Origin of the sequence: Acinetobacter sp. P1(2025) (genome assembly GCF_051390655.1) — a bacterium.
GTDB lineage: Bacteria > Pseudomonadota > Gammaproteobacteria > Pseudomonadales > Moraxellaceae > Acinetobacter > Acinetobacter junii.
Window position 1 is genome coordinate 1 of the sequence record NZ_JBPKBJ010000011.1, and the last position, 57,671, is coordinate 57,671.

The following is a 57,671-nucleotide window of genomic DNA, read 5'->3' on the forward strand; positions in this document are numbered from 1 at the left end:
AATGATTTCTTCTTGGTCTACGTGCCATAAAATACTCCATATATTGATGTTTATAACATCATTTGGGGAGCAAAATATCACTTATAAGTGTTGTTCAAATTTCCTGATCCACCGCCAATATCATCCATTACCGTTTGTAGCAGAGGCTTAGTCGGTGCAATTGTATCTTTAGCACCAAATACATCTGTAGGTTCAGAACGATTTCCTGAAGAATCGATAATATAAATTTTGGCAATATTTTTATCTGTTAAAGCAGGTGACAAACTCAGACTGAACTTACCATCCGCACCAACTGTTCCAGAGCCAATAGTTGTTTGACCATCTGCACTTTTAACTTCTATTTTTGCATTTGCTTCAGCTTTGCCTGTCACAATAGTGCCATCTTGATTAAGCTGTGCCAAAGGTGAATCAGGTGCAATTGTATCTTTAGTTCCAGTCACAACTGTTGATTTCGAAACATTACCAGCACTATCAATTGCAGAGACAGCCACTTTGCTTCCATTCACTAAAGGTTCGTTTAGTTTTACTGTATAGTTTCCATCCTGATCCGCTAGACCAGTGGCAATGACTTTTCCTGTTGAGTCTTTAATCTCAATTTTTGCTTTGGCTTCAGTTTTACCTGTAATCGTTTGTGTATCCGAACTGAGTACTGCCGTTGGTGTTATCGGAGCAATCATATCCGTCGAATCATTTTTATCATTATTATTGTCGTCATCATCATTCACTGCCAACAAATAAAGACCTTCAGCAGCCAGAGCTATCAGTCCGCCTTTAATCAATTGCGATTTAGTGATCCCAAGATCATCTGCGGGTTCTGATACTGAAGAGACTTGTGTAGGTAACTCTGTCGAAACTTGAGGTACAGCTTGACTTGATGATGTGTAACGAACAAATTTGCCCGAATCATCAAATTCGGCAATCGAGTAGCTACCATCATCATTGCTAAGCGCCAATGTATGCTCACTGGCATTCATTTCATTGTAAAAATCACGAATGATTATTTTCTCGCCATTTTTTAAAGTAATGACTAAATCATCGCCTTGCTTGATGATGGATTTTATACTCTCTTGGTTGATACCTAATTGAATAATAGATGGCTGACTTAATATGACATCCTTGATTTGTCCATCTTGTAAAATGTTTAGGCTCGTCTTTGAAGAAACGATAACTCTTGTCATTATTATACCCACTGATCAATTTTATTTTAAAAACTTTAGATTAATGAATAATTAAGCACTTAATCTGTTCGTTAAAATATCAAATGCAATCATTTAGAATAATCTATTCAAAGCTGAGTTTTGTCATTTTATTTAATTGACCATCAATTAAAATCAGATGTCATAAAACAAAAAACCAGCCGAAGCTGGTTTAAAGATTTCTTTGTTAACTTAGAATTTAGGATCGCGCATTTGAACGAGCGTATTGTTTGCTTTTACTAGAGTATCAGTCATTTTCCCAAGTACTGCTGGAATTAAACTTTCTGCCATTTGCGCTGCTTGTAATCCAAGTTTCTCACCAAATGTCGGGCGTTTGCGAGTATTGATCACGTATACATCATGTTTTGGTAACAAGCTAAGTAAATACTCATCCGAAGTCTGTAACTTATCCACCAAATTTAATGCGAGAGCATCTTCACCATACCAATGCTCACCTGTTGCCACTTTTGAAATATCTAATTGAGGACGATATTTTTCAACAAAGTGCTTGAATAAAGAATGCGTTTGTTGCAATTCTTCTTCAAATTTCGCCTTGCCTTCAGGTGTATTTTCTCCGAACATTGTCACAGTACGTTTATACTCACCAGCCGTATACAATTCAAAATCAACGTTATGTTGTTTTAAAAGACGGTTGAAGTTTGGAACCTGTGCAACCACACCAATTGAACCGACCACAGCAAATGGTGCTGTAATGATTTCATTGGCAATACAAGCCATCATATAGCCACCGCTTGCAGCTACTTTGTCTACACAGATCGTCACATTAAAACCCGCATCACGTAAACGAACTAACTGAGCAGCAGCCAAACCATAACCGTGTACCATTCCACCAGGACTTTCTAAACGAACTACAACGCGGTCGTGCCCTGCTTTTGCGGTTGCTAGAATAAGGGTAATTTCCTCACGAATCGTATCTACAGCAGAGGCTTGTACATCACCTTTGAAATCGAGCACATAAATTTTCTGATCATTTTTTTTACGAATTTTCGCTTCTTTTGCAAGCTGTTGCACCAGTTGTAAAAGTTCCAAACGAGATGCTGTTGTTTGCGCAATTCTTTTTCTTTGCTCATTCACGCGCGCATTTAAATGACTTATACGAATCTCAGCAGGAAATTTAGGTAAATGGAATAACATAAAATAAGTGCTCTTAAGTTCGGCTTTTATCCGTCTAAGATGTGGTCAGTTGAGTTAAAATTCAATAGTGATTTTGAAAAATAGATTCTTTTTCATCTGCCTATACAAAAAAAGAGCCCGAAGGCTCTTCTTTTCACTGTAAAAATATCAACCGAAACGACCTGTAATATATGCTTCAGTTAATTGATGATCTGGCTGAGTAAATATTTTCTCAGTTGAGTTCACTTCGATCAAATCACCTAAATGGAAGTAAGCAGTACGATCAGATACACGAGCTGCTTGTTGCATTGAGTGCGTTACAATGGCAATCGTATATTGCTCAGAAAGTTCAGAAATTAATTCTTCAATCTTCGCAGTTGCAATTGGATCAAGTGCTGAACACGGCTCATCCATTAAGATCACTTCAGGGCTTACTGCGATTGTACGTGCAATACATAAGCGTTGTTGCTGACCACCTGACAAACCTGTTCCTGGCTGACTCAAACGATCTTTCACTTCTTCCCACAGACCAGCTTTACGTAAACTGTTTTCAACGATTTCTTCCAAATCGTATTTATCACGAGCTAAGCCATGTAGCTTAGGACCATAAGCTACGTTATCGAAAATTGATTTAGGAAATGGATTCGGTTTTTGGAATACCATACCAACTTGCGCACGTAGTAGAACCACATCAAGATTTGGATCATAAATATCTTGATTATCTAGAGTGACTTTACCTGTTACGCGACAAGTATCAATCGTATCATTCATGCGATTCAAAGTACGCAAGAAAGTCGATTTACCACACCCTGATGGACCAATAAAAGCAATCACTTCATTTTGATAGATATCAAGATCAATACCTTTAATCGCTTCAGTTTCACCATAGTAAACATGAACATCTTTGGTCATGATTTTTACTTCATTGCTTTTAGGCTTTTTATTTGATGAAGCCGTTTCAAACTGAGAAACAAAAGCAGTATTAGATTGCTGAACTTGTGCTTCAGATGAATTCGATTCTGTTTGCTGTGGATTCACTGACTTATCCTTTTCTAATGCGTTCATAATTTCAATCGTATTCATTGTACTCTCCTCAATTACCAACGCACTTCAAATTTCTTACGTAGCCAAATAGCAAGGCTGTTTAAACCAATCATCAATGCTAGAAGCACAATAATCGCTGCTGCTGTACGTCCTTCAAAGAAGTTACGTAGTTCATTACCTTGCCACAAATATACTTGTACAGGCAATGCTGTTGCTTGATCAAGTGGTGATGTCGGAACACTTGCAACGAAGGCACTCATACCAATCAGGAGTAATGGCGCTGTTTCACCCAATGCGTGTGCTACACCAATAATCGAACCTGTCATAATGCCAGGAAGCGCGAGTGGCAATACATGATGGAAGACTGTTTGTACTTTCGATGCACCTAAACCTAATGCAGCTTGACGGATAGATGGTGGTACTGCCTTCAATGATGCACGTGTGGTAATGATTACAGTTGGCAGTGTCATTAGACTTAAAACCAAACCACCCACCAACGGAGCTGAAAGTGGCAGTTGCATCCATCCGATAAAGATAGCAGCACCTAACAAACCAAACACAATCGAAGGAACAGCAGCCAAGTTATTAATATTTACTTCGATGATGTCTGTCATCATATTCTTCGGCGCAAATTCTTCCAAGTAAATGGCACTTGCAACCCCAATTGGAATAGAGATCACGATCACGATGAGCATCATGAACAATGAACCCATGAATGCACCAGCCAAACCACTGATTGCAGGAGAACTACGAGAGTCAGGGCTAACAAATAAGTTGGTATTAAACGTACTTTCAATGATCCCTTTTGCTTCTAACTGATCAGCGAGTTGACGTACTTCTGGATCAAGTTGTTGCTGATCATCAGGCAATGAACGATCAATATTTCCAGATAACCATACATCGACATTGGCATCTGCCAAGAATTTAAGTTCTTGCTTAGTGCCAATTAATGCTGGATTTGCAAGAACCATATCACGTAAACGGTATGCTTCAGAGCTAGTATACATACCAGTCAAATAATCACGTTGCGACTCAAGTGCTGGGTCTTTAGCAACAATACCATTTACGATCAATGCATCCCAATCCACCATACCCATTTCAGTTTGCCAAGCAACAAAGCGCTCTTCAAAATGAGCTGGCGATTCACCCGCAGTTGGTTTTGGTTTCGGTCCTGCATTAATGATCGTAGGATCAAAATAAACAGGAACAGTCATACTACTCTGCCAGAAAGCTGGTAAGCCTCTCGCTAAAATACTTCCGAATAGTAAAGCAACAAATGCCAAACCAATCACGACTGCAGAAAAACCTCCCAGACGGAACATTTTTTCTTTGCGATGACGTTTTGCCAACGAGCTTTGGATAACTTTTTTGCGCTGTTCACGTTGTTCAGCAGCCACTTGAGGATCAAACGCATTTGGATCCAAAGGAGATGTCTTTGATGAACTCATTCGTATTGCTCACGATATTTGCGCACGATATACAGTGCAATAATGTTTAGACCCAAAGTAATCACAAACAACGTTAAACCTAGGGCAAATGCAACCAATGCTTGTGGACTTGCGAAATCTGTATCGCCAGTTAACTGTTTTACAATCGTTACCGTCACTGTTGAAACCGCTTCTAATGGGTTTGCATGCAGTAATGGACTATTCCCTGCTGCGAGTACCACAATCATGGTCTCACCAACAGCACGAGAAACAGCAAGTAAAAATGCGCCTGTAATACCAGGAAGTGCAGCAGGTAAAACAACTTGTCTAATCGTTTCAGATTTTGTAGCACCCAAACCTAAAGAACCATCACGGAGTGAACGTGGAACTTGAGTAATGATGTCATCTGATAATGATGATACGAATGGGATAATCATAATTCCCATAACAAAGCCAGCAGTCAAAGCACTTGTCGCATTGATATTGATACCAACACTTTCACCTACCATTTTAAAGAATGGTCCGATGACCATAAGTGCAAATACACCGTAAACAATAGTAGGAATACCTGCTAATACTTCTATAATTGGTTTTGCCCAAGCACGCAGCTTTGGAGATGCATATTCTGCCAAGTAAATTGCAATCATTAAGCCAATCGGAACCGCAACAAGTAATGCGATACCACTGACCATTAATGTCCCCCAAAGTAATGGCAAAATACCATAACTGCCTTCAGCATTTCCTGTTGTGCTGAAACCTGGGTTCCATTCTGTACCGAAGAAGAAATCAGTAGGACTGACAAATTTAAAGAAATGTAATGCTTCTGTCAGCATCGAAAGAACGATACCAATAGTTGTTAAAATCGCAACACCAGAACATAGAATCAAGGCAACGTTAATTGTTTTTTCAACCTGATTTCGTGCACGATATTGCTCACTAACTTTACGCTTTGCCCAAACTAAACCAGCTAACGCGACACTGATAACTACAGCTAACTTAGCAAAAGTCCCAATCGTTTGAAATTTTGCTAATTGTTGTGCAGCAGCAACTTCATAAGCCGCAGCTTGATCCGTGACACCAAAACCTGAAGCAATGGCTTGAACACGATCAATTAATACATCACGCCCTGCTTCATCTAAAGTTGCACTGACGGATGCTGGGATATTATTAAAAATAATATGTTGTAAAACACTCGGTTCAACCAAGTTCCAAATTATCAAAATTAAAAAAGCAGGAATACCACACCACAAGGCAACCAAAGCCCCGTAATACACAGGACGAGAATGTAGTGCTACTGAGTTATTCCCCTTACCTGCTAGGTTACGGCTTTTGCTCAGCCCGATTTGATATGCGATTGCCACAAGGGCTAATAACACACCGATAAGTAGCAGATTCATGTAATCTCCACTGTTTTCTCAATTTTCATCATTTGAAAAAACTTAGCTAGACAAAAAGGCCGATGAACCTAAGTCTCACCAGCCTCCGTTATTAAGTAAACTTATTTAACTGTTTTACCAGCTTTAAAATCAGCAAGGATTTTTGCACGTTCTTTGTCACTCAAAGCGATCAAACCAGCTTTTTCTAACTTAGAGCCTTTACCAGATACTTTCTTGTTTAAGAAGTATTCTACGTATTGTGGTAAACCTTTGATTGACTTCAAGTGTTCGCCTTTCACATAGAAGAACAATGGGCGAGAAACTGGGTACTGACCACTTAAAATTGTCTTCTCAGAAGGAACAACGTTGTTTACAGTTGCAACACGTAACTTGTCACGGTTCAAGTCATAGAAGCCAAGACCAAATACACCTACAGCGCTTGGTGAAGTCTTTAAGCGAGCAAGAGTTTCTGTATAGTCACCAGCGATTTCGATTACGCGACCATCTTTACGGAATGTAGAGCACGCTTTTTTCTGAGCTTCTTTGTCTAAGTTTTTGAAGTAATCATAAGCTTCACAACCTGCTTCAACCATTTTCTCTTGGAATACTTCACGAGTACCGTGGTTAGATGCAGGAATAACTAAAGTAATCGGCTCATTTGGTAAAGATTTATCAATTTGGTTCCAAGTTGTATATGGGTTTGGAACTAATTTACCATTTGAAGGTAATTGAGCAGATAATGCTGTGAATACGTGATAAGGTTTTAATTTATACGCAGCTTTTTTTACATTTGATGCAAATACGATACCGTCATAACCAATTTTGATTTCTTGGATTTGGTTTACGCCAGCTTTTTTACATGCAGCGATTTCAGTATCTTTGATAGCACGTGAAGAGTTCGCGATATCAATTGTGTTGTCGCCAACACCTTGACAGAATTGTTTCAAACCACCTGAAGAACCGCCTGAACCGACAACTGGTGCTTTGAATTGTGGGAAAGTATTACCAAATTCTTCTGCAACAATACTTGCATAAGGTAATACAGTTGATGAACCAGCAATTTGAATCGTATCACGAGCTGCGTTAGCAGTTCCTGCTACAGTTGCCCCAGATACAGCTAATGCAAGTGCGATATAACGTGGATTTAAGCGCATTCTGTCTTCTCTCATTTATACAATTTGATTTACAACTCTTTTAACTTCAAGTGTTGTACTTTGGTTAACTGCATTTTGATCAGATAATATGACAAATAGGTTACAACTTTGTGACGCTTTGATGATAATTGATGTGATGTGTGATAATTAATTAAATATTTATCAATATCAATTATATAAACGAATAATTTTATTGTTAAAAAATTGCTATTTTCAGCAGAGCTGCAATATTTCATTGAATTATTACACCCTCTGCTCGATTTTTAAAGGAAATATGCATCCATTAATTGAAAAAATATTGCGACTAAGATTTAAAGCATTTTTCCCACTCTAAAATAGTATGACAATTTTATTAATTCAAATATGGTCTAAAAACCAAACAATTCCAACATTTTTGAATTTAAAAGTATGTTTTTAGATTTCTTTAAACTCATCGAATGATCAAAAAATAGTACATTTAAATAAAGACTGTGTTCTAAAAAAATCAACAATCTATTCAGTTTATTGAAATTTCTTAGAACGGTGTATTGATCTATATTCATTTTAAATGAATAGAAAACTGAGATCATGAATACCAAAGCCATTGCGACATTTAACCCAGATTTACCGATCCATATGACCTTTCCTGAGCATGACTGGCACTTGCTTTCCCAACACTGGTATCCGATTGCCTTAGCACGTGATATTACAGAACAGCCAACTGCTACAATGCTATTGGATATGCCATTAGTAATTTATAAAATAGCCGATCAAGTTATTGTTGCAAAGGATGCTTGTCCTCACCGTGGTGTTCCTCTAAGTCTAGGGCGTAATGATGGTCTTGGAGTAGTTTGTCGCTATCATGGTTTACGTTTTGGCGAAGATGGAAAATGCAATCGAATTCCTACGTACCCAGAGCATAAAATATCTGATCGCTTCCATTTAAAAACATATGCTGCTGCTGAAAAATATGGGTTGATCTGGTGTTGCTTAACCGCTCCATTAAATGAAAAACCCAATATTCCACATATGCCCTATTGGGATGATTCAAATTTTCAACAACTGGTTTGTCCATTTGTAGATTTAAATTGTTTTGCTGGTCGTCAGCTAGAAGGCTTCATTGATGTGGCTCATTTTGCTTGGGTACATCCTGATACTTTTGGTGATCCTGACAATGTTGAAGTTCCTGATTACATAACAACCGAGACCAATTATGGTTTTGATGCAGACTATCTCAGCAGTGTTGGTCGTTATCCAATTGGGATTGACCAACGTGGCAAAGAAGGTTTTCAATGGCTAAGACATTTCGAAATCAGTCTTCCTTTCACTGCAACACTAACGATCCATTTTCCCCACAATAGTAAGCAAGTAATTATGAATGCAGCGAGTCCTGTATCTGCTCGTCAAACGCGCTTATTTGCTCCAATCTGTCGGAATTATGATAAATATCTCCCTGTTGAAGATGCTTATAAATTTAACTTAGCTATATTTGAAGAAGACAGACTAATTGTCGAGACGCAAAAACCTAAATATCTTCCATTAGATCTTTCTATGGAAGCTCATTTTCCAGCCGATCGCAGTTCAAGCATGTATCGAAAACTATTGCGAAAAATGGGATTCAGTCCAATTTTTGCAGCTTAATATTACTTTATATAAATTTATAAATAAAAAAGAGGTCTTTCAAAGACCTCTTTTTTATTGGCATATCAAATTAAATTGCAATTAATCGATCGCAGGAACATAAGTACCAGCAACGATTGCATCTTTAATACGATCAGCTTCTGCAAGCACAAGCGCAAGAAGATTTTGAACGTTTTCAAGCGTTGCAACTGGACTTAAAGTTGTCATTTTCAATGATTGAACCTGACCAACTTTAGTCACACCAATATTCGCCTCACCACGTGCAAATAATTCATCTGCAACATTTTGGTTCAAACTATCGATAAACTCAGTTGGATAGCCTTCTGGAACAACACGGAACAGAACAGAAGCAAATTGTGGTTCAACCAACAATTCTAGACCTGCGGTTGCTTTGATATAGTCTGCAACTTCACGTGTTAATTTCACACCATGGTCGATCATTGAACCATAAAGCTCTTCACCTAATGCTTCAACCGTCATCCACAATTTCAATGCATCAAAACGACGAGTCGTTTGCAATGATTTAGACACAAGGTTAGGTACACCATGCTCTTCATCATAAGCAGAGTTTAAATACTCAGCTTCATAATGCATAAAGCGATAGTTAGCCTCGTCTTTCAACAAGAAAGCGCCACAACTAATGCTTTGGAAATAATGCTTATGGAAATCAAGTGTGATTGAGTCTGACAATTCAATTCCATCAAGCATTGCACGATGATCATTAGAAAGAATCAGCGCACCACCCCAAGCAGCATCAATATGCATCCAAGAACCAAATTTATTGGTAATTTCACGGATTTTCTTGAGTGGATCGATTGCACCAGCATCTGTCGTACCCGCTGTAGCAACAACACAAGCAACAATTTTGCCTTCAGACTGAAGATGTGCCATGGTTTTTTCGAGTGCATCGACATCCATTTGCGCATTTTCATTGACAGGAACAGTCACGACCGACTGGAAGCCCATCCCCATCATTGCCATATTCTTTTGCACAGAGAAGTGTGCATTTTCAGAACAAATGACTTTGACGTTTTTCATTGCTTCTGCAGGAATACCATCACGCTGAACAGACCATGGATTACCATTTTCATCTTTCCAGTTTTTCGAGATACACCAGTCACGTGCAAGCAATACACCCATCAAGTTAGACTGTGTTCCACCCGAAGTGAATACACCTGCTTGACCTGCGCCATAGCCCACTTTTTGGCGTAACCAATCAATAAGCTGAACTTCCATCAATGAACCCGCTGGGCTTTGATCCCATGAATCCATAGATTGGTTCGTTGCATTGATTAACACTTCCGCAATTTGGCTCATCACCATCGTTGGGCAATGCAAATGTGCAAGTGAGTGTGGATGATGTACTTTTAAACTTTTGTTGAGGAAAAGCTCAACCATACGTTGTAATGATTGTTGTACACCTAAACCTTCTTTTGATGGATTAAAAGAAATTGCTGCTCGCAAATCTTTAATGCTTCCACCTGTGTACATTTTATCATTTTGCAACCATGCTGAAACGGCTTTAACCGCTTCGCCCATTGCTGACTGATAGTCAGCAATGGATTGTGCATCATTGCAGAGTAACGCTTTACGATGTTCTGCAAAATCAACCATGGATTAGCCTCGTACTGCTTTTAAAGCTTCTGCAATCGCTTTTTTGAAGCGTGCAACTACTTCAACACATTCGTCTTGATTGATGATAAGTGGGCAAAGTAAACGAATTACAGTACCGTTACGACCACCTTTCTCTAGTAAAAGTTTATTGTTGAAACAAGCGGTTTGAATTGCCGCAGCTAATTGTGCATCAGCAGGAAGTGAACCCATATGATCAGCTGGTTTACGCTCATCAACGATTTCAACGCCGATCATCAAACCACGACCACGGACATTACCAATACATGGGAACTCTTGAGCTAACTTTTTGAATTCAGCTTGTAAGAAGTCACCACGCTGTTGCGCATTTTGAGCAAGGTTTTGTTCAGAAATAGTTTTTAGAACCATTAAACCTGTACCCATTGCCAACTGGTTGCCACGGAAAGTACCCGTGTGACCTGCTGGCTGCCAAGCATCAAACTTACGCTTAATACCAAGCACGGCTAATGGTAAACCACCACCTACAGCTTTTGACATCACCACAACATCAGGCTCGATACCGGCATGTTCAAAGGCAAACATTTTACCTGAACGTGCAAAACCAGCTTGAACTTCGTCCAAAATTAAAACGATGTTGTGCTTTTCAGTCACTTCACGAATTTTTTGTAACCACTTAACAGGTGCAGTTACGACACCGCCTTCACCTTGAATTGCTTCAAGAATCACAGCAGCAGGTTTCGTTACACCACTTTCAACGTCTTCGATGAAATTTTCAAAGAAGTAAGTCAAAGCATCAACACCCGCTTCACCACCTAAACCAAGTGGGCAACGATATTCATGTGGATATGGCATAAACTGAACGCCAGGCATAAGACCATTCACGGCATTTTTAGCACTCAAGTTACCTGTCATCGACAGTGAACCATGAGTCATACCGTGGTATCCACCTGAAAAACTGATCACAGAACTACGACCAGTATATGTTTTAGCAAGTTTAATCGCCGCTTCTGTAGCATCTGCACCAGATGGTCCACAGAACTGTAAGCAATATTCTTCTTTACCGCCTGGCAAGTAAGCCAAAAGTGCTTCAGTAAAAGCATCTTTTAAAGGAGTCGTTAAGTCTAAAGTATGCAAAGGCAAGCCACTTGCCAATGTATCTTGAATACTTTGAATCACCGCAGGATGATTATGACCTAAAGCCAATGTTCCTGCCCCAGCTAAACAGTCGAGGTATTGAGTACCCTCAACATCTGTAACCCAGCAGCCCTGTGCTTTCGCTATCGCTAACGGTAATTTACGTGGATAACTACGAACATTTGATTCCATCTGACTTTGGCGAGTCAAATAATATTCGTTGGATGCATTAGCGGCAGGGTTTACGGAAGTAACGCTCATATCGAATTACCATCTCTGATATGGGTAAAAGAAATAAGTCTGGTGACTTGCGGTCGTTTGACTCGGTGCTTTTTAGAATCTAGTGCAGACAAAATGTTTTATATCTTTCAACTAGGTGCGAGATGATACCTAATTTTGAAATAAAATAAACTCTTTTTATGCCTGACATTCATCTAATATTATTGAAAAAATGTTTCTTTCAATTAACTATGATGAATTATCATCATACTATGTGACAAGCGAAAGAAAGTATGCTTTTTTTATCTACATATTAATTTTTAGATAAATGGGGCTTTGTTGCACAAAGATTTGAAATGCAAAGCGCCCCTAATTGAGCCAAATTTAAGGCGTAACTTGGGTAAGTGGTCGACCTAATTCCGTAAATCTGTTAAGGACTGCTACACGTGCATGGATCTCATTCACTTGGCTATCAAAACTCCTTGCACTGAGTTTATCTCCTAATAATTTGATGCAATGCATCTTAGTTTCAACCAAACTTCGCCGATGATAGCCTGACCATTTTTTCCATAGTGTCCTGCCTAAACGCTTAACTGTTCGAAGTAATTCATTTCGCTCTAGCGAGCTACTCTTTGTATCTTTCCATGGTTTCGCATTTTTTCTAAGTGGAATCACCGCATGCCCTTGCCGATCTGCAATGACCTGACGGCATTGCTTGGTGTCATAAGCTCCATCGGTATAAACAGAGTCAATCTGCTCATCTTGTGGAATCTGATTAAGTAAATCACCAAGCACCTGTGAATCACTGACATTATTGGTTGTAAGCTGAACTGCTCGTATTTGTAGGGTTTTAGCATCTATACCAATATGAAGTTTACGCCATTGGCGACGATATTCAGGTCCATGTTTCTTGCGCTTCCATTCGCCCTCACCTAGAAACTTCATGCCTGTAGAGTCCATGAGTAGATGCAGCCCATCACGACTTTTTTGGTAGCTGATTACAATATCAATATGCTTTTGTCTTCTACAAAGCGTGGTGTAATCTGGAGCTATCCAATTTAATCCGCAAAGTTTAATCAGACTTTGCACAAAGCCAGTAACCATACGTAAAGACAGACGGAATAAGGATTTAATCATTAAGCAGCATTGGATGGCTGCGTCGGAGTAGGTTTGATTTCGCCCTTGTTTGCCTTTTGATGGAGCATACCATTGCGTAGCCGGATCAAACCAAATGGCAATATTTCCGCGACTCATAAGTGCTCGGTTATATGCGGGCCAATTGGTTGTGCGGTAGATTTTGTGTGTAGGCTTCTTCATTTGAAAATTATATCGCTGAAAAAGCCTTTACAGATAGGTTTGTGCAACAAAGCCGATAAATGGTCAAAACCATCATCATAACTATTTATTATTTAAATATTTTTATTTTATTTTCTCATTGCAAAACATCTCAAATTTATTACAAAGACACCACAAAATCTGCAGAAGTTCAACATCAGTTCTTTTTAATATGAAAGTTGTAAAAATAATTTGTTAATCGTCACTTTAAGGAAAAATTTATGCGTACTTTAGCACTCGCTTCGATGATGTTAGGTGCAGCTCTCAGTTCAAGCGCATTTGCCCAAGATTCCAACCAATTAAACTATAATATCGTCAATATCCAAGCAGATGCATCACGCCAAGTTGCCAATGATCAAATGCAGGCAGTTCTGTACATCGAAAAGAGTCATAAGCAACCTGCAGAACTCTCAAATCAAATCAATCAACTGATGAATCAAGCTCAAGCTCTTTCTCGAAAATATCCTCAAGTCAAAGTCGAAACGGGTGCTCAAAGCACTTATCCTATTTATGACAATGACAACAATAAATTAAAAGAATGGCGTGCACGTGCAGAAATCCAGTTAGAAAGTAAGGACTTCAAGGCGGCAAGTCAGCTAATCAGTGAACTGCAACAAAATTTTCAAACTCAATCTATTAACTTTACCGTATCTGATGAGCAACGAAAGAAAGTTGAAAATGAGTTAATGATTGAGGCTTCTAAAAACTTTCAACAGCGTGCTCTATCAATCACGCAAGCGTGGAACAAAGCACAATATAATCTTGTCAGTTTAAATTTAAATACGAGCAATTACTTCCCTCAACCCATGATGCGTGGTGGCGTTGCAAAATTTGCAATGGCAGAAGCTGCTCCTGCTCAAGATATGGCTGCGGGTGAGTCAAAAATTATCGTAAATGCTAATGGTTCGATTCAATTCAAATAATTTTTGAATGGGCATAAATACAAGAAAAGGCATGTAATATGCCTTTTCTTCACTCTATCTCAGCTAAGTTTTGTAAAGAATCCCATGCAGCTTTAGCCAACATTTCCCGATAAATTTTCGGATTAGTATCAACCTTTTCAAATAACCAAGCACGGCAATAGTTTTCTGTTGCACCAATCACTAAAGACATCATTAACTCTGCTGGAGCTGATTTCAATAAAGATGCTTCAGAATACTGTGAAATGTAGTTGCGTAGCGTTTTATTTCTGAGCTTATTCTTTTCAATTAGAACCGAACGGTGTTCACCTTTCATCACACTGTAATGTGCAAGTAATAAAAATTTAGCGAACTCTGGCTGATCAGCAACCCAATCAACATAACTATAAATCAAGCTATAGATCAGTTCTTTTAAAGATTGCGTCTGCTCTAAGTATTGATCTCTTAATCTTGATTGATCATCTAAAGCTGCAAACATTAAAGCGGCAATTACACCCTCTTTATTTTTGAAATGATGATAGATCCCTCCTACACTGCTGTCTGAACGTTCTCTAATCATCTCAATGCTAGTGGCATCTAATCCAAACTCTAAAAAACACGATAACGCATCAAATAATATTTGACGCTTTAATAAAGATCTTCGTTGAGGATACAACCTTTCTAATAATTGTTGAGCCGTTTGCATATTCAATTTGAGTTCACCGATTGTCGGAACTATTGTGAATGACTTGACCATAACTTGCAAACAGAATTATATTCTGTAAAAGAATTAAATTCTGTTTTCATCAAGGTAATTTAACATGGCTTCAACTCTAGAATTGTGGAACAAAGCTTCTGCTTTACCCGCAGGCAAATGGACATTTACACGCATGCTTTGCCTAAAAGCACCATATTTCAGTAGTATTTCTCCGCTATTTGAAGAACTAAAGCCGAATTCGTGCAAAATTTCGATTAAGAAAAAACGTTCAGTGCTCAACCATATAGGAACTGTACACGCGATCGCGATGTGTAATATGGCTGAACTTGCTGGAGGAACAATGACAGAAGTTACCGTTCCTGCAACACATCGTTGGATTCCTAAAGGAATGACTGTTGAATATTTGAAAAAAGCAGAAACTGATTTGATCGCAATTGCCTCACCTGTTGAACAAAATTATGATTGGGATAAAGCAGGTGAATATCTTGTCAATGTCGATGTTTTCGACAAAGCCAATGAAAAAGTTTTCCACGCAAAAATTACAATGTGGATTTCTAAAAAGAAATAAAAAAAGCCCCGATATAAAAACATATCGGGGCTTTTTTTGAATCAGAGATTACTTTTTAAAAGGTAATGCATATTTGAAGATACGTCCCACAACTTCGCCGAATTGCTTTACAAAGCTTGCGTTGTTGTAATTCAAACCATATTTTTTACATACCGCTTCAACTTTAGGTGCGATTTCACGGTAACGGCGTGCTGGAATATCAGGAAATAAGTGGTGCTCAATTTGATGACTCAAATGACCCGTCAAAATATGAAAAGCCTCCGATCCTGTTAAATTTGACGAACCGCGTATTTGTCGCATATACCAATGACCACGGCTTTCATTTTGTAAAACTGCTTTAGGGAAAACTTCTGCATCCTTAGTAAAATGTCCGCAGAAAATAATACTGAATGTCCAGATATTACGAAGACCATTGGCAACAAGATTACCCGTGAAAACAGGAATCGCCGATGGACCCGCGATCAATGGAAAGAAAACATAATCTTTAAACAGTTGCTTCGCGATTTTCTTTTGCACAGGTTTCCATTCCTGCTTAAACTCGTCCATGGTCTTACGCTTGTAGACAACTTTACCTAATTCAAGATTTTGAATCGCAACACCCCATTGGAACAATAGGCTAAATGGCACGATATAAATTGGTTGAATTAAAGTAAATTTAGTCCAACGTTGTTCTGGAAATAAACGAAATACCCCATAACCCACATCATCATCCATTCCCTTAACATTGGTATAAGTATGATGCTTATAATTATGAGTTTGACGCCAGTTATCCGACGTCCCAACTGTATCCCACTCGTAGGTTTGACCGTTAAATTTTGGATCATTCATCCAGTCATATTGTCCATGCATCACATTATGACCTAATTCCATATTTTCCATGATTTTGGCATAGCCCAATAAGCCAGTACCTAATAGCCAAGCTGGTGGAAACCATCCAGCAAAGAGTAATGCACGACCTAAGAAACTACTATATCGAATAGACGCATAAACTCGACGAATATACTTCGCGTCTTTCTCGCCTAAATCATTCAGTACTTCTTGTTTGATTTGGTCTAATTCACGGGCAAAAGCATCTAACTCAGCAGCAGTTAAATCACGGTTTTTTGGATTTTTAAAATATTGAACTTTAACAGACATGTTCATAATCTTTATCTCTCTTATAGATCAATCACAAGATCTGATTGAGCTGAATTCACACAAATTTTTAATAACTGAGTCGGTTCTTGATTTGCAGCACCATTCAGCAAGTTCTTTGTCGCACCTTGGGCTTTAGTACAAGCACATTTGTTGCAAATTCCCATACGACAACCATGATTTGGCTTGATACCTTGCTGTTCTAAGCTCGATAAAATCGACTGACCTTTAGGAATGGCGACTGTTTTATTGGACTTAGTCAACGTGACATTAATGAAGCCAATATCTGTTTGCTCAGCACTAAATTGACTTAAGCTAAAAGCCTCAGTCTGTACGACGGCAGCCTCAACAAATAAAGATTCTGCTGTTGAAGCAAATCCTGAGGGACCACATGCGTAAACGGTAATTTCATTTAACGCACCCAAAGTTTCGACATGATTTTGGTTTAGGCGTTGATCTTGTTCTTGGGTATAGAAAATCTGATAACTGAAATTTGGAAAGTTTTCTGCGATCTCTTTTAAATAATCTGTGTATGCAGCGTCCTGATGAGTTTTGACCCAGTACATAAGTTGTACAGGTGTTTTGTTCAATTGCTTGGTCTGACTCAAACTTTCGATCAAGCTCAACATCGGTGTAATACCACTGCCCGCAGCGAGTAAAAGTAACTTTGGTGTCTGAATACTCTGTTGCATATCACCATATGGTTGTCCCAAACGGAGGATATCTCCAACTTGGCTTTTTTCGACCAACCATGAACTGACCAAACCTTGATCAACTTTTTTGACTGTTAAGCACAGATGATCAGCATCTAACTGCATCAGACTATATGTCCGTTCGTAATGACGACCTGCAATTTCAACCGTCACAGGATGGTGTTGCCCTGCAAGTCCACGTGCTACATGACGATTACATTCTAAAATAAGGCTAACTGTATCTTTTGCTACAACTTGTTTTTTTACGACTCGTGCTAGGGACTGATTGATTGACCATAAAGGATTAACTTTTTGCAACCAAAAATCAGCATCGTGATGTGCTATTACGCTTTGAACCAATGAATTAAATAATGAAGTTCTCTTTTGGAGTGCTTGCATGATCGGGAACTCTGATCGTTTTTTAATTATTATACATGTGTATATATATTTGTATATACACTCGTATAAAAATTTACATTTCACAAGTCTTTGTACAACAGCTATAATCCTGACTAGCTCACTTATATTTTGAAAACAATGGTTCATTCTTCTTTTTTACCGCTTGGCAATGACACAGTAAATGAACAAGATGTCATCCAAATGAAATCTCAAGTACGTTCGGTTGGTAGAAAAGCAACGATTACGCGTGAGGAATTGTTCCAAGCCACCTTAAACTTGATCGGTCCTCAAAAAAGTATCGCTTCTCTTAGTCTGCGTGAGATAGCCCGTGAAGCAGGGATTGCACCAAATAGCTTTTATCGTCATTTCAAAGACATTGATGAACTTGCGATTGCATTGATAGACCGCTCTGGTTTGGTATTGCGCCGTATCATTCGTGAAGCTCGACTGCAAGCCTCTAAACAACAAAGTATTATTCGCAGTTCTGTTGAAGTCTTTATCCAGCAATTGGATGCAGATGAAGGCAACTTAAGTTTATTGTTGCGTGAAGGCTATACAGGTTCAACCTCCTACAAAGCTGCTGTTGATCGCCAACTCAATTTTTTCCAACAAGAACTCCAAGAAGATTTAATCCGCTTAGAACAAATGAATAATGGCAAAATTAGTCATGCTGATATTGCCGCGAAAGCGATTACACAACTCGTATTTAATATGGGTGCAAAAGTTATTGAGATACCTGCTGAACAGCGCACCGAAGTTGCTGAACAAACCATGATTATGATTCGTATGATCTTGGAAGGTGCACGTCATTTAGATGAATCAAGTATTCGATAATACTTGTTCATCACTGCACGACAAGCCGCTTCGCCTCATCGGGTGAAATCTCAGTATTAAAGCGAATTTGCTCTTCAATAATTTCTACAGGAATAAATCGAACCTGCACGACAGTCGGATTACTTCGATCATCTGCTGCCATCATCTGATTCAGTTGCTTGATTTGACTGAGCGTAGGTACCGTATCCCCTCGCACGACAACTCGAATTAAGGTGTATTGCTTTTGCTGCTCGAACTGAATAGTGTCAATAATATTATTTTTTTGATTTAGTAATTGCTCAATCGCAGTTTTAGATTTAGTTTCATACATTTGTTTTTGCAACATATGTATGAAATTAGCAGATAAATAAATTGCGAGTATCAAAAGGAAAATTAAGCTGATTGCATTTCTTTTGATAAATTCCAAAACATTACTTTGTACTTGTTCATTTGAACCACGTCTGAAACCTGCAATCCACAACACGAGTGAAGAACTAATCTGAATAGCAACCATATTGGTTAAAGCCAATAAAAATGCATTTGCTGAATGACGTAATTCCGCATGGGCTAACAATATGCCACTTGCCACTAATGGTGGAACCAATGCAGTCGCCACAGCAACACCAACCACCGCTACAGACAATCTTGGTGAAATTGAAGCAAACGCCCCTGCTGCACCGCCTGCTAAGGCAATCATCAAATCAATTACTGTCGGCTGAGTTCGAGATAAAATTTCACTGGTTAAAGGCATATTGAAGTTAATCAAACCCAATACGACACCAATACTAAAAATCATCACCACGCCCAGTGCTAGGGTTTTCAGAGCGGTTTGTAATAGAATCCACCGATTATCAATAAATGCTAGTGCAATGCCTGAAATGGGTCCCAACATCATTGCAACCAGCATTGCTCCTATTACAACTGCGGCTGAGTCTGCCAACAATCCATAACCAGCAATCACTGCAGCTAAGGCATTCATAATAAAATACGTTTTGGTTGGTAAAGCATCTGCCTGAATATTTAGTCGTACATGCTTGTGATCAATTTTCCTAGAATTTTCTCTTAAGGCTTGTTTATATCTAAGCTTTTCCTTTAAACGTTCTATATGAGCCTGTTCAGGATGATCATTAATGACGATTGTAGGTCTATCTTTTTCATTTTCCATTGTTTTTATACTCATCTCATAAACAGAAGTTTCATGCAAAGTCCTAATTTACTTTTTGGTTGATTATTTAAATCATGCTTAGTTCAACCTTACTCTAACACCATGTAATTACAATAGAAAAAATATTTAAACTCACCATAATTTACAAAAGGGTTAAGAATTAAAACACTCCTTCTGCACAGCGCGGGTTAAGCTGAAACTTGAAATAGATCATTCGTTTAATTCATCAAATTTCACATACAATAATTGAATGAGGTAACTATGAATTCTTCAGCAGCTCTAAAAGTATATACACGTAATAATTTAGATGATTCTATTAAAGAAGCAACGGTCAAAATTCTAAATCAAATTCTTGCGAATCTGATTGATTTATCACTACTTACTAAACAAGCACATTGGAATATGCGTGGTAGTAATTTTATTGCAGTCCATGAAATGTTAGATATGTTCCGCACCTCAATCATTACCCATCTAGACAATGTCGCTGAGCGTGCTGTGCAAATTGGTGGAACAGCTTTCGGTACAACCCAAACAGTTGCTGAAAGTTCACATCTTAAACCGTATCCTGTCGCGATTCATGCTGTACAAGACCATTTGAAAGAATTGGCAGATCGTTATGGTGTAGTCGCAAATCACCTTCGTGATACGATCGAAGATATTAAAGACCCAATTTCTGAAGATATTATTCATGCAGCTTTAGAAGACTTAGATCAGTATTTATGGTTCTTAGAAGCCAATATTGACCAAAACTAAGTTTAGTTTATTCAAGACGAAAAAAGAGGACAATTCAGTCCTCTTTTTTATTAGCGCTAATTATGGTTTAACCACAACCAGTACCTGAATCGCTTCTGGGGTAACAGAAAGTCCATCAAGTAGTCCTAAACCTTCTTTTTGGAATTTTTGTAAGCGCTCAATTTCATCTTGGCGAATACTTGGATTGAATTGCTTCAGATAAGTTAAACGGTCAATTTCATATTGCCATTTACTACTGTAATGCTCTTTCGCTTGCTGCATCAATTCAGGTAACGATGTTTTAGCAATATCCAAAGCTTGAGCATAACGTGTCTCAATCACATCACGGCGCGCTTTCACCACCTGACGGCAGCTATTACCATCTAAATGGTGCAAGTATGGACGTAAAATACTTGGATCAATCTTGGCAGATAAATCTTGACCATTTTCGCTCAATAAAACACGGATCAACTGCTTTGGAAGGCTTGATGGTAAGTTCAGGGCTTTTGGTGCAACCACATCCACCTTAAACCAAACTTCCAACAGAACTGAACCTTGTTTTAATGCATTTGATTTTAACAACGCAACATTGGTACTACCAAATGATTGTGTGCGGATCATTTCCATCACACTTTCAATAAATGGATGCTCAAGTGTCAAATACTGCGCATCTTCACGAATCTGAGCCTGATCACGGTAGAAAGTCGCTGTCATACCTTCTTCGTCTAAGGTCAAACCTTGAACTTGCATTTGATCAGTAGGCTTGATGATTACAGTACCATTGCTTTGCTCATCAAAATCGATATTGGTAGATGACATAAAACGTTTAACAAACATCGGCAAAGTCGTATTGTCATCATAATCTTCGAGTGCTTGTACAATACCTTGTGCAACCACTGGACGACATGAATTGTATTCTAGCAATCTGTCGCGACCAGCTTGTAATTCAGCTTCCAAAGCTTGACGTTGTACATTCACCTCTTCAAGTAAATCTTCAAAAGTCTGACCTTGATCAGCAAGCAAACAATCTTTCAACTCAACAATAAAGTTCTCTTGCAAGGTTTGCGCAGTTGGAGAGATATTGCTGAAAATATTAAGTGCTTCGTTGTACCAACGGAACATACGCTCTTGAGCGGTGCCTACCAAATATGGCACATGAATTTGGATACGGTTTTCTTGACCAATACGATCTAGTCGACCAATACGCTGTTCGAGCACATCAGGGTTTGCAGGCAAATCAAATAAAATTAAATCACTGGCAAACTGGAAGTTACGCCCTTCTGAACCAATTTCAGAGCACAGTAAAATCTGAGCACCATAACTATCTTCAGCAAAATATGCGGCGGCTTGGTCACGCTCTAATAAGCTCATGCCCTCATGGAACATTGCTGTACGAATACCTGCATGTAAACGTAGGGCATTTTCTAAAGCTTCAACTACAGGTCCACTACGTGCGATCAACAATACTTTTTTGTGCTTGAGATCTTTACGCAGTACTTCCATCAACCACGGCACACGAGGATCGGTTTCCATCCAAGAACCATCGAGCTGTCCCTCTTCAGGCCACATTTGTTCTCGCATTTTGCCGTCAAAAGACCAGTCTTCTGGTGCAGGCAATGGTGCAGGTTGACAGTCACGACCTGGGAAACCTTGAATCGCTTCACGCGTGTTACGGAATAAAATACGACCTGTACCATGACGGTCTAATAACTCATGGATCGCTCGCATACGCTGTTCTGGCTGATCATCAATACGATGACCCAATAGGCCATCTAGTACGACCAAATGCTCTTCAGTCAATGCCTCATCAGACATCAATACTTCTGCTATTTTCGCAGTATGCTGATATTGTTCTTCTTCGTCGAGGAAGCGATCTAAACTGCTAAAACGTTGTGGATCCAGTAAACGAAGTCGCGCAAAGTGACTTTCTACACCTAGTTGCTCTGGTGTGGCAGTAAGCAAAAGCACACCTGCTGTTTGTTCAGCGAGTTCTTCTACTAAATCATACCGATCATTACCGCCGTCTTCTTCACTCCACATTAAGTGATGTGCTTCATCTACGACGAGTAAGTCAAAGCCAGCTTCTACGGCTTGCTCACGTAAGTCTTCATGGTCAACCATCAAATCAACACTGGCAATAATACATTGCTCAGTTAAAAATGGATTGAGATCAGGATCGTGTTCTTTGATCGAAGCAGTACGTGTTAAATCGAAAAGTGAAAATTGCAAATTGAAACGACGGCGCATTTCAATCATCCATTGATACTGCAATGAATCAGGAACCAAAATCAGAATACGTTCTGAGCGACCCGTTTTTAATTGTTGATGGATGATTAAACCAGCTTCAATGGTTTTACCTAGCCCCACTTCATCTGCTAACAAAACACGTGGGGCAAAACGCTTACCGACTTCGTGAGCGATATAAAGTTGATGTGGAATCAATCCAACACGAGCACCAAGGAAACCACGTAAAGGACTAGTATGCATTTGCGCTTGTAATAGCATCGCTTCGATACGAAGGTCATACCATTCTTTATAATCAATTTGACTAGCAAGCAAACGCTCTAAAGGTTTTGAAAGCTGAATTTGCGCACCAATACGTGTTTCATTCAATGATTTTCGTTCTTGCTCGCCATTTTCTAAAGTACGAACAACATCATAACGAAGCACTCCATGACGATCTTCGATTGCTTCAACAATCCATTTTGAGCCTTCTTGATCTTGCACTTCATCGTTTACATTGAAAATGATACGAGATAAAGGTGCATTGTTACGTGCATACACACGTGTTTCATCACTTTTGGGGAATAAAATGCTGATAGAACGTTCATCCACATCAATAAGAACGCCTAAACCTAGTTCAGTTTCTGTATCTGATAACCAACGTTGACCAATAGCAAACTGCTGCAATTTTTCCACCTTTATCTCAAGTTAGCCTACATATTGTAGTGCCTAATTCAACGAAGAATTAATGCATTTTATGTAGTTTTCAACGATATGTATTTTGACACAAAGCGCGTTCAGATAGCGCGCATCACATCATGTTTCATAAAAAAGTTTTGGGCTAAAACGGTACAGGACAATTGAATGTCAACTGCTGAGCTGTTTTAGGATGAGTGAAGCTTAGCTCTGTCGCATGTAAACACAAACGATCATAAAGCTGTTGTTGTTCTGGCGTAGCGTACAAAGTATCACCTAAGATCGGGTGACCTAAATACTGCATATGCACACGAAGCTGATGCGAACGACCTGTAATCGGAACGAGTTGAACTCGGGTTACAGGATGTCCTTTAATTTCTAAATGTTCGATGACTTGCCATTCTGTTAATGCTGGTTTGTGATGCGATGCATCAACGATATGCAATGGCGGACGGCTTGGATCATAAATCACGGGTATATCGACGATGCCTTCATCTTCGAGATGTCCAGCAACCAAAGCTTGGTAAATTTTTGAGGTTTGACGATCTTGGAATTGGCGAGAAATATGACTCTGCCCAAATTTAGATAAACCAAAAACGAGTATTCCTGAAGTATCCCGATCTAAACGGTGAATCAGTAAAGTTTTTGGCTCTAGTTTTAATAAGCGATTGATTAAACAATCTTGCAAATCAGGTGTTTTTCCAGGTACGGTGAGTAGCCCTGCGGGTTTATGGATGACCATAAAATCTTCATCACGATGAATCAAATGTTCACTTAGAAAATCACTCAAGATAGCCTTCCAACGACTCGATGAAAACAAGCGGGCAATCATAAAAAGCTTAGACTAGAAATACAATGAAAAAATCGATTTAATTCTAATTTTTTATTCCATATCTAAAAAAACACCACAACAATAGTCATGGTGTTTCCTGATATCTGAAATTAAGCAGAAGCTTTCATTTCAGCAAATGTTTCTTTTGCTGCTTGAATGGTCTCTGCAATATCTTGATCAGAGTGTACTGAAGAAATAAAACCAGCCTCAAATGCTGAAGGTGCAAGGTAAACACCGCGTTTAAGCATACCATGGAAGAATTTCTTAAACGCACCCACATCACAGGCTAACATCGAATCAAAACTTGTGATGTCATCTTGATCTGTGAAGTACAAACCAAACATTCCTCCCACTTGCTGAGTTTTGAATGGAATACCAGCTTCATCTGCTGCAACTTGTAAACCAGCAAGCAGTTTTTCTAATTGGGCAGCTAATTTGTCATAGAATTCAGGTTCACGTAGATGCTTAAACATCGCAATACCCGCACGCATTGCCAAAGGATTTCCTGACAATGTCCCTGCCTGATACACGCCGCCTAGCGGTGCGATACACTCCATGATTTCACGTTTACCACCAAAAGCACCCACTGGTAATCCTGCACCAATGATTTTACCTAAAGTCGTTAAATCTGGTTTTACCTTATAGACTGATTGCGCTCCACCAAGAGCAACACGAAAACCTGTCATTACTTCATCAATAATGAAGACTGATTGATATTCATCACAAACATCACGAATGGCTTGCAAGAATCCTTCAATCGGCGTTACTAAATTCATGTTGCCTGCTACAGGTTCAATGATTACGCCTGCAATCTCATGACCAAACTTACTAAAACATTCTTTTAATGCTTCAATATTGTTATATGGCAAAGTTAAAGTATGTTTTGCAAAATCAACAGGTACTCCTTTAGAAGTCGGCTCCCCCTCACCCAAAGTAAGTAAACCTGAACCTGCTTTAACTAATAATGAATCAGAGTGACCATGATAACAGCCCTCAAATTTCACAATCTTGTCACGTCCTGTATAACCACGTGCCAAGCGAATTGCAGTCATCGTCGCTTCAGTTCCTGAACTGGTCATACGAACCATTTCGATCGAAGGCATAATTTCGCAAATCGTGTCTGCCAAAGTGGTTTCATGCACGGTTGGCGCACCAAAACTTAAGCCATCCTCAGCTGCGATTTGCACCGCTTTAATAATATCAGGATGTGCATGACCTAAGATCATCGGTCCCCATGAACCTACATAGTCAATATATCGTTTGCCATCAACATCCCACAGGTACGCACCTTTCGCTTTCTCAATAAAAACTGGCGTACCACCTACACCGTTAAATGCACGTACAGGTGAATTTACGCCACCTGGAATATGTTTATTCGCCTGTTTAAATAACTGTTCTTGCTTTGGAGATAAACTCATATGAGGCTCAACCTAAATCGAAATAATGGGGAGTGACTAAAGTCCCAACTTGTGAACACACAGAATTATGCAAATAATTTCGCCCATGCGCTGACACGAGCAGGAATTTCGGCTGTTGATCGTCCTAATATATCACTAATTACTGCACAAAGGCTTGCTCCAGCCTCTATCACGACTTGAGAATTTTCAACAGTTAAACCTCCAATCGCACAAATTGGCACATCATATTTTTGTTGAGCCTGTTTGATGACTTCGATTCCCACATTGCCCGCTTCTGGTTTAGTTGATGTCGCATAGACAGCACCAAATGCTACATAAGTCGCGCCTTCGGAAATTGCTTTTGCTGCCAAGTCTAAAGAGTTTAAGCAAGTACGTCCGATAATTACTCCTTGGGGTAAACGCTTAATCGCATCAGTAATTTCACCATCGGACTGCCCTAGATGCACACCTAAACCAAATTGTTCTGCTAACGCCAAATCATCATTAATGACAAAAGGGACTTGATATTTTTCACACAGGACTTTGATCAACTCCACTTCAGATGGTTGATTTATTTTTTCTATTTTTTTTCGACGATATTGCAAAATAGCTATATGACCAGTAGCTAGTGCAGTCTCTAACTTTTCTAAAAGAAGTTGAATGGGATCATCATTGGTGATGAGGTATAAACCGCGCATGAAAATTTCACTAAAAAAACGTTGGTTTCAGGGTATATTTTCTTATTTAAAAATTAAAGAGAGTGTGCACATTTACATTACTAAAAATAAACCTTAGAACAAAAAAGCTGCTATGACGCAGCTTTAGACATTTCTAATTTTAATATCTTGTTTAAGACTCAATCTTGTCAAACTTGCGATCAATTAAACTGAGACGACCACGTACAACATCAGACAACATACGCCAATCTGAAATAAAACTATAAAGCGGTTGTTTAAAACTCGCTGGTTTATTGTGTTCAAAGAAAAAGTGTCCAACCCATGCACACGCATATCCAGACAATAAACCATAAGCTAAATACTTTGCTTTACGCTGGCTAATTGCTTTACTCCAAAAATACAAACCCAGTGTACTACCTGCTACATGCAAACGTCGGCTCGCAATACTACGATGTTCAGTTAAATAAAAGCGGTAAAATTCATTATAGTCTTTAATTGGCAATGTGAATTCTACTGGCTTGTCGATCTTCGCTGGTGCATTCATGTGGATCATCCTAATCTTTAAACTCCCCACAACTTAAAGTATTTTTTGCTCAAAATAAAGTCATTGTGAGCCATCCTCAACGAGACTTAAAAGATCTTTACAATAATTTTTGAGATCAACACGTTATACTAAATTTTAGAATATTTATCAAAAATGGTCAGGAGTTATAACATCATGGAAATAGAGCTTAAATTTCAGCTACCTGAATCTAAGAAAAAAAGTGTCCTGCAATTTTTAAATAAACAATCGGCTCAGAAAATTCGTTTGCAAGCAAAATACTATGATACTGCTGATCGTCTATTAGCAAAAAATTATGTGGCTATTCGTCTGCGTCAAGAGGGTGATCATTGGGTACAAACCTTTAAAGCTGCGACTAAAAATCATTTGCAACGTATTGAAGAAGACATCTATTTAGGTAAATGTGAACAAGAACCTGAATTGGACCTTACACTTTATAAACATAATCAAACCGTTCAAAGTGTACTACGTGATGTATTAGGTGACTCGCCTACTGAACTACTACTTCAGTTCCAAACAGATGTGCAACGTACATTTCATGTTTTTGAATTTGAAAATTCGCTAATTGAAGTTTGTTTAGATGATGGTGAAATTCGTACACCTAACGATCAAGCCCAAATATGTGAAGTTGAATTTGAACTGAAACAAGGCTCACCCCAAGACCTAATTACATTCGCACATACATGGGTGAAGAAATATCAATTATGGCTAGATGTTCGCAGTAAGGCTGAACGTGGTAATTTGCTTGCCGTAACTAAACGTGTCTCTCCTGCTACTAAAGCAAAAACGCTCAAATTAGAATCTGATATTAGTGCTGATCAAGCAATCAAACAAATTGTCGAAAATACGTTAAATCATATTTTACCTAATGCAGCAGCGATTGCTGATGGTGTTGCAGAAGCGGATCATATTCACCAAGCACGTGTGGGAATAAGACGTTTGCGTTCTGCCTTAAAACATTTTTCAAACTGGTCAACTCAAGTTGATGAGTCTTGGGAAAGTCAGTTAGCTGAAATTTTTAGAGCTTTGGGTAAATCGCGTGACAATGATGCAATCCAAGATTCGGTCATTCCTTTAATTCAGAAAGTGTGTGATTTTGAATTTAAGCTTACAGCCTCTGACGCAACTAATATTGCTCAGATTTTCAGTCGGACTCAAACTACTGAGCTATTTTTATCACTACTCAACTTTAGCTATCGTGAATCTGAATCAAAGCCTAAAGTCACTAAACAAGCTGCAAAAAGTTTAACCAAGCTCTATCAAAAAATCCTCAAGGATGCAGAACATTTTTCATCACTTGCTGTAGAAGAACAGCATCGAACCCGCAAACGAGTAAAACAATTGCGTTATTGCATCGACTTTATTTCTGATCTTTATCCTGAGAAAGATGTTCAACAATTCCTAGATAAATTACAGCCAATTCAGGAATATTTAGGTTTTTATAATGATTTGTTTGTCGCTGAACATATTTTCGAGGAACAAGCTACAGAGCACCCACAATTTTTATTTGCTTTAGGTTGGGTAAAAGCACAACAACCACATGTTGCTAAGAAGGCTGCAAAGAAACTAGAGGATTTATCGATCAAAGACATTTTTTGGGATGAGGAGTGATTGCTCTGCAAGGGAAAATCACCTCACTCTGTTATCGTGCTGGTGGCATGGATGCCGCCACAAATAATCTAAATCTTAACAAAAAAAGCGGATACTCTGAAACGTCATCAGCAACCTGCGTGATATAAGCAAAGTAATGTTTCTGCGATGCATTTTAATAAATCCAAGAAATAAACAGGTTTTGCTGATGACAATGGCTTTGCCTACTTTGTCCGAAAACAAAGTAGGAAATCGTCTGCGCGAAAACATCCAAACTTTATATAGCACTTGTGGCTGTGCTATTATTTTTTAATGAAAATTAGAGTGTTAAACTATTTATTCCACTTAAATCATTTACCGATACTTCCCAAAAATCTTCCATGTTCCATTATCTGCAATCGGATCACTATAACTATCATTACGTTGCTTACGTAGTTTATCCCGTGCATCCACCAATTTAAAATGTGGTTCGACGCTTAAAATTACACCATTCATATAAAAACGGGTTCGTGTATATTCACTTTGCCCATGCTGAAAGACGTAAGTACGTAAATCTATAAACTCACGATGAGCCACCAAAGCAGCAGTGTCATCACTCCCTAACCATTCTTGCATCGCAAAAATCTGATCTGTGTCAAATTGCCCACACTTTTCGATCAATGCCGCAACACCACGAAAAGTTTTAGACTCTTTAGCGCGAGTTTTATTGATTCGAATACGATCGACGTGAAAGAAAAACAATGGCAGATTCAGATGGCTGGGTAAATGAATCGCATCCACAGGCTCATCTTCCATAAAAGGCTGACAAAGTTCCTGCGCCCTTTCAATCAATGGTTGCCATTGACGATAATACTCATCGACCTGATCTTTTAGACCATAATAAATCGGTAAACCTTCAACATGTTCCAAATATTGAGGTGGATAAATATGTTGACGAAGTAAAGCGATATCTGTTTTTAAGCTTTGAATGGCGATAGCATCTTGCATGATGATAATTCGATTTGCTTAGGCTATTTTAGATTAAGGCAAAGGTTTAGTTTCGACAAGGCTTTGACTATAATAAGACGTCTTATTTTTGTTGGAAAATGATCATGTCTCAAAAAATCAACGCCACCGATGTGACGGAAGAAGAAGCGTTAAATGCGGTGTTTTTTGAGCGTGCAGATGAATTCATCAAACTCGCCAATGAGTATTGCCGCCCACCGAAAGGTCAACCAGCAAAACCAGAGGAATTACGCGGACAAGTGAGCGCTGCTATGCTATTTGCGACTGCTCGTTTTAATACATGGGTTGCTGCAAATAACTTTAAAGATGGCAATGAAATGCGCGACGCTAAAGAGCAAGTGATGACTTATTTGCTTCAACAATTTCAAATGATGCTCGAAGATAATTTTGACGAATATTGCGAGCAGTTTGAAAACTATTTACGCTTCCGTAAAAATGAAGATTTTCATGCTCATAAACATGATCATTGACGAGTAAATTAGTCTTTAGAGATTAAATATTTATCTTCATCAGAACAAGGCATTCATTAGTTTAATGCCTTGTTCTGATTCAATAAATTAAAAAGCTGTATTAATTAGATAAGCTGTATAAGCGATAAAACTGAATAACCAAGTTCCACCTTTTAAACGCCCGATACGTCCATGCCCTTTCAAGCTGATAGTGAAAAAAAGTAGACTCAAGGTGAGTATACCCATTACCACCATATCACGCTGTAAAACCTCATGGGGTACTGTAGTAGGATGAATCATTCCAGCAAGTCCAACCACTGCCAAAGTATTGAACATATTTGAACCAATTACATTTCCTATCGCGATATCAAGTTCACCCTTTCTAGCAGCAGCGATGGATGAGGCTAACTCTGGTAATGAAGTTCCAATAGCTACAACAGTTAAACCAATAATTAATTCACTTACACCAAAGGATTGAGCAATCTCAACAGCTCCCCACACCAATAGACGTGAGCTTATAACTAATACAATTAACCCAAATATTAGTAGTGGAATAGCCTTTTTAAGAGGCATTTGATGTGTTTGTAATTCAAAATCAAATTCATGGCTTAAAACATCACTTTTACTGCGCATACCTTGCCAAATTGTCCATCCCATATAAACAAATAAAAGCAAGAACAGTAACAATGCATCATTCCGACTCAGTTCGCCATCCATGATTTGCATAATCGCTACCACTGTCACGGCTAATAAAAGAGGTAGCTCCTTACGAACTATTGTTGAATGCACCACGATGGGGTGAATGATAGCCGTCAGCCCTAGTATTAATGCAATATTAACAATGTTTGAACCATAAGCATTACCTAACGCAATACCAGGATTACCATCTAGTGCAGCCATGACCGAGACAACAAGTTCAGGAGCAGACGTACCAAATCCGACAACGATCATGCCAACCAATAATGAAGGCATTCCTAGATGATGAGCAGTTGCAGAAGCACCATCAATAAACTTGTCAGCACTCCACACTAATAAAACAATTCCAGCAAGAACAGCGATTAAAGCTAAAAGCATATTATTCCCCGCACTTTAGTTTGAAATGAGGTTTATGAATCATAAAATCTCATTTCATGCAAAAAAAATAAAGCACTTAAGTATTATTTTATTGATGACTAAAAATTAGCTTAGTCCGAAACTATTGATGCCAATTATTGTTGCGCTTTTCCATACTGATCTGCCATAACCTCAACAAACTGATCAAGCTTAATATATTTCTTAATCACAGTATCAATGTCAGATTTCGTTAGTTTAGCAATTTCCTGATCACGTTTTGCTCGATCCAGCAGTGTTTTATTGCGCTCAAGTTGACCCGTCAACATGCCATGAATCGAACGTTCATCTTCTAATGAAGTCACACGTTTCTTCATAATGTCAGCTTTTGCAGCTTCAACTTCTTGCTGAGTTACACCTTTATCAAGTAAGTCATTCAATACTTTATGCACAGACTGTGAGACTTGATCTGAGCGGCCAGCTGTATAATTTGCTGAAATACTCAGTGAACCACTTTCTGTATCTGAATCTAAATCTACACTACTACCAAATCCATAAACCAATGCATTTTTCTCTCTTAGCTCTTGTGCTAAACGAGACGAAAGCTGAGAGTTCCCCATAATGTGACTTAAAATCATCAATGCAGCAGCATCTGGATGATAAGCACCTACTGGAATTGTGAGCACACTTTGATAACTTCCAAACTCACGTTGCTCAGATAAGGCATGAACTTTTTGAGCTTTAAATGCTACAAATGGAGTGACTATCTTTTGATATGGCTGTTTCGTCTTCCATTTTCCAAATGCATTTTCTAGAGTTTTCTGTATTTTTATAGCATCAAAATCACCAGTCACTGCAATTTGCGCATGATTGGTCATGAAGAATTGATCATAAAATTGCTTAACCTGTGACTGAGTGGCATCTTTAAGCTGTTGTTTAGTCAACTCAGGTTCAAAATGATAACGCAAGTCACCTGGTTGATAGGTTTCAAGTAGCCTTGCTAAAGTCATTGATGATACGATCGCTGGTTCTGTATAAGGACGATCTAAAGCAGATAAACTCTGATTTTTAGCCAAATCGAATTCAGACTGAGAAAACTTAGGTTGTTTAATGACATCAATGATAAAACTTAAAAAGTCTTCAAATTTGTCTTTTTTAGCCTGAACCACAATGGTCATTCCATTACCATTCGAACTCACCGATGCTCCCCCACTTGCAGCAATCGCCTTATCGGTAATTTCTTGTAAAGTATGTTTTTCTGAACCACGTAGCATCAAATAACTGGTTAAATCTAAAATAACACCTTTACCGAATAAAGATTTCTCATTACCAAAATCTAAACTAATCGTGGCATAGGTTTTATCATCACGAGTTGGGGTTGGGAATAAAGCATAACGAATGCCATTCTTTAATTCGCCTCGTTGAATCTTCTTTTCATTCTTTTGTAACTGCTGGGCAGATTGTTCGATGAACTGTTTGACCTCTTGCTGATAAACACTTGGATCTTTCAGCGGTTCAGCTTGCTCAGTATTTTGATCTAAGGTTTTTGGTTTATCTTCAGCTTTTAAAGTCATCGCTTTTTTCTGATCTTCTGGAGTAGGCAAAATGTCCCCAGAAATTCGATGTGAAGCGACTAAAAATTGTTTTAAAGTTTGATTAGCATCTTCAAGTTTTAGGTTCTGAATCGCCTCTAAGTCTCTAAAGTATTCATCCCACTGACCGTGTGAAGACACAGCATAATCACTCAAACGTGAGCCTAAAGCGACTGCATCATTTGCAATCGTATCGGCTGTATTTTGAGTAATATTTTTTATACGTTGTAATTCTGCATCAGTAAAAGTTTTACTATTTTCAACCCCATCAACTAGAGCATCACCCACTTTTTTCGCATCATGATTAGGTGCGTAAATCGCCCCCATAAATACGACATTAAAGTCTTGATCTAACCAAGTGGTTGATTGGACTGCTGTACTAATTCCTGTTTCAACCATACTTTTATATAAAGTTCCACTCGGTTGCATCGTAAATAATGCTGGAGCGAGCGCTAAAGCTGGCTGTAATTTTTCATTCTTGCCATTCATATAAATATTAAACTTGGCAAGATCACTTCCCTTTTGTACCGTAAACTGGCGTTGTTCAATTTTACTTGAATCTAAAACAGGGACTTGTACTGGGTTTGGAATTTTACGTGCTGGAATAGGGCTAAAATACTGATCAATTTTCTGTAAAACTTCTGTTTTATCGAATTTACCAGAGATCACCATGACCGCATTATTAGGTGCATACCAAGTTTTATAAAACTGGTTCAGCTCATTCATTTTGATCGATTTCAATTCAGGTAGATCACCAATCGGCAAACGCCCTAAATATTGATTTCCGTAGGCAGCTTTCCACATTTGATCCATCAATACCGCAAATGGCTGATCCATACGGATTTCACGTTCACGTTTCACAATTTCAATTTCTGATGGAACAAATTTCTCCTGAAGCACCAATTTATCCATGCGTTCAGATTCTAAATACAGAATCTCATTGAGCGCATTTTTCTCTGGACGAACAATATTCAAATACTTAGTTGAATAATAATCCGTGCTTGCATTTGTCATTAAGGTATATTGATCAAGGCGACGTTGAAATTCCTCACCTTTTACATTTTGTGTTCCTTTAAAAGCCAAATGTTCAAGCAGGTGAGCCAAACCACCTTTGCCCTTTGGATCATTCAAAGAACCTGTCATATAAACTGTATTTACAAAGACTTTATTTTCTTTTTCATTTGGGGCGAGAATAACTCTAAAGCCGTTGTCTAATTTATATTCTTCGATATTTTTTTCAGTTTTTACGAGTACAGCCTGAGACCATGAAGCTGCGCTCACCCCAAGTAAACAAAGAGAGAGTGTAAGTTGCTTAAACCGCATTAACATAGATTATCCGAATATTTTTGATGATTTAAATAAATACAAGTGTCCATACTAGTAAACAGCATAGTTTTTTAATAGTTATATTTTGAAAAAAGCTGTTCACTTAAACAGCTTTTTTCATTGTTTTTATTCGTTTTTTGTTACAAGCTAAATAGATAGTTCAGCCTGCATATATAACTTTGCATATCCCGAAATTTCAATACGCTCTGCTGACTCAATGAAGCATTCCAAAATGCCACCACGTGCTGATGCTTGATATGCAACTAATCGTTGTTTGTTCAGTTTTTCTGCCCAAAGTGGAACAATTGCCGTATGAATCGAACCTGTTACAGGATCTTCATCTATCCCAATCGCAGGAGCAAAATAACGTGACACGCAATCGAACTTTCCATCCTCACCCTTTGCAGTTATTGCAATATCAGGTTGAGATGCAGTAATTGCTGTACGTACCTGTCCTAATTGTTTTAATTTCTCTAGGTTCGGTTGCTCATCCAATACATCTTGGACAGACTCATATTCAACAATATAGGCTTGAGCATTTAAATAAACTGCCTTAAATGGCTTGGTTAAGCCATCACGTAAAGCTTGTGGATAATCAGAAACCTGTTCAGCTTTACGAATCGGAAAATTCATTTTGATTTTCCCATCAGCATCTTGAGTAACTACAAAAATTCCAAGTTGACGGACATGAAACTGTATGGTCTTCGCTTCTGTAAAATCTTTAAATAAAACATAAGCACTAGCTAAAGTTGCATGTCCACAAAAGGCAACCTCATCTGTCGGTGAAAACCAGCGTATTTCGTAATTAGCATCATCTATTTTTCGGACAAAAGCTGTTTCTGATAGATTATTTTCTAATGCGATATTTTGCATTAAATGCTCATCTAACCAATTATCCAAAACTATAACCGCTGCAGGATTGCCCTTGAATAATTCTTTGGTGAAAGCATCAACTTGATACATTTTCATAACAGCAAACTCTTCATAATTTTCAGCATATTTTGAACAAATGATCTAAAAATACTAGATACAGTTTTTTTAAAATTTACGATACAACTAAAAAGGTCAACACAGAATTAATATGAAATATATAGAACAAAAAAAGAGCGGTTTAACCGCTCTTTTAAAATCATGAATAGATTAATCACCCATATGTTCAATAATTGCTTGACCAAATTCAGAGCAACGTACCAAGGTTGCACCAGGCATTAAACGCTCGAAATCATAGGTCACTGTTTTTGCTTCAATCGCACCTGATACACCTTTAATAATCAGATCAGCAGCTTCAATCCATCCCATATCACGCAGCATCATCTCAGCAGAAAGGATAATCGAACCTGGATTTACCTTATCTTGTCCCGCATATTTTGGTGCTGTACCATGTGTCGCTTCATACACCGCAATCGCACCACCAATATTTGCACCTGGCGCAATACCAATACCACCAACTTCTGCTGCAAGCGCATCAGAAATATAGTCACCATTTAAATTAAGCGTGGCAATAACTGAATAATCCGCTGGACGCATAAGAATTTGCTGTAAAAATGCATCTGCAATCACATCTTTAATAATGATGTCTTTGCCTGTTTTTGGATTTTTAATTTTAACCCAAGGACCACCATCTAATAGTTCTCCGCCAAAACGCTCCATCGCTAGCTCATAGCCCCACTCTTTGAAGGCACCTTCGGTGTACTTCATGATATTGCCTTTATGGACAAGCGTCACTGAAGGTTTATCATTATCAATTGCAAACTGAATGGCTTTACGGACAAGACGTTGAGTACCCTCTTTTGAAACAGGTTTAATCCCAATACCACAACCTTCATCAAAACGGATTTTTGTTACGCCCATTTCTTCTTTTAGAAATTTGATAACTTTTTTAGCTTCATCCGAATCTGCTTTCCATTCAATCCCTGCATAAATATCTTCAGAGTTCTCACGAAAAATAACCATGTCTGTTAACTCAGGATGTTGCACAGGTGATGGTACACCTTCAAACCAACGCACTGGTCTAACACAGACATACAAATCAAGTTCTTGTCTGAGCGCAACATTTAATGAACGGATACCACCACCAACAGGAGTGGTTAAAGGACCTTTGATTGAAACAATAAATTCACGTAATGCTTCGAAAGTCTCTTCTGGCATATAAGTGCCATATATTTTATCTGCTTTTTCGCCGCAATATACTTCCATCCACTCAATTGAACGTTTACCACCATACGCTTTTAGAACAGCAGCATCTACTACTGCCTTCATAGCTGGTGTAATATCCACACCAATACCATCACCTTCTATAAAAGGAATGATTGGATGATTTGGAACATTCAGTGACAGGTCTGCGTTTACTGTGATTTTGTCACCGTCAGCAGGAACCACGATCTTCTGATAACCCATTTTACAGGTTCTCCCTCATGTGTATCTTGCGAGTAAATGTATGCCTTCTATGGCATACTTTCGTTGTTATTACATGAAACAGTTTAATCCATAAGCAAGGTTTTTGAGATTTATAGGAGAAATACAAACATTTCTCTCTTAAATAAAAAGCTTTATGTCATGGTGCCACTTAAAGCCAAAGTAGTATATTCATATGAAAATAGTTGTATTTAATAAACCTTTTGACGTGTTGTCACAGTTTCGTGAGGATGAGGCGCATTTAACGCTGTCACATTTTATCCACGATCCTGATTTACGTCTTGCGGGTCGCCTTGACCTCGATTCTGAAGGCCTCATGTTCCTGACTGATCACGGCGGTTTAAACCAGTACATCACCAATCCAACCAATAAAAAATTTAAAACTTATCTCGCACAAGTTGATGGTGATGTCACAGAAGAAGCGCTAGAACAGCTACGTAAAGGTGTTGAGCTTGCTGATGGTATGACACTCCCTGCAAAAGCAATTAAGGTTGATCAACCTGAGTGGTTGTGGGATCGTGATCCACCTGTTCGCTTCCGTGCCAACATCCCAACGAGTTGGATTGAACTTCAGATTTGTGAAGGTCGTAACCGTCAAGTTCGTCGTATGACAGCTGCTGTTGGTTTTCCGACATTACGTTTAATTCGTACTAAGATTGGTGCCATCGACCTTGTACGTTTAGGTTTACAACCTGGTGAACAAAAAGAGATCGAACCTTTACTTTATCCTGATTTTAAAGATCTTCCTGAAGATAAGCCTTATCGTTCTCGCTCATACGTGAAAAAACCAGGCGGCACTGGTGGTAAACCAATGCATCAGAAAAAGAAAGAAGGCGATAAAAAAGACCCAAATAAGAAGAAGTCTGGTACTAAGCGTATTTGGCAAATGGATGAAAGTGAGAAACCACGTCGCAAGACTAATGGCACAACACGACCAAATACCAAAGCTCCACGCGGACGTAGCCGAAATAGTCGTTAGAATTTAGATGTTTTAAAGCCCACGGAAGTGGGCTTTTTAAATTTGTATAGTTTGTATTTTCTATAAATCAGCTTTCTTCAAAAAGAGATTTACACCATAAAATGGATGGTTGGTTTGATATACATGAATAAGTAATTCATATTTTACTGAACGCCCATTTATACTTTCATAAAAAAAATCTAATGAATCTTCCAATTCTTTTTTTTGATTTAATTGATCTATTTGAAATTGTGCCAATTCAAATCTAATTTCCTCTGATGTAGATGCTTTTACGGTACTAAGTTTTTTTAAAATCTCCTTACTCTTCGGGTGTGTTATTCTCAAATTAAAAGCATCTCCTCCCAAATTTTCTAGAGTGTAATTGATCACAAGAAATACTATATTATGGTTAATATCTATCTTAGGATCTGTGCTACTGCCATAAACGGGAGAATTTACTTTAGATTGAGAAATAATAAATCTTGGTTCGAGCATCTTATGCTGTTCATCGAGTTGTTGTCTTTGAAGTTGCACTAATTCAACTTGCTGTTTTATCCCTTCTCTCATCTCATCAATCTGAAGTTGAAGCGCTCTTTCTTGTTGCTCTAAAGCTTTGGTATTTTGTTCTAATTGTTTGCCCTGCTGCATATACCCTAAAATCAACCAAAAGAAAGCAACGGGTGCAAAAACACCAGCTAAGAAATCTCCAAACTCATTCAAAGACTTCGGATGTTCTAAGCCTGTAAAAAGATAAATAAATACAATAATTGCAATCCAAATTACTGTAACAAGAATTCCAATAGTTAAACTTCTCTTATTCATAGATTTTAAAGAAATGAATTATAAATTTATGTTTTATTTAAATTTAAATAGATTATTAATAAACAGTCAAATTTAAAAATATCTTATTTATCAAATAAAAAACCGATGCTTTCGCATCGGTATTTTTACATTACCAACAGGTTTGTTAGTTCTGCATTAAAACTTAAATCGTTTCAAGCGTAGCATTAAAAGTTGAACTTGGACGCATTACTGCATTTACTTTTACTGGATCCACAGCGTAGTAACCACCAATATCAGCTGCTTTACCCTGTACTTCACTCAATTCAGCAAGAATTTTTTGCTCATTTTCAACTAAAGCTTTTGCAAGAGGAGCAAACTTCGCTTTTAACTCAGCATCTTCGTCTTGAGCAGCAAGTGCTTCAGCCCAATACATTGCTAAATAGAAATGACTACCACGGTTATCTAGCTCACCAGTACGACGTGATGGAGACTTATCGTTATCGAGCAGTTTACCCGTAGCTTGATCAAGTGTTTTCGCTAGTAATTTAGCACGTGGATTATCTTCTTTAAGACCTAGCTCTTCTAAAGATACTGCAAGCGCAAGGAATTCACCTAGCGAATCCCAACGTAAGTGGTTTTCTTCAACTAACTGTTGAACATGCTTCGGCGCTGAACCACCTGCACCTGTTTCATACATGCCACCGCCCGCCATTAACGGAACGATAGATAACATTTTCGCTGAAGTACCCAACTCCATGATTGGGAACAAGTCAGTTAAATAGTCACGTAAAATGTTACCAGTTACAGAAATAGTATCTAAACCACGAGCTACACGTTCAAGCGTATAACGCATTGCACGTACTTGTGACATGATCTGAATGTCTAAACCTTCAGTGTCATGCTCTTTTAAGTACTTCTCAACTTTCTTGATCAACTCATTTTCGTGTGGACGATATGGGTCAAGCCAGAAAATTGCAGGCATACCAGAGTTACGCGCACGACTTACTGCAAGTTTTACCCAATCGCGAATCGGTGCATCTTTCACCTGACACATACGCCAGATATCGCCTTCTTCTACATTTTGAGACATCAGTACTTCACCCGTGTCTAAATCTGTAATGTTCGCAATACCAGCTTCAGGAATTTCAAATGTTTTATCGTGTGAACCGTATTCTTCTGCTTTTTGAGCCATCAAACCAACGTTAGGTACAGTACCCATCGTTTTCGGATCAAAATTACCATTCCACTTACAGAAATTGATCATTTCTTGGTAGATACGTGCGAAGGTCGATTCTGGCATTACCGCTTTACAATCGTAAGGTTTACCATCTGCACCCCACATTTTACCGCCACCACGAATCATTGCAGGCATTGAAGCATCTACAATTACATCGTTTGGTGAATGGAAGTTGTCGATGCCTTTTGCTGAGTCAACCATTGCTAATGCAGGGCGATGTTCTTGGCAAGCATGTAAATCTTCAATGATTTCTTCACGAAGTGAGGTTGGTAAAGTAGCGATCTTTTCATAAAGACCAGCCATACCGTTATTGACGTTAATACCTAACTGATCAAATAACTTACCGTGTTTCTCAAATGCTTCTTTGTAGTAAATTTTCACACAGTGACCAAAAACGATCGGGTGTGAAACTTTCATCATTGTGGCTTTTACGTGTAACGAGAATAAAATACCTGCTTCACGGCAATCATCGAGTTGCTTCTCATAGAAGTCACACAATGCTTTTTTGCTCATGAACATTGAATCAATTACTTCGCCATCTTGAAGTGCTACTTTCGGTTTCAGAACAATCGTTTCACCACGCTTAGTAATCAATTCCATCTTCACGTTACGTGCACGATCAAGCGTCATTGATTTTTCACCATGATAGAAGTCACCTTCTTCCATGTGTGATACGTGGGTTTGAGACCACTGTTTCCATTCAGTCATCGAATGTGGATGCTTCTTCGCATAGTTTTTAACAGCAGCAGGCGCACGACGATCTGAGTTACCTTCACGCAATACAGGGTTTACAGCAGAACCAAGACATTTACCGTAACGAGTCTTGATTTCTTTCTCTTCATCCGTAGTAGGGTTTTCTGGATAATCAGGAATTGCATATCCTTTGGACTGTAACTCTTTGATACATGCTGTCAATTGAGCAACAGACGCACTGATATTCGGCAGTTTGATGATATTCGTATCTGGATCTTGAGTAAGGCGACCAAGCTCTGCAAGGTTGTTAGCCACCTTCTGCTCATCACTTAAGTAGTCCGAAAATTCTGCAAGCACACGCGCTGCAACAGAAATGTCACTCTTGACAATTTCTATGCCAGCTGGCTTAGTAAAGGTCTCAATGATCGGCAGTAGCGAGTAGGTCGCCAATAACGGCGCCTCATCAGTCAGTGTATAAATGATTTTTGACTTTCCACCAGCCATATATAGCCCCTTGTGTTAAATTGAGTTTTTAGAAGCGAGCTTTTGGCCCAGCCTCTGCGAACCGGTTTGCTTGATTTAGGCCTGAGAGTATCAGTCTTGATCGCATCTCAGTCAACGCAATATCCTGTGATAACGACATTTCGCTACGAAATAGTAGTTGTGAGCTTAGGCATTTAGCCCTGCGAACCGGTTAGCTTAAATAAAACATGAGATTATCAGGATTCACACTAAGCCAGTCAATGTCATATCCTGTGATAACGACATTTCTTTAAGAAATACTACAAAACATATACTCTTCGTTATTTTAGAATTTGAAATGAATTTACAAATTATTATTTATTTCAATAATTTAATAGAAACAAAAACAAACACCGCTCAAGACTGTCATCTTGAGCGGTGTTTCTTTGAAAGCTTGGATAAGACTAAAGTTTTAGCCATGCATCCAGTTTGTTTTGATCTTCAATATTGAGTTCAACAGTCGCTAAGGTGTTTTCCCCTGCTATGAGTTCAAATTGCAATAACTCATCTCTACGAAATGCGTATGCATTATATGTCCCTGGCTGTTTAGCATACTTAGATAGTAGTTTTTCGGAAGCTTTTAAGCCATCGATTGCAATGATCACATCATTTGCAGATAAGCCTGCTTTTGCTGCAGAACTTTCTCGACGAACATTTTGAATAACAACACCTTCAGCTTTGTCAGTAACTTTTAAGCCGAATGGTAATGCTTTGTCATTTTTAAGCGTATAGCTCAAACCAAACTCAGGTAAAAGTTGATCTAGTGGTAATTCATCAGTGGTATTGATCAAATGATTAATCTGTTCAATCCAATTATCGCCAGTCAATTCATTACATAACTCAAAAATCGTGCGATCATTAACTTGTATGCCATTTTGAGTGTTTTCATACAAACGACGCATAAGTGCATCAAGATTTGAACCACGTAAACGTAAACCCAAATCTAAACACAATGCGACTAGACTACCTTTGTTGTAGTAACTCGTTCCTGCATTATTTGAGTTTTCATCCTGACGATAGAATTTAATCCATGCATCAAAACTTGACTCAGAAACAGATTGAATAAAACGTCCAGGATTCTGTAGATAACGGTCAATTTGAGCTTTTAATAAATCAAGATAAGACTTTTGTGAAATGACGCCACTACGCAACAAAATTAAATCATCGTAATACGAAGTAAATCCTTCAAAGATCCACAACAAACTGGTGTATGACTCTTTGTGTAGATCGTAATTTGCGAAATTCTCTGGACGAATAAATTTAACTAACCATGAATGGAAATACTCATGGCTACACAAACCCAAAAAGCGCTGATAGTCTTTTGATGGTTCTTCTGGTTCATTTGCTTTAGGCAAATCATCACGAGGTGTAATTAAGCTTGTGCTATTACAGTGCTCTAAACCACCATAACTATTGCCTGTTGCCATCGTCATAAAGGTATAGTTTTTAAAAGGTGCTGAACCAAACATATCTATTTCAGTACGGCATATTTTTTCAATATCTGCCTGAAGACGATTTAAATTAGTCGCGTGTTTGCCTGAAATCACAAACTCATGTGGGATACCATTTGCATCAAAGCTAAAACGGCTTTGCTCGGCTAACTCAAATGGACTATCGATTAGCTGATCGTAACTCTCTGCTTTTAAAGTAAAACGCCCCTTAACAAGACTCTTTGAAACTAGTCCTGTTGCCAGTTGGAAATGCTTTAATTCGCTTGGTAGAAATAGTTCTACTTCACATGGCGCATGTTCCTGATCTTGGAGACCTAGACAAACACACGCTGGGTTTACGTATAGTCGTGTTTGATCAACATAAGCACCACGTACGGATAAATCATATGCGTAGACATCATATTCAACAGTAATAAGCTCATGATCGGTATTAAACAAACGCCAGCGATTTTTCTCTGTTTTTTTAATTTTTAATAAGCGCCCAGCTTCGTCAGAAGCTTTTACCGATTCGATATGCTTAGAAAACTCACGAATTAAATAACTACCAGGAATCCAAGTCGGTAACCATAATTCTTGATTAGGGTTAGCCAGAAAACGAAGGGTGACGTGAATCAGATGTTGGCGATAATCGTCGAACTCAATTTGATAGTGCAACATAATTTAAGATCATAAAAATAAGAACGGTTTCACACAGCTTAGCATTTTTTTACAAAGTCATGCGTAGATGTCGTAATTGTCAGCAAAAGTGGCTGGATTCTCCACTAAAAAAGTCATAGGATGCTTTTTTCGCATTCCATGCCCATGGATCGGCTGCTCAAGGTGTACTCGTGAAATTCATCCTCTCCCTCTTTACGTTCTTTAGCCTATTGTGTGTAAATCTTGCACATGCAAGCTTACTCAAAATAGCGCCTGAAACGGTCGAAGCACAAGCATGGTCTATTGTCGATGCGCAGTCTGGACAAATTATTGCCGAGCACAATAGCCACGTTCAACGTGCCCCTGCTTCACTCACTAAGATGATGGTTGCTTATATCGCATTAAAAGAAATTGAGGCAGGAAAATTACGTAAAGAAGATATCCTAACGGCTACACCTATTGTAAATACGATCATGTGGGATGAGTCCCAAATGTATTTAAAAACGGGCGAAAAAATTTCAGTTGACCAACTACTGGCAGGACTCATTGTCATGTCTGCAAATGATGCAGCTGTTACACTAGCCGAGAAAATCTCAGGTAGCGTCCCTCAATTTGTTGCTCGTATGAATCAAGAAGCACAAGCTCTTGGGATGAAAGATACACATTTTAGTAATCCTGCTGGAATTACAATGCCTGATCACTATTCGACAGCAGCAGATTTAGGTTTATTAGCCAAAGCCATCGTTCAAGATACGCCTGAATATTTATATTATTCAAAAATGCCTAGCTTCAGTTATAACCAAAGATTCCATCATGCAACTAACCTCGCACTCAAAATGGATCCGACCGCAGATGGTCTCAAAACAGGTTATACCAAAGCTGCTGGTTATAATTTGGCACTAACAGCAGAGCGTCCAACATTCAATCCTGATGTCGAGAAACGCCGTTTGATCGTTGTGGTTTTGGGAACACCTAGCGCGGTAAAACGTGCTGAAGTCGCACACAAGTTAATGAATCTTGCATTTACTTATACACGGGATGAAGTTGTAATCCCTAAGCACCGATTAATTGCAGAACTTCCTGTAATTCGTTCAACGCTAAAAATGTTCAGAGTAGAAACACAACAACCTACTATTGTGACAACTTCTCTTTATGACCGACCGATGCCTATTGATTTGAATACATTTAATCTTTTGACTCAGCGCATCCACCTAGTTGACGCAAATCAATTGGTCACTACAGTTGAACCGCTCCAAAGCACCAATACACATATCAATATTGAATTGAATGAACAGCACCTGACAGCGCCGCTGATGCAAGTCATGAACTTAGCGACAGTTTCGGTTTATCAGAATAATCAATTGATCCGAAGTCTCCAGATTGAAAATGATGTACAAATTGAAGAAGCTAATATTTTTCAAAAAATTATGATCTGGTTTTCTAATTTATTTTCATTTTTTTCAACAAATGACAGTCAGAGTGCCAAACTCTACCCATTAAATCAAGGGTAGAAACTCGACTATTTTTCTCAAGATTAACCATAGAATCCAGTGAAAAGGATGGCATAATCGGACCATCCTTTCACAAAAATAATTAGGTTGATCATGAGCAAAACCTTACATCATATCGTGATTGTGGGTGGTGGCGCAGGTGGTTTAGAGCTTGCAACACAGTTAGGTGAACGTTTTGGCAGACGAAAGAAAGCTAAAATTACCCTAGTCGACCAAAACCTCACTCATATTTGGAAACCTCTACTACACGAAATTGCCGCTGGCTCGCTTAACCCCCACGAAGAACAAACCAATTATTTTGCACATGCAGAAAAACATCACTTTGAGTTTGTACTCGGTAGCCTCGTCGCAGTTGATAAAGATCAAAAACAAATCACGCTTTCCCCTCCTCAGCTTTCTAAAGAACACACCCCTGTCATTCAAGATCTCAATTATGACACCTTAGTTCTCGCCGTGGGATCTGTGTCGAATGACTTTGGAACTGAAGGTGTACGTGAATATTGTCACTTCTTGGATAGCCGACAACAAGCAGATGTATTCCAACAAGATTTATTCCACCTTTATATCGGAGCTCAAAATCAGTCAACTGAACGTGCTTTAAATATCGGTATTGTTGGTGCTGGCGCTACAGGTGTTGAACTTGCTGCCGAATTGATTGAAACAACGAAAAACTTTTATCGTTACGGCTTGAAAAAAATCGACCCTAAACAAGTCAAGATCACTTTAATCGAAGCCTCAGATCGCATCTTACCCGCATTGAATGAGAAGACGGCTGCACACAGCGCCAAGCAACTCAAGAAAATGGGTATTGATGTTTTGACTGAACATAAAGTTCAAAAAGTAGATGAGTCAAACGTTTATTTTAGTAATGGTGAAGTTTTACATTCAGACATTACCGTTTGGGCTGCTGGGGTTAAAGCACCTAAAATCTTAGAAACACTTCATGACTTTAAGCGTGACAAGATTAATCGTTTGATGGTTTATGCAACACTACAAACGCAGACTGATCCAAATGTATTCGCTTTTGGTGATTGTGCAAACTGTCAGCTAGATGCTCGTCAACCACCACTCGGACCTCGTGCTCAAGTCGCTAGTCAACAAGCAACTTTTTTAGTTGACGCTATGGCAGCGCGTATTGCAAGCACACCACAACCGATGTTCAGCTTTAATGACAAAGGTTCATTGGTTTCGTTAAGTCGTAATCAGGCTGTGGGTGAACTACTCGGCGATGTTAGCGTACAAGGGTTTATTGCAAAAACCATGTACGTTTCCCTTTATCGACTACATCAAGCCAACATTCACGGCTACACACAAGCAGGCATGCTGACGATGAAAGATTTTCTAACTCGTCGTGTACGTCCAAAAATTAAGCTTTATTGAGTTGAAATCTTAAATTTCGTTCCCATTTATAACGAAATAGTTTCAAAAAGTGGAAAATAGTCAACAAAATCTATTTTTCACTTTATGATATACATCTAAATTGATTGAATGGATCAAACAACATGACTGCTATTGCAAATAACCACGTGGTTTCATTCCACTACACTTTAACAAACACTGAGGGTGAAACACTTGATCAATCTCAAGGTGAACCACTTGCATATTTGCACGGCGCAGGCAACATCATCCCTGGTCTAGAAAATGCTCTTACAGGTAAAACTGTTGGTGAAAAATTCACTGTAAACGTACCTGCTGCTGAAGGCTACGGTGAATATAACCCTGATCTAGTTCAAGAAGTTCCAGCTCAAATGTTCCAAGGCGTGGATAACATCCAAGCGGGCATGCAGTTCCAAGCTCAAACTGATGATGGCGTTCAAATCGTAACTGTTAAAGCTGTTGAAGGTGACAACGTTATCGTTGATGCAAACTTCCCATTAGCTGGTCAAGATCTTACTTTCGAAGTTGAAATCGTTGAAATTCGTGATGCGACTCAAGAAGAGTTAGATCACGGTCACGTACACGGTGTAGGTGGTCACCACCACTAATTCCTCTGTGAATTAGAACATCTCAAAAAGCAAAGCCTCGGCTTTGCTTTTTCTTCACATAAGCACCTATAAAATATAAATAATAATTTTTAAAGAACTTTATAGAATTGCTATGTCAAATACTTATCAATTAATCTGGTTCCGCCAAGACCTCCGCGTCCGTGATCAGGCAGCTTTATGGCATGCCCGTCAGAATGGTCCATGTATAGCGATTTGTATTCTGTCACCTGAACAATGGCAACGTCATGACGATGCGGATATTAAAATTGATTTTTATTTGCGCCAACTTTTAGAGCTAAAAACAGAACTTTCCAAACTACAGATCCCTTTACTCATATTTACTGTGCCTCTTTGGGATGACATTGCGGAGTTTTTTGTTGATCTCGCAGAAAAATTACCATTTGAAAATGTGTATACCAATATTGAATTTGGCTTCAATGAACTCAAACGCGATAATGAAGTACAACAAAGTTTAAATCGTCAAAAAAAAGAACTGATACTGTTTCAAGATCGAACGCTGTTTCCAGTTGCAAGTATTCGAACTCAATCGAATCTACCCTATCAAGTTTTTGGTGCTTTCAAAAAAAGTTGCTATCAACGCTTAGAACTCGGTTTACCTCAGTGTTATCCAATCCCAGAAACCCAAGCACCCATAGAGTTTGATTTTTGTCAGCTACACCAAACAGATTTACAGCACATCAAAAATCACTATGCTGACAAAATTAAAGACAAAAATGCGAGTGAATGGCGAGTGGGTGAAAAACATGCGAGAAACCTACTGAATCAGTTTGTTGAAAAACGAATTATTCAATATAACGCTTTACGGGACTACCCTTCGGTTAAAGGAACTAGTCAACTTTCTGCTTATTTAAATATTGGAATTATTTCAATTCGTCAGTGCATTCAAGCAGCATTTAGACATCAACAAGGTGATTTTGTTATCCAGTCCGAAGGACAACAAACGTGGTTAAATGAATTATTATGGCGTGAATTTTATCAACATATATTATTCGATTTTCCACAAGTTTCTAAGCACTTGCCTTTTAAAGCTGCAACACAGAATGTTCAATGGCGTGATGATAGCGAAGGTTTTGAAAAATGGAAACGAGGACAAACAGGTATTCCAATTGTTGATGCGGGTATGCGTCAACTTCTTTCTACAGGTTGGATGCACAACCGAGTTCGCATGATTTGTGCCATGTTCCTAACTAAAAATCTATTAATTGATTGGCGTAAAGGTGAACAATGGTTCATGCAAAACCTGATTGATGGCGATCTAGCTGCAAATAATGGCGGTTGGCAATGGTGTGCATCGACAGGAACTGATGCTGCTCCCTATTTCAGAATTTTTAATCCAATTAGCCAATCCCAAAAGTTTGATGAAAATGGCGTGTATATTCGACGTTGGGTCCCAGAACTGACTCAACTAGATGCTAAACGGATTCATGAGCCTTATGCCCAAAATACCGCATTGAAATTAGATTATCCCCATCCAATTGTTGACTTAAAAACCAGTAGAGAACGTGCAATTCAAGCTTTCCAAGCATTATCATAAACCAGCACAATAGCCTTCTTACACTAAAGTTAAATAATGTGTGTATGAAGGTTTATTTTCAAATAATTATGGTTCACAACGAAAACTTCGAAGAAGAATCAAAGCATTAAAATGTCAAATTATTCACATATTATAACCAAGAGATCATCACGGTATCGTTAAAATAAGTTATTTTATAAGTATGATAAGTTGATGAATCATTGAAAAATTTAGCAATAATCACAGATAAATGACTTTAATATTTTGAACAATATTGATTAATTAAGAGTAAGCCTATGTCACATTCACATCATTCAGAACTTCATGTTATGCAACGTTCAGGGTGGCTCCGTGCCGCAGTTCTTGGGGCGAATGATGGAATCATCTCCGTCACGAGTTTAGTTATGGGGGTGGCTGCAAGCGGTGTTAGTTCTCATACTTTATTGATTACCTGTATCGCAGGATTAATCTCAGGTGCTACATCTATGGCTGCAGGAGAATATATTTCGGTTAAGTCACAAGAAGATATAGAAACATCTGATCTTCGAAGAGAAGCTAAAGAACTTGAGAAAAACCCTCATGCTGAATTAAAAGAACTGACTGAAATCTATATCTCACGGGGTTTAAATCCTGAACTTGCACATGAGGTTGCAACTCAATTAACTGCACATGATGCACTTGGCGCACATGCTCGCGATGAAATTGGAATTCACGAAAATACAGCAGCAAATCCCATTCAAGCAGCATTATCTTCCGCCGCATCATTTTCATGTGGTGCAGCACTCCCCATGCTCGCTATTTTATTAAGTTCAAATGAATGGGTATCAAAAACTGTTTTAATTACGGGTGTTCTGTCTTTGGCAGTTCTAGGTGCTTTATCTAGTTATTTTGCACGCACATCGATGCTTAAAGGAAGCCTAAGAATAGTGATTTGGGGCGTGATCGCAATGGCATTTTCAAGTTGGGTAGGCTCATTATTTAATCTGCAACCCTTGTAAGATAACCATTTTATTTTGACCAATCAATCAAACTACAAATTAATAATATATCCCAAGCATCATTAAGATTTTTTTCAAAATTAGGTGTATGATGACATATAACACAAAGCCTAGTTTGATGGTCTGAATTAACCAAAGACTAACTTTCTGGTTTGAAATGTCCAATGTAGAGAAGTGTCTTGATACATCGACTTGGGATATTGTTGGCTTTTGCAACAATTGCATTACAGATCGCTGTTTTTTTACAGCCTTTATTGCCAGAGGAATATCAAATTTCCCCTGCATGCGAGACTGTTTTGCTTCTGTCTACCCAAATAAAACAAAAATTACATCTACATTCGGAACAAGTTTTACATACTGATCACCACAGTTTGCATCTAGATCAGCCTCAAGCAGATTCTCATTCTGAGCAGCACCATCACGATCTTAATCACCAATGTCCTTTTTGTTTCTTTTATGGACACTTAGTTGCACCACCCACACTTGGGATTAAAGAAGTATTCGTGCGTGTACAAGTCCGATACTTGCATTTGTATCAAGTATTTATTGGTTTCTTCTTTTCACTACAACGTCTATTTCTCATCCCTCAAGGTCGAGCCCCGCCCTCTAAGTTCTCAATGTATTCATTTATTTAATCAATTATTGAGAATGTGAGTTTATCTATGCTTAATCATTTTTCTTTTGCTGATTTTCAGCAAGAGCGTGTTACACACACCCTTAAAAAAGCACTCTTTCACTCTGTTAATCAAAATATTTTGATCAGAGAAATGGAGGATTCATCATGGATTTAGGCTTAACAGTATTATTTGCCATTTTTTAAGCATTTAAGCTATGTTGAATAAAAATGATGTAGGTATAGAATATGACTATTTTAGAATTATTAGAAATTAAACATCCCATTTTTATTTCACCGATGGCTGGTGTTTCCACACCTGAACTTGCAGCGGAGGTATCTAACCAAGGCGCTCTTGGTGCTCTTGGGTTGGGTGCAAACACACCTGAAGCAGCTAAAGAACAGATTATTAAAACTCAATCATTAACTGATAAACCTTTTCAGGTGAACTTCTTTTGTCATCAATCTGAACAGCTTGATCAAGATGTAGCACAACAATGGATCAACTACCTACGCCCTCATTTTGAGAAATTTGATGCACAACCACCCCGACAACTGAATTGTATATATCCTAGCTTTTTAGACAGCGATGATTATTTGGATATTGTTTTACAAACCCAACCCAAAGCTGTCAGTTTCCATTTCGGCATTCCCAAAGCTCATCAAATTTCTGCACTAAAACAAGCAGGAATTATCACCATGGTTTCTGCAACAAATTTAATTGAAGCCCAAGCCATTGAAGCTGCTGGTATAGATTTGATCATCGCTCAAGGTATAGAAGCTGGAGGACATCGCGGTATTTTTAATCAAGAATTTGATGCAGCTATTAAAACTTTTGATTTGGTGAGCTTAATTTCAAAACATTGCAAAATACCTGTGATTGCTGCAGGTGGTATTATGAATGGCGATCAAGCTAAACAGATGATGAAAGCGGGAGCTGTAGCTGTTCAACTTGGAACCGCATTTGTTCAATGTAAAAGTTCAAGTGCAAATGCGGCTTATCGAAAAGCATTGTTTAGTCAAAAAATCACCCAGATCAGTGCGAGTTTATCTGGTCGCCCTGCACGTGGCTTATTGGGCACATGGCATACAGAAATTGACTCACCACAGCGACCAAAAGTTCCAGCTTACCCATACACTTATGATCTAACCAAACAACTGATGGCTATTGCCAACAAACAACAAGAATTTGGCTACAATGCATTTTGGGCAGGTAGTAATGTTGCACAAATTCGTGAACTTGAAGCAGCTGATCTCATTAACCAATTGGTTTTAGAAATAAAATCATATTAAGCACTGATCAAGGCAGAATTAAAAAACCGATCTATTGAAGATCGGTTTTTTAGTGCTTATTTAATCAAGTCTAACAAGGTGTGCTGAGCATTATGTAGCTCCTCACCTTCCGCAGGTTTAGCGCGCTCCCAAACACCATCACCTTGCAATAACCATGCTTGCTGATTATCTTTCAGATAGTTAAGCAGACCTTGTTGATAAATACGTTTTTTCAATGCAGGGTCTTCAATTGGGAAACAAGCTTCAACACGGTTGAATAAATTACGATCCATCCAGTCTGCACTCGAACAATAAATACGTGGATTTCCATTATTGCTAAAGTAATAAACACGGGTATGTTCTAAGAAACGCCCAACGATCGAACGGACACGAATATTTTCTGACAAGTTCGGTAAACCAGGACGTAAACAGCAAATCGAACGAATAATTAAATCAATCTGAACACCTGCTTGAGATGCCTCATACAATTTATTGATCAATTGAACTTCAGTTATAGCATTTACTTTGACAATGATTTGAGCTGGCTTACCTGCTTTTGCATTAGTAATTTCATCATCAATATAGTTAATCAATTGAGCATGTAAAGTAAATGGAGCATGCAAGAGCTTCTTCGGCTTCGCCATTTTGCCCATGCCAGTTAACTCTTGGAATATACGATGTACGTCTTCACATAAATCTTTGTCTGTCGTCATCAAACCATAGTCCGTATAGATACGGGCATTGGTTGCATGATAATTACCTGTACCCAAATGAACATAACGGACTAGTTTATTATTCTCACGACGCACAACTAAGATCATTTTGGCATGTGTTTTGTAGCCTACGATGCCGTATACAACGACCGCACCTGCTTCTTGCAAAACGTTTGCAACCTCGATGTTTGACTCTTCATCAAAACGAGCCCGCAATTCAATTACTGCTGTGACTTCTTTGCCATTACGTGCAGCTTCAGCAAGTACCTGAACAATTTCAGAATCAGCACCACTTCGATATAAAGTCTGCTTAATTGCAAGCACTTGTGGATCACGTGCTGCTTCACGTAATAATTGAATTACAGGTGCAAAAGATTCGAATGGATGATGCAGCAAAATATCTTGCTTTTGCATCGCAGAAAACACACTTTCGGATTTCTTGAATGCTTTTGGAATAATTGGTGTGTGGGAATCATATCGTAAATGCGGACGTTTAAAATTAGACAACAAACGCGCCAAATTTACAGGCCCATCTACACGATAAAGTTGTTCTTCATTTAGATCAAATTCATCTAACAAATATTCATAGATGTGTTTTGGACAATTATGAGTTACTTCTAAACGTACAGCACGACCAAAACGACGAGAACTTAACTCACCTTTTAAGGCTTTCGCTAAGTCTTCAACATCTTCGTTAAGAGCTAAATCGGCATTACGTGTTACACGAAACTGATAACAACCCGTCGCTGTCATACCAGGGAATAAATCAGATACATGCTCATGAATAATCGCAGATAGCATGACATGATGTTCTTTTCCACCTGTCAGTTCATCAGGTAAACGAACCACACGCGGTAATGAGCGCGGTGCAGGGACGACAGCTAGATCAATTTGACGACCAAAAGCATCTTTACCTTCCAAGGTCACGATAAAGTTTAGACTTTTATTCACTAAACGAGGAAATGGATGCGCTGGATCAAGACTAATTGGCGTTAACACAGGAGCGACTTGCTCTTGAAAATACTTTTTAATCCATGCTGACTGTGCAGGTGTCAACTCACCACGGCGCAGGAAACAAATATCTTCTTCGCGCAACTTAGGTAAGATTTGTTCGTTTAGAATTCGATATTGTCGTTCAATTGCAGCATGAGCAGTCACAGAGATTTGATCTAAAACTTGCTTTGGAGTTAAGCCATCTGGTGTGCGACTTTCATTGCCCAGAGTTAACTGCTCCATCATGCCTGCAACACGGATTTCAAAAAACTCATCTAAATTGCGGGAAAAGATCAGTAAGAAATTCATACGTTCCAATAACGGATGAAGTGGGTCGACAGCCTGTTCCAAGACACGTAAATGGAAATCGAGGATGGATAATTCGCGATTAATATAACGATCGTTGTAACTATATTCTATTGGCGTTGTTGTCGTCACTGCCGTATTCATACTGAACCTTGTTATTTATGCATTCATCTACTGATAATTTAAGTATGCTGCAAATTTATGTCAATTTGGTAAAAAAGCCCAAAAATATTGAGCTTTTTTAATCGATCGGATTATTCTGGAAGCTGTGTTCCGTTCATATATCTCAATATCACACGTTTGCGATATTGCAACTTACGGTCATTACGATGATCTTGATAATACTTAGGATTTGGTAACAACGCTGCTAAAAATGCGGCCTGTTCACGTGTTAAGCTTTTTGAACTTTTACCATAATAATATTGTGTTGCAGCTTCAACCCCATAAATATTTTCACCAAATTCTACAGAGTTCATATATACCTCTAAAATTCGGCGCTTTGACCACATCCGCTCCATCATCCAAGTTGCAACTGCTTCCTGTCCTTTACGAATAAACGAACGTTGGTTGTATAAAAATAAGTTTTTTGCCAATTGTTGCGAAATCGTTGATCCACCTGCAACCACTTCACCCTTCTCATTATTACGTTCTAAAGCATGTTGGATACCTGCCCAATCGAATCCATGATGATGGACAAACTTCGCATCTTCGGCTGCAAGAATCGCGTGCTTAAAGTTGTCACTAATCTCATCATAATCTCGCCAATCTTGCTGAATTGGTTTCATATCAGACCAATAGTCCAACCGCATAAACATTGTGGTTTCAACTGGATTGGTTCTCCACCAAACTAAACTTGCAAAGATCCAAAGTTGGATGAGGAGTATCACTCCAATAATCAACATTACTGCACGTGCTAAAAAGGCTTTCATTAAAGTGCATCACTCCTAGGGCAACGAATTCATGCTAAGCTGTTTTTTATATTGATGACTAGCTTAGACACATATGACTGACATGACACCACCACAAATCAATCAAAAGTTGAGAATCCATACATGGTGGTTTACCGCATTACTTATTGCCGTCAATGTCAGTTTATTTGGTTGGCAAATTCTTTCAGGTGTGAATATTACCGACCCTTCCCCTCTTGATGCAATTGCTTGGGGTGCAGATTTTACGCCACTTACATTCTTATCTCAGCCTGAGCGCCTATTCACTAGCATGTTTTTCCATTTTGGACTCATCCATCTGATGCTAAATATGTGGGCGCTTTATATTTTTGGCAGTGTAGCTGAACAACTATTTGGTCGTTCCTATTATATAGGTATGTATTTTCTTGCTGGTTTAATGGGAAGTGTATTATCGAGTTATCTCTCGATTCGAGATGCATATGAATTGCTACAAAACTTTGATGCTGCATTATTGCCGCGTATTAGCGCAGGCGCATCAGGTGCGGTTATGGGACTCGGTGCAGCATTGACCATAATCTCATTATTGCCTCAACTCGCAAATCAACGTTTTATTCTAGATAAAAAATCATTACTCATGATTATGGCAATTAACCTTGTGTTTGGTTTCACCGTATCTGGCATCAACAATGCCGCACATATCGGTGGCATGCTGATGGGTGGTTTGTTGGCGGGCTTATGGTACCTGTCTCAAAAAACACAACGAACAGGTCTATTCCAATTTATAGCACTGCTTGTTGCAGTCTCTACTTTAAGTATCTTTTATTGGTATTGCACCCGACTCAGCACAGAACTCACTCCTTTGTGGACTGAGATTCTGCACCAAAATCAGATCAGTTTTTAAGACTGATTAATTTCTCTTAAACTTTGCAAAGGTGGTATATCACAGAGATAGCTTAAGCGATAACGACCTATCAATGTACATACCACCATCATTGTCAAAGGAAGAATAATCCAGATTTCTGGATGCCATTGAATAGCCATTTGCATTTTGTAGCTAGCGATAGCACTGATCACCTCAGCAAAAAGACACGCCACAACACCTGAGACTAATCCAATAAAACCGATTTCTAAACTCAACATGCGTTTTAATCGATTCTTAGCGATCCCAAATGATCTTAACAATGCCACTTCTCGACGACGTTCATCCATCAAGACATTTAAGCACGCAATCAAGACTAAGATACCTGACAAACCAACCAACATTGCAAGTACTGTCACGATCTGAACCAACACAGTCATCAAACGTTTCACTTCATCTAGAACACGTCCAACATCAATAAAAACAGTATTTGAAAATTGCTGAATCAACTCAACCATTTTTGCCTGATCAGTTGGCGGAACATAGAAACTACCTAAATAACTTCCTGCATTTTCATCCATCGTTTTAGGTGAAAAAATGAAAAAGAAATTGGGGCTAAAACTTTCCCATTCAACGGAGCGTAAATTAATCACCGTTGCATTCAAGCTTCCTTCAGGCAGACTAAAGCTCAGTTGATCGCCAATTTTGATTCCAAGTTCACTTGCCAATTTTTCTTCAACAGAAACTTGCCCAGTTTGAGTAAATGCTGAACGTCCTTGAGTAATCACATTATCTTTAGGGTACTCAGAGGACTGCGTAAGATTTAATTCACGACGTAATGAGTTATTTTCTTTGATCAATTCTGGAGAGAAAGCTTCACCATTTTTTGAAATCAATCGACCTCGAATATTTGGATACAACGGCGTTGAACTCCAATGATTCTGTTCCAACGATTGTTTCAACAATGGCATGTCAAATGGGGGCAGACCATACACAAATTGATTAGGTGTTCCCTCTGGAAGTTGTTGCTGCCAGCGCTCAAGTAAGTCTGTTCTCAATACACTAAGTACCGTAATTAAACTTAATCCCAGTGCAAGTGCCGTAATTTGCAATGCAGTTTGATGCGGTATCCGAACATAGGCAGATAATGGGTGCTTTAATTGTTTGATCAATTTGAGAAGCAACCAAATACCAGCATATAAGATTCCACATAGCATAAGAATGGCAGCGAGAACCATTAGGCTAAGTTGTAAATTATCACTAAGAACTAAACTAAAAATCATTAAACTGATCGTGCCGATAGCAAACATGGCTACATAGGATTTGCGTGAACGTTCTTGTTGACGAATTACGCGTATTGGTGGCGTATTTAATAACTCCCAAATACTCGGCAGTATAAAACCAATCAAAACCATTACACTGGTGAATATAGCAATCGGTAATGCCATAAGGATATCAAATACAGCAAAACTAACTTGTAGTTGCGGAATGAGCTGCAACATCAATTGCAATAATCCATAGCCTAATGCGATGCCAATCAGGCTTCCTAATACGATGGAAATAGCACTTACCAAGGCTAACAAGCCTAAATAAGCAATCAATATCTGTTTCTTACTTGAACCCAAACACCGCATCAAAGCAATATGATCTTGGTTTTGTTGTACATAACGTTGACTAGTTAAAGCAATCGCAATCCCACAAAGCAAAATAGTAAGTAAATTGGCGAGCTGTAGGAATGTATCCAAATTCTCGATTGGTTTCATTAATCGTGTATTGGACTGACTAGCATCACGCAATCGAAGTGAAGTTTGCTCTGAATTTTCTACAGATGAATTTGCATTCGGAGAGGTTTCATCCTCTTGATGCGTTTGCTGCTTATAAATCGTTTTGAATGCATTTACTTGTTCTAGCTGACCCGCCATCAATAAACGATATTCAATCCGACTCCCTACTTGTATGGCATTTGTCTTCGCAATATCCGCCTGATGAATAATAACTGTTGGTGAAAATCCAGAGAAACCTAATTCTTGATTTGAATCATGTTCAATCACGCCTGTGAAAGTAAATGTTCCATCTGCAATTGCAACTTGTTCACCTAATTTAACCTTGAGTAAATCAACTGCCCGTGGGCTTAACCAGACTTGATTTGGTTGTATTGATTTGGCTTGGGGTTCAATTTCTAACTTGCCTCGTAGAGGAAATTGATCATTGACCGCTTTGACATTGACCATGACAAATTGATTTTGGGTATGTGCCATAGAACCAAATACAGTGACTGGAGAATGCTTCAAGTTCAGCTTATTCGCTTGCTCTATCCAACTGGACTGAATCGGATGACTATCCGACAACACCAGATCAGCTCCAAGCATTTCAGCTGCTTGTAAGGTCACAGCATTTTGTACTTGAGTGTTGCTAAACTTCAAAGCCGTTGTCGCACTGATCGCCAATGAAAGTGCAATAATCAGTAAATACAAACCACCCGTTCGAAAACTTTGTATCAGTAAGGGCTTTAAAATAGAACTCATATTGCCCCCTCTGATCGAACAATCTCCTGAATCTGACCATCGATAAGTTTGACATGACGTTGACAAAGTTCAGCTAAGTTTTGATCATGCGTGACTAGAACCAATGTTGTTCCCAACTCTTTGTTTAAATCAAAAAGTAATTGTTCAATCTCTTCTGCAGTTTGCCCATCTAAATTACCTGTGGGTTCATCTGCAAAAATTAATTTAGGTTCAGCAATCAAGGCACGTGCAATAGCGACACGCTGTTGCTCACCACCAGATAAAACTTTGGGTGTTTGATGAGCCTGTCGAATCAAACCAACACGCTCTAACCATGCCAACGCTTTTTTCTCAGCATTTTTAAATTGGAAGTCTGGCTGTAAACGCATCGGCAGCATGACATTTTCTAAAGCACTCAACTGAGGAAGAAGTTGAAATGACTGAAATACAAACCCAATATTTTCTAAACGAACTTGTGCTCGCTGTTCCTCTGTTAGCTGATGTACATCTTGACCACAAACCGTCAATTCACCACTACTAGGACGATCCAAAGTCGCTAAAATCCCCAATAATGTTGACTTTCCTGAACCTGAACGTCCCGTAATTGCAATCTGCTCTCCCTGATAAATCTCCAAATCAATTTCTTTTAAAATCGTTAAATTTTGCTGATTAATTTGAATGGTTTGTGTAACTTTTCGAGCAGAAATAATCGGTTGTGGCATGATGTCACGTATCCTTTAGAACAAATTTTAAGTGCTATGCAAATATCTAAAGTTATCTTGTTCGTTTCTAAAACACTGGGAGCACTTGCAATATGTGTATTCCCGACAATCGTTTCAGCTAAGACCATATTGATTGTGGGAGATAGTCTTAGTGCAGGCTATGGAATAGATGTCAAACAAGGCTGGGTTAACTTATTACAACAACGGCTTGACCAACAGTATCCGAAAAAACACAAAGTGGTCAATGCAAGTGTAAGCGGTGAAACAACAAGCGGTGCACTTGCAAGAATGCCTAAGCTATTACAAA

46 protein-coding genes and 1 pseudogene (1 of these 47 running past the window's edge) are annotated in these 57,671 nt (G+C 38.6%); 17 read left to right on the plus strand and 30 right to left on the minus strand.

The genetic code is table 11. The annotated features are described in order from the left end of the window. Positions 1–101: 101 nt before the first annotated feature. The 6 genes and pseudogenes from ACSC97_RS04540 to ACSC97_RS04565 form a co-directional block, all read right to left on the minus strand. Positions 102–1,178, minus strand: a pseudogene (locus tag ACSC97_RS04540) (Ig-like domain-containing protein); the annotation flags it as partial. Positions 1,179–1,388: 210 nt separating this feature from the next. Further along, positions 1,389–2,351: a protease SohB gene (gene sohB, locus ACSC97_RS04545; RefSeq protein ID WP_004912525.1), complete on the minus strand. Its 963-nt coding sequence runs from the start codon at positions 2,349–2,351 to the stop codon at positions 1,389–1,391. Between the two features lie 147 nt (positions 2,352–2,498). Then, a complete protein-coding gene (pstB, locus tag ACSC97_RS04550) occupies positions 2,499–3,413 on the minus strand; it encodes a phosphate ABC transporter ATP-binding protein PstB (protein ID WP_004912527.1) in 915 nt (304 codons plus the stop codon). Between the two features lie 14 nt (positions 3,414–3,427). Continuing rightward, positions 3,428–4,822, minus strand: a complete 1,395-nt coding sequence (pstA, locus tag ACSC97_RS04555; protein WP_005402278.1) for a phosphate ABC transporter permease PstA — start codon at positions 4,820–4,822, stop codon at positions 3,428–3,430. Then, positions 4,819–6,198, minus strand: a complete 1,380-nt coding sequence (pstC, locus tag ACSC97_RS04560; RefSeq protein WP_004912533.1) for a phosphate ABC transporter permease subunit PstC — start codon at positions 6,196–6,198, stop codon at positions 4,819–4,821. The genes pstA and pstC overlap by 4 nt, the downstream gene beginning before the upstream one ends. A gap of 101 nt (positions 6,199–6,299) precedes the next feature. Then, positions 6,300–7,331, minus strand: a complete 1,032-nt coding sequence (locus ACSC97_RS04565) for a substrate-binding domain-containing protein (protein WP_004963196.1) — start codon at positions 7,329–7,331, stop codon at positions 6,300–6,302. A 567-nt stretch (positions 7,332–7,898) separates the two neighbouring features. Here ACSC97_RS04565 and ACSC97_RS04570 point away from each other — a divergent pair. Continuing rightward, positions 7,899–8,951: an aromatic ring-hydroxylating oxygenase subunit alpha gene (locus tag ACSC97_RS04570; protein ID WP_286686875.1), complete on the plus strand. Its 1,053-nt coding sequence runs from the start codon at positions 7,899–7,901 to the stop codon at positions 8,949–8,951. An 81-nt stretch (positions 8,952–9,032) separates the two neighbouring features. Here the strand turns inward: ACSC97_RS04570 and ACSC97_RS04575 are convergent, their stop codons facing one another. The 3 genes from ACSC97_RS04575 to ACSC97_RS04585 form a co-directional block, all read right to left on the minus strand. Then, positions 9,033–10,565: a pyridoxal phosphate-dependent decarboxylase family protein gene (locus tag ACSC97_RS04575; RefSeq protein ID WP_005402276.1), complete on the minus strand. Its 1,533-nt coding sequence runs from the start codon at positions 10,563–10,565 to the stop codon at positions 9,033–9,035. Positions 10,566–10,568: 3 nt separating this feature from the next. Then, positions 10,569–11,939, minus strand: a complete 1,371-nt coding sequence (locus tag ACSC97_RS04580; RefSeq protein WP_042891120.1) for a diaminobutyrate--2-oxoglutarate transaminase — start codon at positions 11,937–11,939, stop codon at positions 10,569–10,571. 342 nt (positions 11,940–12,281) lie between these two features. Continuing rightward, positions 12,282–13,214 carry an IS5 family transposase gene (locus ACSC97_RS04585; protein WP_041525416.1) on the minus strand — a complete coding sequence of 311 codons (933 nt, stop codon included), beginning with the start codon at positions 13,212–13,214 and terminating at the stop codon, positions 12,282–12,284. 239 nt (positions 13,215–13,453) lie between these two features. On the opposite strand from ACSC97_RS04585, the gene ACSC97_RS04590 reads away from it, so the two are divergent. Beyond that, positions 13,454–14,155 (plus strand): SIMPL domain-containing protein, encoded by a 702-nt coding sequence (locus ACSC97_RS04590; RefSeq protein WP_042891121.1) that lies wholly within the window; start codon positions 13,454–13,456, stop codon positions 14,153–14,155. A gap of 49 nt (positions 14,156–14,204) precedes the next feature. Here ACSC97_RS04590 and ACSC97_RS04595 read toward each other — a convergent pair whose 3' ends face one another. Then, positions 14,205–14,837 (minus strand): TetR/AcrR family transcriptional regulator, encoded by a 633-nt coding sequence (locus tag ACSC97_RS04595; RefSeq protein WP_112986984.1) that lies wholly within the window; start codon positions 14,835–14,837, stop codon positions 14,205–14,207. A 115-nt stretch (positions 14,838–14,952) separates the two neighbouring features. Here ACSC97_RS04595 and ACSC97_RS04600 point away from each other — a divergent pair, with 115 nt between their 5' ends. Further along, a complete protein-coding gene (locus ACSC97_RS04600) occupies positions 14,953–15,417 on the plus strand; it encodes a hotdog fold domain-containing protein (protein WP_004912553.1) in 465 nt (154 codons plus the stop codon). 48 nt (positions 15,418–15,465) lie between these two features. Here ACSC97_RS04600 and ACSC97_RS04605 read toward each other — a convergent pair whose 3' ends face one another. Both ACSC97_RS04605 and ACSC97_RS04610 read right to left on the minus strand, forming a co-directional pair. Beyond that, a complete protein-coding gene (locus ACSC97_RS04605) occupies positions 15,466–16,560 on the minus strand; it encodes a fatty acid desaturase family protein (RefSeq protein WP_112986983.1) in 1,095 nt (364 codons plus the stop codon). Positions 16,561–16,574: 14 nt separating this feature from the next. After that, entirely contained in the window at positions 16,575–17,642 is a 1,068-nt protein-coding gene (locus ACSC97_RS04610) for a ferredoxin reductase (RefSeq protein ID WP_112986982.1), read from the minus strand. Positions 17,643–17,780: 138 nt separating this feature from the next. Here ACSC97_RS04610 and fabR point away from each other — a divergent pair, with 138 nt between their 5' ends. Beyond that, positions 17,781–18,476 carry an HTH-type transcriptional repressor FabR gene (fabR, locus tag ACSC97_RS04615; protein ID WP_004912559.1) on the plus strand — a complete coding sequence of 232 codons (696 nt, stop codon included), beginning with the start codon at positions 17,781–17,783 and terminating at the stop codon, positions 18,474–18,476. A gap of 10 nt (positions 18,477–18,486) precedes the next feature. On the opposite strand, the gene ACSC97_RS04620 is transcribed toward fabR, so the two are convergent. After that, entirely contained in the window at positions 18,487–19,620 is a 1,134-nt protein-coding gene (locus ACSC97_RS04620; RefSeq protein WP_112986981.1) for a TIGR00341 family protein, read from the minus strand. A gap of 261 nt (positions 19,621–19,881) precedes the next feature. Here ACSC97_RS04620 and dps point away from each other — a divergent pair, with 261 nt between their 5' ends. Further along, entirely contained in the window at positions 19,882–20,373 is a 492-nt protein-coding gene (gene dps, locus ACSC97_RS04625; protein ID WP_112986980.1) for a DNA starvation/stationary phase protection protein Dps, read from the plus strand. A gap of 60 nt (positions 20,374–20,433) precedes the next feature. Here the strand turns inward: dps and rapA are convergent, their stop codons facing one another. The 5 genes from rapA to ACSC97_RS04650 form a co-directional block, all read right to left on the minus strand. Then, positions 20,434–23,271, minus strand: a complete 2,838-nt coding sequence (rapA, locus tag ACSC97_RS04630) for an RNA polymerase-associated protein RapA (RefSeq protein ID WP_112986979.1) — start codon at positions 23,269–23,271, stop codon at positions 20,434–20,436. A 145-nt stretch (positions 23,272–23,416) separates the two neighbouring features. Next, positions 23,417–24,061 (minus strand): RluA family pseudouridine synthase, encoded by a 645-nt coding sequence (locus ACSC97_RS04635; protein WP_171293774.1) that lies wholly within the window; start codon positions 24,059–24,061, stop codon positions 23,417–23,419. A 152-nt stretch (positions 24,062–24,213) separates the two neighbouring features. Next, a complete protein-coding gene (gene hemL / locus ACSC97_RS04640) occupies positions 24,214–25,521 on the minus strand; it encodes a glutamate-1-semialdehyde 2,1-aminomutase (protein ID WP_112986977.1) in 1,308 nt (435 codons plus the stop codon). 65 nt (positions 25,522–25,586) lie between these two features. Then, complete coding sequence (gene thiE, locus ACSC97_RS04645; RefSeq protein ID WP_042891131.1) at positions 25,587–26,198, minus strand: thiamine phosphate synthase; 612 nt, start codon at positions 26,196–26,198, stop codon at positions 25,587–25,589. Positions 26,199–26,349: 151 nt separating this feature from the next. Further along, entirely contained in the window at positions 26,350–26,721 is a 372-nt protein-coding gene (locus ACSC97_RS04650) for a DUF962 domain-containing protein (RefSeq protein ID WP_112986976.1), read from the minus strand. A 174-nt stretch (positions 26,722–26,895) separates the two neighbouring features. On the opposite strand from ACSC97_RS04650, the gene ACSC97_RS04655 reads away from it, so the two are divergent. Next, positions 26,896–28,350, plus strand: a complete 1,455-nt coding sequence (locus ACSC97_RS04655) for a CYTH and CHAD domain-containing protein (protein WP_112986975.1) — start codon at positions 26,896–26,898, stop codon at positions 28,348–28,350. Positions 28,351–28,683: 333 nt separating this feature from the next. Here ACSC97_RS04655 and ACSC97_RS04660 read toward each other — a convergent pair whose 3' ends face one another. Further along, positions 28,684–29,316, minus strand: coding sequence for a hypothetical protein (locus ACSC97_RS04660; protein WP_112986974.1), 633 nt, complete (start codon positions 29,314–29,316; stop codon positions 28,684–28,686). 104 nt (positions 29,317–29,420) lie between these two features. Between ACSC97_RS04660 and ACSC97_RS04665 the strand changes: the two genes are divergently transcribed. Then, on the plus strand, positions 29,421–29,804 hold the full coding sequence (locus ACSC97_RS04665) for a DUF3144 domain-containing protein (protein ID WP_004912579.1): 384 nt from the start codon (positions 29,421–29,423) through the stop codon (positions 29,802–29,804). Between the two features lie 87 nt (positions 29,805–29,891). On the opposite strand, the gene ACSC97_RS04670 is transcribed toward ACSC97_RS04665, so the two are convergent. The 4 genes from ACSC97_RS04670 to icd all read right to left on the minus strand — a co-directional run bounded on the left by ACSC97_RS04670 (position 29,892) and on the right by icd (position 36,148). Then, on the minus strand, positions 29,892–30,857 hold the full coding sequence (locus tag ACSC97_RS04670; RefSeq protein WP_112986973.1) for a calcium/sodium antiporter: 966 nt from the start codon (positions 30,855–30,857) through the stop codon (positions 29,892–29,894). 134 nt (positions 30,858–30,991) lie between these two features. Then, positions 30,992–33,754, minus strand: a complete 2,763-nt coding sequence (locus ACSC97_RS04675; protein WP_112986972.1) for a M16 family metallopeptidase — start codon at positions 33,752–33,754, stop codon at positions 30,992–30,994. A 144-nt stretch (positions 33,755–33,898) separates the two neighbouring features. Beyond that, entirely contained in the window at positions 33,899–34,720 is an 822-nt protein-coding gene (locus ACSC97_RS04680; protein WP_112986971.1) for a PhzF family phenazine biosynthesis protein, read from the minus strand. 171 nt (positions 34,721–34,891) lie between these two features. Beyond that, positions 34,892–36,148, minus strand: a complete 1,257-nt coding sequence (icd, locus tag ACSC97_RS04685) for an NADP-dependent isocitrate dehydrogenase (protein WP_087540023.1) — start codon at positions 36,146–36,148, stop codon at positions 34,892–34,894. 193 nt (positions 36,149–36,341) lie between these two features. Here icd and ACSC97_RS04690 point away from each other — a divergent pair, with 193 nt between their 5' ends. Beyond that, the gene (locus ACSC97_RS04690; protein ID WP_004912587.1) at positions 36,342–37,145 is read left to right on the plus strand and encodes an rRNA large subunit pseudouridine synthase E; all 804 of its coding nucleotides are present in this window, start codon (positions 36,342–36,344) and stop codon (positions 37,143–37,145) included. 60 nt (positions 37,146–37,205) lie between these two features. Here ACSC97_RS04690 and ACSC97_RS04695 read toward each other — a convergent pair whose 3' ends face one another. The 3 genes from ACSC97_RS04695 to ACSC97_RS04705 form a co-directional block, all read right to left on the minus strand. Then, entirely contained in the window at positions 37,206–37,946 is a 741-nt protein-coding gene (locus ACSC97_RS04695; RefSeq protein WP_004963298.1) for a hypothetical protein, read from the minus strand. A gap of 163 nt (positions 37,947–38,109) precedes the next feature. Then, on the minus strand, positions 38,110–40,341 hold the full coding sequence (locus ACSC97_RS04700; RefSeq protein WP_042891140.1) for an NADP-dependent isocitrate dehydrogenase: 2,232 nt from the start codon (positions 40,339–40,341) through the stop codon (positions 38,110–38,112). Positions 40,342–40,763: 422 nt separating this feature from the next. After that, entirely contained in the window at positions 40,764–42,467 is a 1,704-nt protein-coding gene (locus tag ACSC97_RS04705; RefSeq protein ID WP_004963304.1) for a M61 family metallopeptidase, read from the minus strand. A 170-nt stretch (positions 42,468–42,637) separates the two neighbouring features. Here ACSC97_RS04705 and ACSC97_RS04710 point away from each other — a divergent pair, with 170 nt between their 5' ends. The 7 genes from ACSC97_RS04710 to ACSC97_RS04740 all read left to right on the plus strand — a co-directional run bounded on the left by ACSC97_RS04710 (position 42,638) and on the right by ACSC97_RS04740 (position 50,380). Continuing rightward, positions 42,638–43,957, plus strand: a complete 1,320-nt coding sequence (locus ACSC97_RS04710; protein WP_075696705.1) for a D-alanyl-D-alanine carboxypeptidase PBP6B — start codon at positions 42,638–42,640, stop codon at positions 43,955–43,957. Positions 43,958–44,050: 93 nt separating this feature from the next. Further along, a complete protein-coding gene (locus tag ACSC97_RS04715; protein ID WP_075696706.1) occupies positions 44,051–45,337 on the plus strand; it encodes an NAD(P)/FAD-dependent oxidoreductase in 1,287 nt (428 codons plus the stop codon). Positions 45,338–45,459: 122 nt separating this feature from the next. Then, entirely contained in the window at positions 45,460–45,942 is a 483-nt protein-coding gene (locus ACSC97_RS04720; protein WP_151738878.1) for an FKBP-type peptidyl-prolyl cis-trans isomerase, read from the plus strand. Positions 45,943–46,054: 112 nt separating this feature from the next. Then, entirely contained in the window at positions 46,055–47,497 is a 1,443-nt protein-coding gene (locus ACSC97_RS04725; RefSeq protein ID WP_436659532.1) for a cryptochrome/photolyase family protein, read from the plus strand. 275 nt (positions 47,498–47,772) lie between these two features. Further along, positions 47,773–48,474 (plus strand): VIT1/CCC1 transporter family protein, encoded by a 702-nt coding sequence (locus ACSC97_RS04730; RefSeq protein ID WP_112986968.1) that lies wholly within the window; start codon positions 47,773–47,775, stop codon positions 48,472–48,474. Between the two features lie 203 nt (positions 48,475–48,677). Further along, positions 48,678–49,109 carry a DUF2946 domain-containing protein gene (locus ACSC97_RS04735; RefSeq protein WP_112986967.1) on the plus strand — a complete coding sequence of 144 codons (432 nt, stop codon included), beginning with the start codon at positions 48,678–48,680 and terminating at the stop codon, positions 49,107–49,109. 227 nt (positions 49,110–49,336) lie between these two features. Continuing rightward, positions 49,337–50,380: an NAD(P)H-dependent flavin oxidoreductase gene (locus tag ACSC97_RS04740; RefSeq protein ID WP_436659535.1), complete on the plus strand. Its 1,044-nt coding sequence runs from the start codon at positions 49,337–49,339 to the stop codon at positions 50,378–50,380. A gap of 56 nt (positions 50,381–50,436) precedes the next feature. On the opposite strand, the gene ppk1 is transcribed toward ACSC97_RS04740, so the two are convergent. Both ppk1 and mtgA read right to left on the minus strand, forming a co-directional pair. Further along, positions 50,437–52,515: a polyphosphate kinase 1 gene (gene ppk1, locus ACSC97_RS04745; RefSeq protein ID WP_436659537.1), complete on the minus strand. Its 2,079-nt coding sequence runs from the start codon at positions 52,513–52,515 to the stop codon at positions 50,437–50,439. A gap of 110 nt (positions 52,516–52,625) precedes the next feature. Continuing rightward, entirely contained in the window at positions 52,626–53,300 is a 675-nt protein-coding gene (gene mtgA, locus ACSC97_RS04750; protein WP_004912643.1) for a monofunctional biosynthetic peptidoglycan transglycosylase, read from the minus strand. A 73-nt stretch (positions 53,301–53,373) separates the two neighbouring features. Between mtgA and ACSC97_RS04755 the strand changes: the two genes are divergently transcribed. Then, positions 53,374–54,180, plus strand: coding sequence for a rhomboid family intramembrane serine protease (locus tag ACSC97_RS04755; protein ID WP_416702061.1), 807 nt, complete (start codon positions 53,374–53,376; stop codon positions 54,178–54,180). On the opposite strand, the gene ACSC97_RS04760 is transcribed toward ACSC97_RS04755, so the two are convergent. Both ACSC97_RS04760 and ACSC97_RS04765 read right to left on the minus strand, forming a co-directional pair. Continuing rightward, positions 54,177–56,663: an ABC transporter permease gene (locus ACSC97_RS04760; RefSeq protein WP_436659541.1), complete on the minus strand. Its 2,487-nt coding sequence runs from the start codon at positions 56,661–56,663 to the stop codon at positions 54,177–54,179. The two genes, ACSC97_RS04755 and ACSC97_RS04760, sit on opposite strands and share 4 nt — an antisense overlap. Beyond that, positions 56,660–57,364: an ABC transporter ATP-binding protein gene (locus ACSC97_RS04765; protein ID WP_416702066.1), complete on the minus strand. Its 705-nt coding sequence runs from the start codon at positions 57,362–57,364 to the stop codon at positions 56,660–56,662. The genes ACSC97_RS04760 and ACSC97_RS04765 overlap by 4 nt, the downstream gene beginning before the upstream one ends. Before the next feature lie 42 nt (positions 57,365–57,406). Here ACSC97_RS04765 and ACSC97_RS04770 point away from each other — a divergent pair, with 42 nt between their 5' ends. Then, a protein-coding gene (locus ACSC97_RS04770) for an arylesterase (RefSeq protein WP_171065609.1) crosses the window boundary here: on the plus strand, positions 57,407–57,671 show its 5' end (the start). 359 nt of this gene lie beyond the right edge of the window; 265 of the gene's 624 nt are visible here — the first part of the coding sequence; it begins with the start codon at positions 57,407–57,409; its stop codon lies beyond the right edge, outside the window.

Excerpts from the sequence above, each read along its gene's own strand:
- ACSC97_RS04675 (WP_112986972.1), bottom strand. The coding sequence starts at position 33,754 with ATGTTAATGCGGTTTAAGCAACTTACACTCTCTCTTTGTTTACTTGGG.
- ACSC97_RS04755 (WP_416702061.1), top strand. The coding sequence starts at position 53,374 with ATGACTGACATGACACCACCACAAATCAATCAAAAGTTGAGAATCCAT.
- sohB (WP_004912525.1), bottom strand. The coding sequence starts at position 2,351 with ATGTTATTCCATTTACCTAAATTTCCTGCTGAGATTCGTATAAGTCAT.
- ACSC97_RS04580 (WP_042891120.1), bottom strand. The coding sequence starts at position 11,939 with ATGAGCGTTACTTCCGTAAACCCTGCCGCTAATGCATCCAACGAATAT.
- thiE (WP_042891131.1), bottom strand. The coding sequence starts at position 26,198 with ATGCGCGGTTTATACCTCATCACCAATGATGATCCCATTCAACTTCTT.
- ACSC97_RS04605 (WP_112986983.1), bottom strand. The coding sequence starts at position 16,560 with ATGAACATGTCTGTTAAAGTTCAATATTTTAAAAATCCAAAAAACCGT.
- ACSC97_RS04650 (WP_112986976.1), bottom strand. The coding sequence starts at position 26,721 with ATGAATGCACCAGCGAAGATCGACAAGCCAGTAGAATTCACATTGCCA.
- pstB (WP_004912527.1), bottom strand. The coding sequence starts at position 3,413 with ATGAATACGATTGAAATTATGAACGCATTAGAAAAGGATAAGTCAGTG.
- ACSC97_RS04730 (WP_112986968.1), top strand. The coding sequence starts at position 47,773 with ATGTCACATTCACATCATTCAGAACTTCATGTTATGCAACGTTCAGGG.
- ACSC97_RS04610 (WP_112986982.1), bottom strand. The coding sequence starts at position 17,642 with ATGCAAGCACTCCAAAAGAGAACTTCATTATTTAATTCATTGGTTCAA.
- ACSC97_RS04600 (WP_004912553.1), top strand. The coding sequence starts at position 14,953 with ATGGCTTCAACTCTAGAATTGTGGAACAAAGCTTCTGCTTTACCCGCA.
- ACSC97_RS04565 (WP_004963196.1), bottom strand. The coding sequence starts at position 7,331 with ATGCGCTTAAATCCACGTTATATCGCACTTGCATTAGCTGTATCTGGG.
- hemL (WP_112986977.1), bottom strand. The coding sequence starts at position 25,521 with ATGAGTTTATCTCCAAAGCAAGAACAGTTATTTAAACAGGCGAATAAA.
- ACSC97_RS04595 (WP_112986984.1), bottom strand. The coding sequence starts at position 14,837 with ATGCAAACGGCTCAACAATTATTAGAAAGGTTGTATCCTCAACGAAGA.
- ACSC97_RS04665 (WP_004912579.1), top strand. The coding sequence starts at position 29,421 with ATGTCTCAAAAAATCAACGCCACCGATGTGACGGAAGAAGAAGCGTTA.
- icd (WP_087540023.1), bottom strand. The coding sequence starts at position 36,148 with ATGGGTTATCAGAAGATCGTGGTTCCTGCTGACGGTGACAAAATCACA.
- ACSC97_RS04670 (WP_112986973.1), bottom strand. The coding sequence starts at position 30,857 with ATGCTTTTAGCTTTAATCGCTGTTCTTGCTGGAATTGTTTTATTAGTG.
- ACSC97_RS04700 (WP_042891140.1), bottom strand. The coding sequence starts at position 40,341 with ATGGCTGGTGGAAAGTCAAAAATCATTTATACACTGACTGATGAGGCG.
- ACSC97_RS04690 (WP_004912587.1), top strand. The coding sequence starts at position 36,342 with ATGAAAATAGTTGTATTTAATAAACCTTTTGACGTGTTGTCACAGTTT.
- ACSC97_RS04695 (WP_004963298.1), bottom strand. The coding sequence starts at position 37,946 with ATGAATAAGAGAAGTTTAACTATTGGAATTCTTGTTACAGTAATTTGG.
- ACSC97_RS04655 (WP_112986975.1), top strand. The coding sequence starts at position 26,896 with ATGGAAATAGAGCTTAAATTTCAGCTACCTGAATCTAAGAAAAAAAGT.
- ACSC97_RS04765 (WP_416702066.1), bottom strand. The coding sequence starts at position 57,364 with ATGCCACAACCGATTATTTCTGCTCGAAAAGTTACACAAACCATTCAA.
- ACSC97_RS04680 (WP_112986971.1), bottom strand. The coding sequence starts at position 34,720 with ATGAAAATGTATCAAGTTGATGCTTTCACCAAAGAATTATTCAAGGGC.
- ACSC97_RS04575 (WP_005402276.1), bottom strand. The coding sequence starts at position 10,565 with ATGGTTGATTTTGCAGAACATCGTAAAGCGTTACTCTGCAATGATGCA.
- mtgA (WP_004912643.1), bottom strand. The coding sequence starts at position 53,300 with ATGAAAGCCTTTTTAGCACGTGCAGTAATGTTGATTATTGGAGTGATA.
- pstA (WP_005402278.1), bottom strand. The coding sequence starts at position 4,822 with ATGAGTTCATCAAAGACATCTCCTTTGGATCCAAATGCGTTTGATCCT.
- ACSC97_RS04760 (WP_436659541.1), bottom strand. The coding sequence starts at position 56,663 with ATGAGTTCTATTTTAAAGCCCTTACTGATACAAAGTTTTCGAACGGGT.
- dps (WP_112986980.1), top strand. The coding sequence starts at position 19,882 with ATGAATTCTTCAGCAGCTCTAAAAGTATATACACGTAATAATTTAGAT.
- ppk1 (WP_436659537.1), bottom strand. The coding sequence starts at position 52,515 with ATGAATACGGCAGTGACGACAACAACGCCAATAGAATATAGTTACAAC.
- ACSC97_RS04725 (WP_436659532.1), top strand. The coding sequence starts at position 46,055 with ATGTCAAATACTTATCAATTAATCTGGTTCCGCCAAGACCTCCGCGTC.
- ACSC97_RS04720 (WP_151738878.1), top strand. The coding sequence starts at position 45,460 with ATGACTGCTATTGCAAATAACCACGTGGTTTCATTCCACTACACTTTA.
- ACSC97_RS04620 (WP_112986981.1), bottom strand. The coding sequence starts at position 19,620 with ATGGAAAATGAAAAAGATAGACCTACAATCGTCATTAATGATCATCCT.
- pstC (WP_004912533.1), bottom strand. The coding sequence starts at position 6,198 with ATGAATCTGCTACTTATCGGTGTGTTATTAGCCCTTGTGGCAATCGCA.
- ACSC97_RS04590 (WP_042891121.1), top strand. The coding sequence starts at position 13,454 with ATGCGTACTTTAGCACTCGCTTCGATGATGTTAGGTGCAGCTCTCAGT.
- fabR (WP_004912559.1), top strand. The coding sequence starts at position 17,781 with ATGGTTCATTCTTCTTTTTTACCGCTTGGCAATGACACAGTAAATGAA.
- ACSC97_RS04705 (WP_004963304.1), bottom strand. The coding sequence starts at position 42,467 with ATGTTGCACTATCAAATTGAGTTCGACGATTATCGCCAACATCTGATT.
- ACSC97_RS04715 (WP_075696706.1), top strand. The coding sequence starts at position 44,051 with ATGAGCAAAACCTTACATCATATCGTGATTGTGGGTGGTGGCGCAGGT.
- ACSC97_RS04570 (WP_286686875.1), top strand. The coding sequence starts at position 7,899 with ATGAATACCAAAGCCATTGCGACATTTAACCCAGATTTACCGATCCAT.
- ACSC97_RS04660 (WP_112986974.1), bottom strand. The coding sequence starts at position 29,316 with ATGCAAGATGCTATCGCCATTCAAAGCTTAAAAACAGATATCGCTTTA.
- ACSC97_RS04585 (WP_041525416.1), bottom strand. The coding sequence starts at position 13,214 with ATGAAGAAGCCTACACACAAAATCTACCGCACAACCAATTGGCCCGCA.
- ACSC97_RS04740 (WP_436659535.1), top strand. The coding sequence starts at position 49,337 with ATGACTATTTTAGAATTATTAGAAATTAAACATCCCATTTTTATTTCA.